This window comes from Sulfitobacter sp. 1A13496 (genome assembly GCF_043557225.1).
Taxonomy (GTDB): Bacteria; Pseudomonadota; Alphaproteobacteria; order Rhodobacterales; family Rhodobacteraceae; genus Sulfitobacter; species Sulfitobacter faviae.
Genome location: NZ_JBIFFP010000006.1, coordinates 57,672 through 114,180, shown reverse-complemented (window position 1 = coordinate 114,180; position 56,509 = coordinate 57,672). Strand labels below are relative to the sequence as shown.

Genomic DNA, 56,509 nt, shown 5'->3' with positions numbered 1-56,509 from the left:
CGGCGGACATCTACGGCATCGCGGCGGGGGAGGTGAGTTATGCCGAAGCCGCGCGAGAGGTTGCAACCCTGCGCAAGCGCATTTCGGCGGCGGGCTATCTGCCCGGGCAGCGCGTGATGCTGCTGATGGAGAACCGCCCGGCCTTCTTCCTCTGGTGGCTGGCGTTGAACGGCTTGGGCCTGTCGGTCGTGCCGGTGAACCCCGATCTGCGCGCGGCAGAGCTGAGCTATATGATCGACCATGCCGAGCCGGTCTTGGCCGTGGCGATCCCCGCGCGGGGTGAGGATCTGCGCGCGGCGGCACGGCAAGCGGGGCGCGACATGCCGGTGATCGCGCCGGAGGATCCCTTGCCCGCACCCGTCACGCGTGAGACCATCGCGGTACGGCAGGACGGGGAGGGGGAAGCCGAGGCCGCATTGCTCTACACCTCGGGCACCACCGGTCAGCCCAAGGGCTGCATCCTGACCAATACCTACTTTCTGGACGCCGGGCGGTGGTACGCTGACACCGGCGGGCTTTGCGCCCTCTCGCAAGACGGCGAGCGCATGATCACGCCGCTGCCGATCTTCCACATGAACGCGATGGCCTATTCCTTCATGGCGATGATCGCCGTGGGCGGCTGCCTGACTGCGCTTGACCGCTTCCACCCCCGCAGTTGGTGGGCCTCGGTCCGGGCCTCGGGGGCGACCTGTCTGCACTACCTTGGCGTGATGCCGTCGATGCTCATGGGGGCCGAAGCAAGCGAAGCCGACCGCGACCATGCCGTGCGCTTTGGCTTCGGCGCGGGGGTGGACCCGAAACTGCACGCCGCCTTCGAGGCGCGTTTCGGTTTTCCATTGGTCGAGGCTTGGGCCATGACCGAAACCGGCGCGGGGGCGGTGATCTGCGCCAACCGCGAACCGCGCCGGGTGGGCGAAAGCTGCCTCGGCGCGCCCGAAGGGGGGCTGGAGGTCCGGCTGCTCGGCGATGCCGGGGAAGAGGCCGATCAGGGCGAATTGCTGGTGCGCCGCGCCGGTGCCGACCCGCGGCGCGGGTTCTTTGCGGGCTATTTCAAAAATGCCGAAGCCACGGATGAGGCTTGGGCGGGCGGTTGGTTTCACACCGGCGACATCGTGCGCCGCGCGCCGGATGGTGCGATGTATTTCGTCGACCGCAAAAAAAACGTGATCCGCCGCTCGGGCGAGAACATCGCGGCGGTCGAGGTGGAATCGACCCTGATGCGCCACCCCGCCGTGGCCAGCGCCGCCGTGGCCGCCGTGCCCGACGCAGTGCGGGGGGATGAGGTTTTCGCCTGTATCGTGCCGAAGCACGCCGGTGCCGACCCTGCCGTCTTGGCCCGTGAAATCACCGAATGGTGCCTGACCCAACTTGCCTATTACAAAGCCCCCGGCTTTATCGCCTTTGTCGAGGCGCTGCCGCTGACGGCGACGCAGAAACTGCAACGCGGGGTGCTGAAAACGCTGGCCACCGACCTGCTGGCCGCTCCCGGCACGCAAGACCTGCGCGGGCTAAAGAAACGGACGGCGGCATGAGGCGCAGGGGCTATGACGGCGTCGTGCTCGCGGCGCCCACCTCGGTGCCCTATGCGCGCTATAGCAATGAGACCGCCCATTGGTGGATTGCCCGCGCGCTGCGCGCGATGTTGGGCAAGGCTGGGATCGTGCCGGGCGAACTGGACGGCTTCTCGGTCTCCAGCTTCTCGCTTGCGCCGGACACGCCGGTCGGGTTGACCCAGCATTTGGGGCTCAGCCCGCGTTGGCTCGATACCGTGCCGACGGGTGGGGCCAGCGGGGTCATCGCGCTGCGCCGCGCGGCGCGGGCGGTGCAGGCGGGCGACGTGGATGTGGTGGCCTGCGTGGCGGGAGACGCGAACCGGATCGACAGCTTTCGCACCCTGCTCAGCGGCTTTTCGCGCTTTTCGATGGACGCAACCTTTCCCTATGGTTTCGGCGGCCCGAACGCGAGTTTCGCCCTGCTGATGGACCGCTACATGCAGGAATACGGCGCCACGCGAGAGGACTTTGGCCAAATCGCCGTGGCGCAACGCGCCAATGCGCTCTGCTATCCCGATGCGCTGATGAAAACGCCGCTGACCCTCGACCAATACCTTGATGCGCGCATGATCTCAGACCCCATCGCGCTATTCGACTGCGTCATGCCCTGCGCCGGGGCCGAGGCGTTTTTGGTCATGCGCGAGGATGAGGCCCTGCGCCGCGACCTGCCCTTCGCGCGGATCAGCGGCACCATCGAGAGGCACAACGCTTATCCCGAAGACTCAATGCAACTGCGTGGCGGCTGGGGCGTGGATATCGCTGAGCTCTACGAGATGGCAGGCCATGGGCCTGAGGGGGTCGATCTGCTGCAAACCTATGACGACTACCCGGTGATCTCGATGATGCAGTTCGAAGACCTCGGGTTCTGCGCCAAGGGGGAGGGGGCCGCCTTTACCCGGCGGCGGGATCTGACGATCCACGGCGATTTCCCCCACAACACCTCGGGCGGGCAGTTGTCGGTCGGCCAAGCCGGGGCCGCGGGCGGCTATCTGGGGCTGGTCGAGGCGATCCGACAGGTGACCGGGCAGGCCGAGGGCACACAGGTGACCAACGCCCGGCGGGCCTTGGTCTCGGGCTTTGGCATGATCAACTATGACCGGGGCGTCTGCTCTGCCGCGGCGATCATCGAAGGGGGCGCGCCATGACCGACCCACTGACGCCGCCTCGAAAGAAGAACCCGCAAAAGCGCAGCAGGGTGCCGACGCTGCCGCCCGCGCAGCGGTCGCGCGCGGCCCTCGGCCTTGCCATCGCCGCGGGGCGCGGCACCTTCGCCTTGCAACACTGCGCCGATTGCGGGGCGGTGCAATACCCCCCGCGCGATGCCTGCTGCAAATGCCTCTCCGTCGCGCTGGATTGGCGCGAGACGGACCGCGCGGGCGAGGTGCTGGCCGAAACCACGATCCGCGTCTCGCCCGACCCGTATTTTCGCGAGCGGCTGCCTTGGCGCATCGGCACGGTGCAGCTGGCCGCGGGGCCGGTGGCGGTGTGCCATCTGCACGGCGAAGTCGGGCGCGGTGATGCGGTGCGGCTGGCGTTGAAACTGGACCGGGCCGGGCAGGGGGTCATGGTGGCCCTGCCGCGAGAGGGAAGCGAATTGATGCAAGACGATCCAATGCTGCGCGAAATGTCGAGCGATCCGAAACATCGGCGGGTGTTGATCACCGATGCCCGCTCCCCCTTGGCCCTGCCGCTGGCCCAAGCGCTCCTGAGCGCAGGTGCGGCGGAGATATTCCTGGGGGAGCCGGAACATTGGCGCCGGTGGGAAGGCCGCGCGGCCTTCGAGGGGATGGAGAGCGTCAGCCTCATGCCGCTTGATGTCACCGATGGGGCCTCCGTCTCGCGCCTCGCGGCTGAGATCGGTGGCAAGGTCGACATCCTGATCAACACCGCCCAAATCATCCGCCCCGGCGGGGTGCTGGGCAATGACACGGTCTTTGCCCGCGAGGGGATGGAGACCAATGTGCTGGGCCTGATGCGCTTGGCGCAGGGCTTTGGCCCCGCGATGGCCGCGCGCACGGCGGATGGGGTGAACTCGGCGGTGGCTTGGGTCAATCTCCTCTCGGTCGGGGCCTTGGCGCCCGAGGCGGGGTTCGGTGGCTTCGATGCCTCGCAAGCGGCGGCGCGGTCGCTCAGCCAGACGATGCGGGCGGAGTTTGCCGGATCGGGGCTGCGGGTGATGAATGTCTACACCGGCCCGGTTGATGACGAATGGCACCAACCTCTGCCGCCGCCCAAAGTCGCCCCCCGCGCGCTGGCGCGGACGGTGGTGCGCGGGCTGGTCGACGGGTTGGAAGAGGTCGCCTGCGGTGACGTGGCCAAGGACGCGCTGGCCCGCTGGCTGGACGATCCGGCCTTGATGGAACGCGAAACGCGGGGGGGCGGCGCATGAGCGATGCAATCACGACACTGGCCGAAGCACTGGCAAGCGGTGCGGCAAAGGTTGTCGATCTGACCCATAGGCTCGACCCGGACTTCCCGGTCATCGTCCTGCCGCCAGAGTTCGGCCAATGCGCGCGGTTCCGGATGGAGGAGGTCTCGGCCTATGATCACCGTGGCCCGGCGTGGAAGTGGCATAACCTCACGCTGAACGAACACACCGGCACCCATTTCGACGCGCCCATTCACTGGGTCTCGGGCAAGGACGTGGCCCATGGCGCGGTGGATGAAATCCCGCCCGAAGCCTTCATCGGCCCGGTCGTGGTGATCGACTGCTCGGCGGGGGCAGCGCAGAACGACGACTTTGAGCTGACCCCCGAGATCATCCGCGATTGGGAGGCCCAGCACGGGCCGATCCCCGCCAATGCTTGGGTGCTGATGCGCACCGATTGGTCGAAACGCAGCGGCGCGGATTACCTCAACATGCGCGAGGATGGCGCTCATTCGCCCGGCCCCACCCCCGCCGCTATCGAACTGCTGCTAGAGCGTGGCATTCGCGGCTTTGGCACGGAAACGGTCGGCACCGACGCGGGGCAGGGGATGCATTACGACCCGCCCTTCCCGGCGCATTACCTGCTGCATGGGGCGGGGAAATATGGGCTGCAATGCCTGTGCAACCTCGACCAACTGCCGCCCACGGGGGCCATGCTGATCGCACCGCCGCTCAAGATCAAAGGCGGCACCGGCAGTCCACTGCGGGTGCTGGCGCTGATACCGGGAGAGAGACAATGAGCGAATACACCGCCGTCATCACCGGGGGCAGCAAGGGCATCGGCGCCGATCTGGCGCAGCGGTTGCTGGAATGCGGCTATCGCGTGATCTCGATCGCCCGAGGCAAGCCGGAATGGGAGGCGGAAGGCTGCGAGCATATCGAGGCCGACCTGCTCGACCCCGCCTCCGTCGCCGCCGTTGCCGCTGACATCGCCGCGCGCCATGAGGTGACCCATCTGGTGCATAACGCGGGGCTGATCTGGCCCAATCTGGTTGAAGAGGCCAAGCCCGAAGACATCACCGGCCTTGCGCAACTGCACCTCGGCTCGGCCCTGACGCTGCTGCAAGCCTTCCTGCCCGCCATGAAGGAACGCGGCTTTGGCCGGGTGATGTTCAACGCCTCTCGCGCCGCCTTGGGCGCGCCGACGCGCACGGCCTATTCAGCCTCGAAAGCGGGGATGATCGGCATGGCGCGCACTTGGGCGCTTGAGCTTGCGCCGCATGGCATCACCGTCAATGTCGTGGCCCCCGGCCCGGTGCAGACGGATAACTTTTGGGGCATCATCCCGAAAGAAAGCGAACGCGAAGCGGCGCTGGCCAAACGCATCCCCGTGGGGCGGTTGGGGCAGGTGGAGGACGTGACCAACGCCTTCCTCTTCTTCTGCGATCCGGCCAGCAGTTTCGTCACCGGCCAGACGCTTTTCGTCTGCGGCGGGTCGAGTATCGGGACGCTGACGCTCTGACCCCTCGGGATTATCCCTTGCGGAAATGCTGCACCAATTCAGGGACATAGGCATCGCCCGCGCCCTTTTCGACGACTTGGGAAAGGGCGCGATAGACCCCATCGGCAATCTCGACCTGCGCGCCCGCTTGGGCGGACATCTGGCGGTAATAGTCGAAGTCCTTCAGCGCATTGCTGATCGCGAAGGGCAGCGCCTCACGGTTGCCGCTGGTGATGAAGGGCGACAGCCGATCAAGCGCGACACTGGCACCGCCGCCGCCCGCCAAGACATCCACGAAACTCTGCGGATCGATCCCCGCATCTGCCGATTGCGCCGCAGCCTCGGCCAGCAGCGACATGAAGCCGACCGAGACATAGTTGTGCAGCAGCTTCAGCCGATGGCCCGCGCTGACCGCGCCCACATGTTTGACCTCCTCGGTGAAGGCAGCGAGCACCGGAGAGACCTTTTCGACCGTGTCCGCGTCACCACCGACGAGCAGGTTCAACTTCCCCTCATGGGCAAACTGCGCCGTGCGGGTCATCGGCGCATCGACGAAATCGCCCCCCGCCGCCTTGACCGCCTCGGCCATCTTCAGCGTCGACGCGGGCAGGGAGGTTGAGCAATCGACGACCACAGCACCCGGCTTCAGCCCCGCGATGACGCCGCCCTCTCCGGTCAGGATCCCTTCGACCTGCGGTGAGCCGGTGACGCAGAGGATGATCACATCGGATGCGGCGGCCAGATCGCTCAGACTGTCGAAGGCCGTGGCCCCCAACCCGTCCAACTCATCGGTCGGCTGGTTGCCGGGGTGGTCGAAATAGCCAAGCGCAAAACCCCCGCGCCGCATCACGTTGCGGGCAATTCCGTGCCCCATCAGGCCGACACCGATCATACCGATTTTCATGGATTTTCCTTCGCTTGCCACCGCCACCCTTGCGTGCGGTTCCCTTGGGGAAAATTCTAGCGATCCGCCCGGCACGGTGCAACGCGACAGGCCGGGATTTTCTTGCCCAAACAGGGCTTTGTATATTTGAAACCGACAATTCGATTGATAGGAATGGCGCATTAATGGAATGAGGCTGAAATGACTTTGACCCGCGACCCCCACCAGATTGCCGAAACGCTTTACCACGGGCAGTTCTGCCCGATGTTCATCGACGGTCAGGACGTGCCCGCCAACTCCGGCGCGGTGATCGAGGTGAAAGATCCCGCCTCTGGCCGAAAGCTGGCGGAAGTGCCACGCGGCGGGGCGCGGGATGTCGATCAGGCCGTGGATGCCGCACGCCGCGCCTTCGAAGGCGTCTGGTCCACCTTCACGCCCTACGACCGGCAGGAGGTGCTGTTGCGCATCGCCGATGTGATGGAGCGGGATTGGGAGAAGCTCTGCATCTCCGACACCGCCGACATGGGGCTGCCGCTGGCGCGGACGCTCGGGAACAAGCGGCGGGTGATCGGGATGCTGCGCTTCTACGCCGGCCAAGCGGTGGCGCTGCATGGTGACGTGATAGAGAATTCGATCTCGCAGTCGATGCTGTCTTTCACCACCCGCGAGCCGGTCGGCGTGGTGGGCGCGATCATCCCTTGGAACGCCCCGACCGCCGCCTCGATCTGGAAGATCGCCCCGGCCCTGGCCACCGGCTGCACCGTGGTGCTGAAACCCTCCGAAGATGCGCCGCTGACGCCCCTGATGATCGCGCGGCTGATGCAGGAGGCGGGCGTGCCCGATGGCGTGGTCAACGTGGTCACCGGCACGGGCCGTGAGGCTGGCGCGCGGTTGGCCGAACATCCGGACGTGAACAAAGTGGTTTTCACCGGCTCCACCGCCACCGGCAAGACCATCGCGCGGGCCGGGGTGGAGAACCTCAAGCGGATCACGTTGGAGTTGGGCGGGAAATCTCCGCTGATCATCTGCAAGGATGCCGACCTCGACAAGGCCGTGCCGGTGGCGGCGATGGCGGTCTATGCGCATTCGGGGCAGATTTGCATCGCCGGCTCGCGGCTTTTCGTGGCGCGGGAGATTCAGGATGAGTTTATCGAGAAACTGGCGGCCTTCGCGCGCGGGCTGAGGATCGGGCATGGCTTGGACGAAGGCACCGATCTGGGCCCGCTGATCAATGCCGTGCAGACCGAGAAGGTCGAGGGCTATATCGCTAAGGGCAAGGCCGAGGGCGCGCGGCTGGTCACGGGGGGCGGTCGGCCCGAGGGGGAAGGCTACGCGGGCGGCAACTTCCTCGAGCCGGTGATCTTTGCCGATGTGAAAGACGAGATGACCATCGCACGGGAGGAGATCTTCGGCCCCGTGATCTCGGTCCTGCCCTTCGACACGATGGAGGAGGTCGTGACCCGCGCTAATGCCACGCCCTACGGGCTGGCGGCGGGGATCTTCACCCGCGATCTCGGGGTGGCGCATCGGACTGTGAAGAAACTGAAGGCCGGGTCGGTCTGGGTGAACATGTACCACGCAATCGACCCGGCGGTGCCGTTCGGCGGGCTCAAGATGTCGGGCTACGGCAAGGAGGGTGGCGTGGAGCACCTGCAGGCGTATCTGGATACCAAGGCGGTTTGGATTCAGACCGAGTAAGGACAAGCTCAGCGCGGCGCCGCCCGGTCTGATGCCGGGCGGTAAATTGCTAAAAACCGCTGACCTTTGGCAGCCATGTCGAAATTGCTGGCACAAACGTCAGCAACATCAACACCCCAAAATTCGCCAAAAAGAACGGCGGCATCTCGCGGATCAGCGCGGCGGGCTTCAGGTTCACCGCCGAGGAGACCACGAAGATCAGGCTCCCCACCGGCGGCGTCGTCAGTCCCAGCGTCAGATTCACGATCACCACGATGGCGAAATGATCCGGCGCGATGCCGAGCGCGTGGCTGATGGGTGCCAGGATCGGGACGAGGATCATCACCCCCGGCAGCGGATCCATGAACAGACCAAAGAGCAGCAACAGCACATTGACTGCCAAGAGGAACAGGATCGGCGAAAGCTCCCACGCGATGATCGTCTCGGCCAGAAACTGGGGCACGCCTTCGATCACCAAGACCCATGCGAAAGCCCGCGCGGCCCCAAGGATCAGCAGCACCGCGGATGAGATCAGCGCCGCGCGTAGGATCAGCCCCGGCAGATCGCGCAGACGCAGGGCGCGGTAAACGAAGAACCCGCAAAACAGCGCATAGAACACGGCGATGACCGACGCTTCGGTCGGGGTGAAAATGCCACCCCGGATGCCGCCGACGATCAACACAATCAGCCCAAGCGCGGGCAGCGCCATCAGGCTGTTGCGCCACATCTGCGCACGCTCGGGCCGGGCCTCATCACTGCGGTAATCGCGTTTCCAACTGACCCAACCGTTGGCCGCAAGGCTCCCTCCGGCGAGCAGCAGCCCCGGAATGACACCCGCCATGAACAGCGACCCGACCGAGACTTCCTGATCCTGCAAGGCATAGATAATCATCACGATCGAGGGCGGGATGATCGGCCCCACCACGGCGGAAGAGATCGTCAGCGCCCCGGCGTAGGAGCGGTCATAGCCGCCCTTCTCCATCATGCGGATCATCATCGCGCCGGGGCCCGCCGCATCGGCCAGCGCCGAGCCTGAGATGCCTGCGAACATGGTCGAAGAGATCACATTGGCATAGCCCAGCCCCCCGCGCAGATGGCCCACGAATTGCGCCGCGAAACGCAAAAGCGTGTGGGTAATCGCCCCGCCGGTCATGATCTCGGCGGCGAGGATGAAGAAGGGCACGGCCAGCAGCGGGAAACTGTCGAGGCCCGAGAACATCTCTTTCACCACCACGATCTGCGGGTAGGAACTGCCCAGACCGATGGCGGCAAAGACGGAAATGGCCATGGCAAAGGCAACGGGCAGCCCCAGCACCATAAGCACGAAAAGCGAGATGAAGAGGATCTCAGCCATTGGCGGCTCCCGGCATGTTTTCGGTCTGACCTTCGGGCTGGTGATAACGGCCCGCCATGATGAAGGGCCGCGCGATCAGCAACAGATGTACGATCAGCAGCGTGAAGCCGACCGGCATGGCGGCATAGACATAGCGGAACGACAGGCGCATCGCCGGGGTCATCTGATACTGCGCGCGCTGCATATAGTCCCAGCCGACTTTGACCATGAAGGCAAAGAAGAACAGCAAAATCAAAACGATGAGCCCGCGCAGGATGCGCTGCATCCGGGTGTTCATCACATCATGCAGATTGGTGATGGCCACATGGCCGCCCTGCCGCAGGGCAAAGCCAGCCCCTAGAAAGGCCATCCAAATCATCAGGTAACGGGCGGATTCATCGGACCACGACAGCGAATGGTTGGTGCTGAACCGCAGGGCGACATTGGCCCCCACGACCAAGACCATCCCCGTCAAACAGACGATCACCACGGCGGCGTTCACCTTGACGAATAGCTGTTCCAATCTGCGCATGGTTTCCCTCCCGTGCAAAACGGCCGGAAGCACTGCTCCCGGCCGTCCGTCTTTCCGTCGCGGCGCTTACTCGGTCGCGGCGATCTGGTCGATCAGATCTTTGCCGTAGGTCTCGTAGTACCCTTCATAGGCGCTCTCGATGGAGGCGCGGAAGGCAGCCTTCTGGTCTTCGCTCAGTTCGTTCACTTCCATGCCGCGCTCTTTCAGCGTCTCGACGCCGCTTTGCTCTACGTCGTCGACGAAGGCGCGCATGGCGGAGACGGCCTCGGTCGCGCCTTTCTCGAAGGCGGCTTTGTCTTCATCCGACAGACCTTCCCAGAATGGTTTGGAGACCAGCAGCATGGCGGGCGAATAGACGTGACCCGAGAGCGTCAGGTACTTCTGCACCTCGTCGAGCTTCACGGAGACGATCACCGACAGCGGGTTTTCCTGCCCGTCGATGGTGCCCTGCTGGAGCGAGCTGATCACTTCGGGCCAGGCCATCGGGGTGGGGGCGGCACCAGCGGCGTTGAAGGCTTCGAGGTGCACCGGGTTTTCCATGGTGCGCAGCTTCATGCCCGCGATGTCTTCGGGTGTCTCAATGGCGTTGCGGTTGTTGGTGATGTGGCGGAAGCCCTGTTCGCCCCAGGCCAAGGCCACCATGCCCGCGCCGTCGAACTCGGCCAAGATGTCCTGACCGATCGGCCCGTCAAGCACGCGGCGCGCGTGGTCGAGGCTGCGGAACAGGAAGGGGATGTCGGTCACGCCGGTGGCGGGGACGAAGTTGCTCAGCGTGCCGGTGGAGACGATGGTCGCCTCGACGGTGCCCAGTTGCAGGCCTTCGACGACCTCGCGCTCACCGCCCAGACCGGAGGAGGGGAAATGGCGGAAGCTGAACTTGCCGTCAGTCTCGGCCTCGACGACCTCTTGCCACTTCTGCGCCGCGACGCCGTAGTGGCTGTCGGGGGCGAGGGCGTAGCCGATCTTGACTTCGGTCTCAGCGCTCAGGGCTCCTCCGGTGAGCGCGGCCAAAGTGGCGAAAATTGCCGTGGGTTTGGTGATTTTGAACATTTTGTATCCTCCAGCGATCTTATTAACAAGGTCACGAAAACTGCTAGCGGCGGATGTTCAGAATGGCAATGGGGGAGGGGCGCTTTGTGGACAATGAATCCACAGCAAAGCGCCGTTAAATTTCCGTGACGATATGATCGGGCGCGATGCCCGAGCCTTGGATCGCCGCAGCAACCTCTAACCCCAAGAGGGAGCCGTGGCCGGTGACCAGCGCAGTGGCGAAACCCGCCTGCGCGCCGCCGAGGATGTCGGTGTGCAGCGTGTCGCCGACCATCAGCACGCGCGCCGGATCGACGGGCTTTGCCCGGGCGAGGGCCAGATCGAAGATATCGGGGAAGGGCTTACCGCAGAAATGCACCGCCACGCCGGTCGCGTCGATCAGACGATGCGCGAACCAGCCGGGTTCGAGCGAGAGGCCATCCTCACGCGGGGCGACGAGATCGGGGTTGCCGACGAACACGGGCCGGGGCTGGCGTTGCAGACTGGCTTCCAACAGGGCCTGCCGCGCTTCTGTCCACCCATCCGCCCCGACGAGGAGGAAACCTTCGGCCCCGTCATAGACTGCCGGATCATCCGCCAGAACGGTCGCGCCGAGATCGGCGATCTCTCCCATGTCCTTATCGGGGTTCAGCATCACGCCCCAGCGGCGCGCAGGTTCTGCCGCGACGCGGTGCAGCAGTGCCTCGCGGCTGGTGACCACCTCGTCGTCTGCGAAATCAAAGCCAAGCCGCGCATAGCGGTCCATCATATGCGCCTTGGGATAGGCGGCGGAGTTGCTGACGACCATGACCGATTTGCGCATCTCGCGCAGGGCGGCGATGGTCCGCGCGGCCCCTTTGATCGCGGTTTCGCCGACGTTCAGCACGCCGTAGGCGTCGAACAGGATCAACTCATAGGGCGCGACGATATCGAGGAAACGGGCGGCTTCCGCCCCATGGCCGAGCTTGTCGCAAGCGGGCAGGCGGGGGCGCAGGCGCTGGTATTCGGCCAGCGCCTGCGCGGGGTCTATGGCGAGACTCACAGGATGCGACGGCGCAGGAAGGCCGAGATCACCTCACCGATGATCACCAACACGATGATCGCGATGAGGATCGTGGCGACCTCGGGCCAGTTGAAGGTGTCGATGGCACCTTGCAGGATGATCCCGATGCCGCCCGCGCCAACGAGGCCCAGAACGGTGGATTCACGCAGGTTGATGTCCCACCGCAGGATCGACACGGCCCAGAAGGTCGGCATGACCTGCGGCACGATGGCATAGGCGATGACCTTGAAGCGTGATGCACCGGTGGCCTCCAATGCCTCGACAGGGCGTTTGTCGATCTCCTCAATCGCTTCGCCCAGAAGCTTGCCGATAAAGCCGATGGAGCGGAACATGATCGCAAGGATCCCTGCCACCACGCCGGGGCCGAAGATTGCCACGAAGAGAAGCGCCCAGATGATCGTGTTCACCGACCGAGAGGTCACGAGGATCAGCCTCCCGAGCCAGAGCGTGGCCCGGTTGGGCGTGGTGTTCTGCGCCGCGATATAGGCCACCGGCAGCGACAGCAGCACCGCGAAGGTGGTGGCGAAAGTGGCGATGTTCACCGTGTCCCACAGCACCTTGAGGATCGTGTCGAGGTTGCTGGGGTCGGGCGGATACATGCGGCCGAAAAGGTCGCCGATCTGCTCGGGCGCACCCCAGACCCAGGCCCAGATGACTTCGATCGAAGTCAGGGCCCAAGCGATGGCGAGGGCGCAGCCCAGAAGCACGCCGTAGCGCGTGAGCCGCTGGCGCAGGGTGAAACGGGTCCAGTCGTCGCTGCCGAATTTCTCTGCAATCGTCGTCATTGGATGCGCTTTCTGATCACGCCGCTGACGGCTTCGGAGACAAGGATGACACCGACGATGACCATGGTGATCGCCAGCGCGAAGTCATAGTCATAGCGGCCAAAGGCATTGGCGAGCGTCGCCCCGATGCCGCCCGCGCCGACGATGCCGACCACCGCTGAGGCGCGCAGGTTGCTGTCGAGCTGGTAGATCGTGAGGCCGATCTGGCGCGGCATGATCTGGGGAAAGATCGCGTAGATCAGGGTCGAGAAATAGGGCGCACCGGCGGCGCGCATGGCTTCGACCTGACCGAAGTCGATCTCCTCGATCCGTTCCGCCAGCATCTTGGCGACGAAGCCGATGGAATAGACGATCAGTGTCAGCACGCCCGCGAAGGGGCCGAAGCCCACGGCCTTGACGAAGAGGATCGCCACGATCACCGGGTGAAAACTGCGTGCCACGATGATGATGGCGCGGCCAAGGTAGAAGATCGGCTTGGGCGCCACGTTGCGCGCGGACATAAAGGCGATGGGGATCGACAAAAGCACGCCGCCCGCGGTGGCGAGGATGGCGATCTTGAGGCTCTCAAGAAAGCCGTCGATCAACAGGCCCGAGCGTTCGAAACTGGGCGGAAAAGCCCCGCCAAAAATGCGCCCGGCACGGCCCAGCCCTTCGGCGACGCGGTTCCAGTCAATCGGCATCGTCAGACCGACCCAACCGAAATAGGCCACCGCGCCCAAGATCACCGCCCACCGCAGCACCGGGTTGGCGATGAAGGGTGGTTTTTTCCAACTGTCCCGTGGCGCGCTCATGCCGCGGCCCCATCTTTGGCGCGGTCGGCATGGGGGCTGCCGGCGTAGATCTGGTCCATCGCGGCTTGGTCGAGCTTGGCGGGCTCGTCATCGAAGATGATCCGGCCATAGCGCATGCCGACGATGCGGTCGGTGTATTCCTTGGCCTCGGTCACGTTGTGAATGTTGATCAGCACCGGCAGTTTCAGCTCACCGGCGAGGTCGCGCAGCAGGCCCATGATCTGCTCTGACGTTTTGGGGTCGAGCGAGGCGGTCGGCTCGTCCGCCAGCAGGATGTCTGGGTCTTGCATCAGCGCGCGGACCACACCGACGCGCTGGCGTTCACCGCCCGAAAGTTGATCAGCGCGGGTGTTGGCATATTGCGCGATGCCGACACGCTCCATCAGCTCATAGGCGCGGCGGATGTCGGCCTTGGCATAGCGGCGGGTCACGGCGGACCATGTCGAGATGTAGCCCAAGCGACCGGACTGGACGTTCTCCATCACCGTGAGGCGGTCGACGAGGTTAAAGCCCTGAAACACCATGCCGATCTTGCGCCGCGCGGCGCGCAGGTTGCGCCCGCGCAGGTTGGTCAGTTCGGTGCCGTTGAGCATGATCGACCCCGAGGTCGGCTCCACCAGTCGGTTGATGCAGCGCAGCAGCGTCGATTTGCCCGCGCCGGAGGAACCGATGATCGAAACGACGCTTTCGCCCTCGATCGTCAGGTCGAGGTTCTTCAGCACCGGATCACCGCTGCCATAGCGTTTCACGAGGTCGGAGATTTTCAGCATTTAATGTACCTTAAACGTGGGGCCGACCGCTTGGTCGGCCCCCGGTGTTGAACGATTATTCAGCCGCGAGGCCCTGCGGCGTGTACTCGACGCCGTTCGCCTTCTGGATCTGACGGATCACCGCCCACTGGTCCTTGTAGGTGATCGGGACGAACTTGCTCACGCCAGCGAATTCCTCACCCAGTGCGGTGCCCTCGAAGTCGAAGGAGAAGAAGGCTTCCTTGATCTTTTCCTTCAGCTCAGGCGCGAGGTCATGCGCGACACCGTAGGAGGTTGTCGGGAAGGGATCGCTTTCCCAGACGATGCGTACGTCCTCGGGGTCATAGAGACCGCGCTCGGCCATGCGGTCGACCACTTCGGAGGCCACCGGGGCCGCGTCATAGTCGCCCGCGACGACGCCCAGCATGGATTGGTCGTGGCTGCCCGAATAGGTCACTTCGTAATCCTGATCCGGCACGACGCCCAGATCGGGGAAGAGCGCGCGCGGCGCTTGGTTGCCGGAGTTGGAGGTCGGCGAGGTATGCGCGATGCGCTTGCCGGCCAGATCCTTCATCTCTTTGATGTCGCTGTCGGCCTGTGTGTAGACCTGCAGCTTGTAGCCGAACTGGCCGTCCTCGGCGCCCATGATGGCGAAGGGCTCGACGCCTGCGAGGTTCACCGCGAAAGGGGTGGGCCCGGTGGAAAAGCCCGCAATGTGCAGACGGCCCGAGCGCATCGCCTCAACCTCGGCGGAGTTCGACTGCACAGCGAAGAACTGCACATCCTTGCCGGTTACCTCTTCGAGATGGTCAATGAAGGGGGTCCAGATGTCCTCGTAGATCGCCGGGTCTTCGACGGGGGTGTAGGCGAAAACCAGCGTCGACGGGTCTTTCAGCATATCGGGATCGGTCGGCGCATCGGCGACCAGATCGCCATCGGCGTCGCAGAACATCTTGTCCAACGCGCCGCGCTCGCAGTCTTCTTGTGCGAAGGCAAGGCTGCCCGTCAGTGTGAAGGCCGCGGTGAGACCTGCGGCGAATAGGTATTTATGAGACATTGCGTTCTCCTCCCTGAGAATCCGCGCATCTGGCGCGAAATACAATAATGCGCAGATACGAACATCGAACAGTTTCGTTTGCAAGCTGTTCCGGTGCGTCGGCAGACAATTTTGTCACAAAGCTGTAACACGCCCCGCAAGAAGGAGCGGGATGTCCAAACGTCATTTAACCTATCGAAACGGGGGCTTCAGAGATCGAGTTCGATCTTGCGCACCCGGTCGCGCAGCAGGGTTTTGGAAACGGTCAGCAAATGCTGCTCCATCGCGGCGGCAGCGCCGAGCGTATCGCGCCGGGCGACGGCGTCGTTCAGGGTCATGTGCTGCTCGCCCAGAACCTGTAGCGTTTCGGGGGCGTGATAGGTCCGGCGGCGTGAAGTCCATGCCACTTCGCGGCGCACCGCGCGGATGGATTCATAGACCGTAAGGAACAACGGATTCCGCGCCATCTCAGCAATCTTGTAGTGGAACATGTCATCCGCCGCCTCATAGGCGTCCGGGTCGCTGAGGTTGAGCGTGGCGCGCATCAACTGATTCAACCGCTCGATCTCTTGCGGGCGTGCGCGGTCGGCGGCGAGGGCGGCAAGGGCAGGCTCGACCTCTAGCCGCACTTCCATGACGTCGCTTGGCGTGACCTGTCGTGCAAGGTGGCGCAGGCTGTCGGCATTGGTCGCGGGCGGCGGCGTGGCGAACGTGCCTTGGCCGTGGCGGCGGTAAATCGTGCCGTCCTCTTGCAACAGGCCAAGCGCCAGCCGCAGCCGCGCCCGGCTCACGCCGAAATGCTCGGCCAGCGCCCGTTCGGGCGGCATCCGCCCGTCGTTCAGGATGTCCCCTTGGCGGATCGCTCCGCGCAGCCGCTCGGCCAATTCATCTTCACTTGGGGCGGACTGTGGGGGCTGTGTCATGAGATGGAAAACGCTTCAAATAAATCAATGAACATACGCAGAGAGGTTACCATCAGGAAAATTCCAAAGGCAAACCGAAGCGCCCGGCGCGGGATGCTATGGGCCAGTTTCACACCCACATGGGCAAAGCTGGAAGTGAGCGGAATGATGATGGCCGCCGCCGCAAGGTTCACATAGCCGAGCGAGAAGGGCGGCAGCCCCTCGGCCCCGAGGCCGGTGAGCGCATAGACCACCGCACCCGGCAGCCCGATGATGAAACCAATCGCGGCAGAGGTGCCCACCGCGCGGCGGATGTCATAGCCCAGAAAGTTCAACAACGGCACGCCGATGGTGCCGCCCCCGATGCCCATCATCGCCGACAGCCCGCCGGTGACGACTCCCAAGATCGCCCAGATCGGCTTGGCAAAGCCGCGCGGCGTGGGGTCGTCCTTGGTTTTGCGAAAGATCATGTCGAGCGCGACGAGTGCGGCCACGGTGGCAAAGACGCCCACAAGGATCAGCCCCGAGACATAGCCCCCCAGAAGCGCGCCGATTACGACGCCGATCAGCAGTGACGGCGCCCAGAGTTTCAAAAGGTCCATATCAATCGCGCCGCGTTTGAAGTGACCATAGCCCGAGGACAGCGAGGTAAAGACGATTGTCGCAAGCGAGGTGCCCACCGCCACCTGCATGGTGATCGCCGGGTCCATCCCCGCCGTCGACAGCGCAAGATAAAGCGCGGGCACGATGACGATGCCGCCGCCCACACCAAGCAGCCCCGCAAGGATGCCGCCAAAGACCCCGGCGGAAACCGCAATGGCGAGAAGGGGCAGAAGCTGGCTGAAATCGAGCGCGTTCATATGGTTAATCTTTCTTTGTCTCTAAATCTGTCGCCAGCGACCGGCTGGGCTTGCCCGCCGCCTTGCGGGCCTCTTCGGCGCGGGTGATCGCCGCATCAATCGGCGCGCGGTCCGAGGTGCCCGAGAAATTGTCGAGGCTCGGCATCGCTTCGGCCACATGGAGATAGCGCTCTCCGGCGACGTCGAGCAGCCGGTCAAGCTCGCTCAGCGGGTCGCCGTGGTCATCGACGCGCAGGTCGAGATAGGCATGGTTCTGCCCGCGGTGGATCACCAACCCCGCGGCTTGCCGCCCGCGCATGTCGCCGCCCGCCTCTTCGCCCGCGCGCATGGCGGCGAGCAGACGTTCGGCCATCGGCAGATCATGGCGCGCGGCGTAGGTCTCGAACGTGGCCTCCACCACCTCCGGCCCGGTCAGCATATTGCCCGCGACGGAATGAATGGTCCCCACACGGTGCCCGGCCCAATCGACACAGCTCGCACCGGTATGTGCGGCGAAGTTCCCTTGGGCATCGAGCATGTGGCACTGGCGGATGTCGCGCCCCGCATCGCGGGCGGCGAATTCCTTCAGCAGTGCTTCGGCGGGGTCGCCGCTTTCCAACATGCGCCGGCCTTCGGTCCCCCAGAGCGGGTTGACGAAAGCCTGCGTGGCCACGGCGACGCGCCGCCCGATGTAGGGCACGGCGGCACCGCAGGCGAAAAAGCGGCTGGCCACGGCGATGCCAATCTCTTGGCTGTCGGGGTCACGGGCGATGATGGAATAGGTCATGGGTCAGCGTCCTACGGCATAGGCCTGCATCAGGCGGGGGGTCGCGGCGGCGTGAAGGCTGCCATCGGGGTTGCGCAGCGCGGCGGTCATTCGGCCCACCGACCACGGCTCGGCCACGGTAACGATATGCCCCCGGGCGCGCAGCGCGTCGATCACCGCGGGGCCGACATTGGGTTCGATCATCATCTCGCCGGGCAGGGCTTGGCGGGGGAAGAAACTGCTTTGGAAGTGCAGCGTGTGGAACAGCGGCGCGTCCATCCCCTCTTGCAGGTCGAGGCCGTGGTGCACGAAACGCAGGAACCAGATCAGCTGCCATTGGTCCTGCTGGTCGCCGCCCGGCGTGCCAAAGACCAACTGCCGCCCATCGGCATGTTCGGCGAAAGAGGGGGTCAGCGTGGTGCGCGGACGCCGTCCGGGGGCGAGGGAGGTGGGCAGGCCCCGCTCAAGCCAGAACATCTGCGCGCGCGAGTTCAGCGGAAAGCCCAAGCCCGGCACGACCGGATTGCTCTGCAACCATCCGCCCGAGGGCGTGCCCGAGACCATATTGCCCCAGCGGTCGATCACGTCGAGATGCACGGTATCGCCGCGTTTCTCGGTCAGATGCGCCATCGTCGGCTCTTGAGGGGCGGCGTTCTGAACGCCGAAATCACGGGCCGCGCGTTCGATATAGCGCTCGGCCAGATGCTCCAGCCCCGCGATCACGCCGGGGCGCTGTTCAAGCGATGCCTTGCCATTCACCAGCTTCGCGCGTTCCGCGTTATAGGCGTCGGAAAGCAGCTCTTCCATCGGGATGATGCTCTGCTCGGGGTCGCCGTAATAGGCCTCGCGGTCGGCATAGGCGAGTTTCATCGCCTCAATCACCGTATGGGTAAAGGAGGCGCCCATCGGGTCCATCGCGGCAAGATCGAAATGTTTGAGGATCGCGAGGGTCTGCAAGAACACCGGCCCTTGCGACCATGCGTGCGTCTTATGCACCGTCCAGCCGTGGTATTCGTAGGTCAGCGTGTCTTCATAGCTGGCCTGCCATTTGGCCATGTCCTCGCGCGCCAGAAGGGCGCTGTTCTTTTGCTCGGACACGTCATGCACGCAGGCGTCTTCGAGGTAGTCGAAAATCGCATCGGCCACGAAACCTTCAGACCAGATTTTGCGCGCCGCTTCGATCTGCGCGCTGCGGTCATCGCCTGTGGCTTCGGCCTCGCTGACCAAGCGCTCATAGGTCGCAGCCAGATCGGGGTTCTTGAAGTTGGCGTTCGGCTCAGGCGCCGCGCCGCCGGGCGTCCAGACGGCGGCGGAGCTGGGCCATTCGGCGGCGAAATATTCGGCCAGCCCCTTGATGGTGTTCGAAACGCGCGGCAGCACCGGATGCCCGTCGCGGGCATAGTCGATCGCCGGTTGCATCACCTCGCGCAGACCCATCGTGCCATGGTCCCGCAGCATCAGCATCCAGCCGTCAAAGGCACCGGGCACCACGGTGGAGAGAAGACCCGAACCGGGGATCAGCTTGAGACCCAGAGCCTCGAAATGCTCCAGCTTGGCGGCGGCGGGGCTGACCCCTTGAGCGCAGACAACCTTGGTCGCCTGTTTTGCCGCGTCGTGAAAGATGATCGGCAGATCGCCCGCCGGGCCGTTCAAATGCGGCTCGACCACTTGCAGGACAAAGCCCGCGGCGACAGCGGCGTCAAAGGCGTTGCCGCCTTTTTCAAGGATGCCGAACCCCACGGTCGAGGCGATCCAATGGGTCGAAGTGGTGACACCAAAGGAGCCGCGGATCTCGGGGCGGGTGGTGAAGGGGGTCATGTCGTCTCCGGTCAGTGTTCGCGTGGGTCGAGCGCGTCGCGCAGCCCGTCGCCCAGAAGGTTGAAGCCAAGCACGACCATGAAGATCGCGATGCCGGGCCAGAGCGCCATCCAAGGCGCCTGATTGAGGAAGTTCTTCGCCGTGTTCAGCATTGACCCCCAAGAGGGCGCGGGCGGCTGCTGGCCAAGGCCAAGGAAGGAGAGCGACGCCTCGGCGATGATGGCAGTGGCAACGGTCAGCGTGGCCTGTACCAACACGGGCGGCAGCACGTTGGGGAAGATATAGCGGCGCAGGATGCGCGGCGTGCTCAGACCAATGGCGCGGGCGCTTTCGACGTAATCCTCGGCGGCGACGCTCAGCACCTGACCACGGGTGAGGCGGATAAAGATCGGCGTGGCCGAGATGCCGATGGCGATCATCGCGTTGGTCAGGCTCGGCCCGAGGAAGGCCGCAAGCGCGATGGCGAGGATCAGGAAGGGCGCGGCCAGAAGCGCCTCGGTGCAACGCGAGATCACCGCATCGGTCCAACCTCCGAAGTACCCTGCAACGATGCCCAAAGGCACGCCAAGCCCAAGCGCGATGGCGACCGAGACGACCCCGGCCAGCAGGGAGGCCTGCGCGCCCCAGACCAAACGGCTCAGCACATCGCGGCCCAACTCATCGGTGCCCATCCAATGGGCTGCCGAAGGCCCCTTGCGCACTGCGCCCCAATCGGTGGCGGCGGGGTCAGGGATCGGCAGCAATGGGGCCAAAAGCGCGATGGCGCAGAAGAAGACCACGAGCACGCCGCCCAGCATGGCGCTGCGATGGGTGCGGAACTTCTTCCAAACCCGGTTTTCCGGGCGGGCGGAGAGGACCGGATCGGCGGCGCTTTCGGCGTCGATGGTGATGGGTGTGGCAGGTTGAGCCATTATTGCTTCCTCAGGCGGGGGTTCAGCAGCACATAGGCGACATCGGCGAGCAGGTTCATGAAGATGAAGCCGACGGCGGTGACGAGGACGATGCCTTGGACCACGGCGTAATCGCGGTTGAACACGGCATCGACCACCAGCTTGCCAAAGCCGGGGATGGTGAAAATCTGTTCGGTCAGCACCGCGCCCGCGATCAGCTCACCAAAGAGCAGGGCGGTCAGGGTGACGATCGGCGTCAGCGCGTTGCGGAAGGCGTGTTTCAGGATCACCCGCCGCTCGACCAGACCCTTGGCGCGGGCGGTGCGGACGTAGTCACTGCTCAGCACGCTCAGCATGGCCGACCGGGTGTGGCGCATCAGCGTCGCGGCCAGCGCCGTGCCCAGCACGAAGGCGGGCATGATCATCACGGTGATGGAGCGGATGGGGTCTTCGCTCAGCGGCACATAGCCCGAGGCGGGCAGCAGTTTCCATTTCACCGAGACCAGCAGGATCAGCATGATGCCCAGCCAGAAGTTCGGGATCGACAGGCCCGAAAGCGCCACCACATTTGCCACATAGTCGGTCACGGTGCCCTTCTTGACGGCAGAGAAGATGCCCGCAGGCACGCCGATCAACAGGGCAAAAATCATTGCCATCGTGGCCAGTTGGATGGTCACGGGCAGTTTCTCTCCGATGAGTTCCAGCACCGGCTGGTTGGTGCGCAGCGAAATGCCCAAGTCACCGGTCAGCGCGTTGCCGATCCAAGTGAAATATTGCACCGGAATAGGATCGTTCAGGCGGTATTTCTCGCGCAGGAACTCCAGCACCTGCGGGTCGCGTTCTTCGCCGGCCATGGCCAGCACCGGGTCGCCCGGCAGCAGCTTTTGCAAGGTGAAGACAAAGACCGAGATCAGGATGATCGTCGGGATCGCGATCACCAGACGGCGCAGGATGAAGGACAGCATTTTGAAACGTCTCGCTCAGGGGAGGGGCACCGCCGGGACCGGCCCGGCGGTGCGGATGCAGAAGGGTTAGCCTTCTTCTTTTTTCATGCCCGCAAGGCGGATCATGCCGTCAGGATAGGGGGTGAAACCGGTGATGTCGGAATCCAGCGCCCAGATCCATGTCTGGTGGTAGAGGTACACGATCGGCATCTCTTCGTTCAGGATGGCGCGGGCTGCGGTATAGCTCTCGCGGCGCAGGTCTTGGTCGTTGGACTTGCGCGCCTTGTCGAGCAGCTCATCCACTTCGGGGTTGGAGTATTTGGAATCGTTGATCCCGCCTTCGGTGGTCATGAACTGGTGGATGTTGCCATCGGGGTCCACACGGCCCGACCAGCCGATCTGGCTCGCCTGATAGTCGCCCGCCGACTGGTCGGCCAGCAGCGTTGCGAATTCCTTGGAGGTGATCGAGATGTTGATCCCCGCCTCGGCTGCCATGGACTGCACGACCTGCATCAGTTGCAGCGGGATCGTGGTGTTGGGCACCTGCACCTCAAGGTCGATGCCATCGGCAAAGCCCGCTTCGGCCAGCAGTTCCTTGGCCTTTTCCACATCACGCTCAGGCACGGGATAGTCGGTGCTGTACCAAGGCGAGTTTGGCGGGAAGGGCTGGTTGCCCGCGGCGAAGGCGCCGTTAAAGACGACCTGATTGATCGCTTCGCGGTCGATCGCATAGCTCAGCGCCTGACGCAGACGTTTGTCGTTGCCCCAAGGGTTGTCACCCTTTTCGCCATTGGCCACGTTGATCGTGATGCCCTGATAGCCGAGCGACACGGCGCTTTCGACATTGATGCTGTCGTCACCTTCGGCCTGCGCGAGGTCGGTCGCGGCCAGACGCTCCAGCATGTCGATGTCACCCGATTGCAGGTTCGCCAGACGCACGGTGGTGTCGGGGATCGGCAGATAGGTGACGGTGTCGAAGTGGTATTCCTCAGCGTCGTAATAGTCGGCAAATTTCTCAAGCACGATGCGGTCTTGGGCCACACGCTCTTTGAACTGGTAGGGGCCGGAGCAGACCGGGTTCAGGCCAAATTCATCGCCCGCGGCCTCAGCAGCGGTGGGGGAGACCATCATGCCTGCGCGGTCGGCGAATTGCGCCATCAGCGTGGCATCGGCATCGGCCAGGTCAAAGCGGATCTCATGGCTGCCCAGCACTTCGACGCCGGTGATGGAGGAAAGTTCGGACTTGCGGCGCGAAGTTTCCATGTTCTGGCTGCGGTCGATGTTGGCGGCCACGGCCTCGGCATCAAAGGGCGTGCCGTCATGGAAGACCGCATCGTCGCGCAGTTTCATGGTCAGCTGTTTGCCATCTTCGGAAAAGGACCATTCGGTCGCCAGCTGCGGGATGATTTCGAGGTCCGGCGTGATGTCCACCAGCTTGTCGCAGAGCGAGGCATAGACGATGCGGCCCACGAAGGTGCGCGACTGGTCGGGGTCCAGCACATCGGCATCGGATTGCAGCGCGATGCGCAGGTCAGCCGCCTGCGCGCCGAGGGTCGTGGCCCCCAGCAATGCAGCGGCAAGTGTCATTTTGGTCAGTGTCATGTCGAATTCTCCTGTCGTTTCAATGAGTCTGGTTCAGCCTGTTATTCTTGGTTTTGGCGGGGGCGGAGCGTGGTCCGGTCCCGCATGGCGTCTTGGTAGAGCGCAAAGCGCGCGGCGGCCCCGGGGGCGCGCTCGGGCGCATCGGCAAGGCCGAGGTCCGGCGTGGCGGCGGCGATCTCTTCGAAGTAATGGCAGGCGGCGACATGGCCTTCGCCCGCGCGGGTCTCGCGCAATGAGGGCGGCTCGCTCGCGCAGCGTTCTTTGGCGAAGGGGCAGCGGGTGTGGAAGCGGCAGCCTGCGGGCGGGTTTGCCGGGCTGGGCATCTCGCCCTCAAGTGCGGTCTGCGGCGTGCGCGCGCCATGGGCGGCCACCGGAATGGCCGACAAGAGCGCGCGGGTATAGGGGTGGCGCGGATGGTTATAGACCGTGTCGACATCGCCCTGTTCGACGATTTGCCCCAGATACATCACCGCCACGCGGTCGCTCATATGGCGGATCACGGCGAGGTCGTGGGCGATAATGACCAATGTGAGCCCCAATTCATCGCGCAGATCGCCAAGCAGGTTGATCACCTGCGCCTGCACCGAAACGTCGAGGGCCGAGACCGGCTCATCCCCGATCACCAGTTTCGGGGCCGAGGCCAGCGCCCGCGCGATCCCGATCCGCTGACGTTGACCGCCTGAGAATTCATGCGGGTAGCGTTCGGCATGTTCGGGGCGCAGCCCGACCTTGGCCAGCAGTTCGGCCACTTTGCCGCGCCGCTCGGTCGCTGACATCTTGGGGAAATGGGTCTCAAGCGGCTCACCGACCAGCTTGCCGACGCTCATACGCGGGTTGAGCGATGAAAAGGGGTCTTGAAAGATGAACTGCATGTCCCGGCGCAGGGCGGTCAGATCGCGCCCCGAAAGGCTGCGCACATCCGCGCCGTCGAACTGCACATCGCCCTCGGTCGGCGTCAGCAAGCGCATCAGCAGCCGCGCAAGGGTCGATTTGCCGCAACCGGATTCGCCGACGATGGCAAAGGTCTCGCCCCGGCGCACGTCAAAGGAAACGTCATCGACCGCCTTGACCGTAGCCCCTTTGGCCAATCCGCCGCCTGAGGTTTTGAAATGTTTCTTCAGCCCGCGCGCTGTCAGGATCGTGTCACTCATGCGCTCTGCTCCAGATGTGTCTCCAGCGGGGCGAAATGACAGGCCACGGCATGGCCCCCCTCCAGCGGCGAAAGCGGCGGCTCCTGTGCGCAGATGGGCTGGGCGAAGGGGCAGCGGGTGGCAAAACGGCAACCTTCGGGCATGTTCTGCGTGGTCGGCACCATTCCCGGCACGGTCGCCAAGCGTCCGCGCGGACCGCTGAGCTGCGGGATCGAGGACATGAGGCCGATCGTGTAGGGATGCTGTGGGTCGTTAAAGATGCGTTCCGCAGGGCCGGTTTCGACGATCGTGCCCGCGTACATGACGGCCACGGTATCCGCGATTTCGGCCACCACGCCAAGGTCATGGGTGATCATGATCGTGCCCATTTCGGTCTCGGCCTGAAGGTCGCGGATCAATTCGAGGATCTGCGCCTGAATGGTCACGTCGAGGGCGGTCGTCGGCTCATCCGCGATCAAGAGCGCGGGGTCGTTGACCAAGGCCATGGCGATCATCACCCGCTGGCGCATGCCGCCGGAGAGTTGATGCGGGTAGTCGCGCATCCGCTTTTCCGCCGCCGGAATGCCGACCCGCTTGAGGATCGCCAGCGCTTTGTCCTCGGCCTCGGACTTGCTGGCGTCACTATGGGCGAGCACGGCTTCGGTGATCTGGTCGCCAATGCGGAAGGCGGGGTTGAGCGAGGTCATCGGCTCTTGGAAAATCATCGTCATCCGACTGCCGCGCAGCTTGCGCATGGCGGTGTGGTCGGCAAGGTCGAGCTTCTGGCCTTCGAAAACCATCTCGCCCGAACGGATCGTCGCCGCACCGGCTGGCAGCAGCCCCATCATCGCCAGCGAGGTCACGCTTTTCCCGCAACCGCTTTCCCCGACAACGCAAAGCGTCTTGCCCGGGTGGACCGTAAAATTCACATGGTTGATCTGGTCGCTCGGCGCGCCGCGAAAGCGCAGGCTGAAGTCGCGCACTTCGAGCAAAACCTTGTCGGGACCGGTGTCGGGGCTGGGCAATGGACCGCTTTCTTGAACCAATATCAGATTGGTCGAGTATGCGGTTGCAACTTTCGCGCTGTCAATCCGGGGATTGCGGTTTTTGGAAAAGCCTTTTTGGGTCAGTATTCTGGCGGGAATAGTGCCTGATATATCGGCGGCGATGCCTGATTTTTGGGCGATTTGTTGCGGCGGTTGGGTGGGCGGTTGGCGCGGGGTGGCGCTTGGGGAGAGTGCGGAAGGTATTTGAGAAAGGATGAAATGAGCGGGGTGGCGCGCTTTGGGGGTGATAGCGCTATTGTAGGGCGGGGGATTTGTTGCTTTATCGAGGGGGAGCCATGAACATCGAAAGGGCGGCATCCCCGCATGACCAGCAAACCTAAAACGGCGGAACGCAAGCGCGGGTCCGGGGCGCAATTTGTCTATTCCATCCTGCGCGATGAGATACTCGATCTGACCCTCTTGCCGGGTAGTCCGATTGACGAGATTCGACTTTCCGAGCGGCTGTCGATGTCGCGTACGCCGATCCGCGAGGCTTTGGTGCGGTTGGCGAGCGAGGGGTTGGTGACCACGTTGCCCAACCGGTCGACCGTGGTGTCGAATATCGATTTCATGAACCTGCACACCTTCTTTGACGCGATGACACTGATGTACCGTGTCACCACGCGTCTTGCGGCGCAGTTTCATACGCCGGCGGATATGGCCAATATTCGCGCGCGGCAGGTGGAGTTCGCCAAGGCCGTGTCGGCGCAGGACGCGCTGTCGATGATCGCCACGAACCGGGAGTTCCATGCCGAGATCGCCCGGGCGGGGCGCAACCCTTATTACGAATCGCTTTGCCTGCGGCTGTTGGATGAGGGGCGCCGGTTGCTGCGGATGTATTACCAGTCCTTCGATGATCAGCTTCCCAGTGAGTATGTGCAAGAGCATGAGGATCTGATTACGGCCATCGAGGCGCGCGACATTGCCTTGGCGGATTCCCTGGCCGCGACCCATGCGGATCAGATCGTGCGGCAGATTCAGGCGCTGATTTCACGAGACCGGCGGCAGCATATCGACCTTTAACTATAGGTAGATGCACCTTTATCGGCCGGTCATAGGAGCTGTGCAGATTTTATGTCGACAAATAAAATACAATAGCTAAGATGCAGCCAAGCCCGGCGGTATCGCGGCCGGTTTCTATGATGGAGAGATATATGACCCCTTCGATTTTTTCCGGCTGCATCCCGGCCCTGATGACCCCCTGCACCGAAGACCGGAAACCTGACTTCGACGCTTTGGTGCGTATGGGCAAAAAGCTCATCGCCGATGGGATGAGCGCGGTGGTTTACTGCGGGTCCATGGGCGATTGGCCGCTGTTGACCGATGCAGAGCGGATGGACGGCGTCGAACGCCTGGTTGAGGCGGGCGTGCCGGTGGTTGTGGGCACGGGGGCCGTGAATACGAAGCTGGCCGCCGAACATGCGGCGCATGCGCAAAAGGTCGGCGCCAAGGGGCTGATGTTGATCCCCCGCATCCTGTCGCGCGGCACATCGGTCGCCGCGCAGAAGGATCACTTCAAAAAGGTTCTCTCGGCGGCGCCTGAGCTTCCTGCCGTGATCTACAACAGCCCCTATTACGGTTTTGCCACCCGGGCCGATCTGTTCTTTGCGCTGCGGGCCGAACATTCCAACCTTGTTGGTTTCAAGGAGTTCGGCGGCGCGGATGATCTGCGCTATGCGGCGGAGAATATCACCAGCCGGGATGATGAGGTCACGCTGATGATCGGTGTGGATACCACCGTCTTCCACGGTTTCGTCAATTGCGGCGCCACCGGTGCGATCACCGGGATCGGCAATGTGCTGCCGCGCGAAGTGTTGCATCTGGTTGCCCTCAGCCAAGCTGCGGCAGCGGGCGATGCCGAAGCGCGTCAGCGCGCGCAGGAGCTTGATGCAGCCCTTGGTGTTTTGTCCTCCTTCGATGAGGGGCCGGACCTCGTGCTTTATTATAAGCATCTGATGGTGCTCGAAGGCCATGCGGAATATGCCTTGCATTTTAATGAGACCGACGCGCTGACCGACAGCCAGCGCGGCTATGCCGAGGCGCAGTATAAGCTTTTCCGCACATGGTATGCCGATTGGAGCCAGCAGGGCGGGGCGGTCGCCAAATACGCCGCCTAATTTCCTCAGCCACCACTCCCCGGCTGGGCAGGCCCGTCGCATTTGCGGCGGGCCTTTTGCGTTCGTGGCAAGCCTTTCGAAGAAGATAATTGCAAACGCATATAAATGTGACTAGCATCTTTGCAGGGACAACGCATCGGGAGTGGGTGCGCCATTTGAGGGAGATTAATTGAAATGAGTGCTACGGATTTAATGCGTGATTTCGGCGTGATGCTGGCTTCGGGCGGGGTCGAGGTCGTCGATTGCTCGGGCGTTTTGGGGCCGGATACGCCGATCCTGCAACTGCCTGCCGATTTCGCCAAGCCGACGCCGAAGGTCGAGATTCACAAGATTAGCGAATATGACGAAGACGGCCCCTTCTTTGCCTGGAACTGGATGGTGCTGGGCGAGCATTCGGGCACGCATTTCGACGCGCCGCATCATTGGATCACCGGCAAGGATTACGACGACGGCTTCACCGATACGCTCGACGTGCAGCGTCTGGTCGCCCCGGTCAATGTGATCGATTGTTCGCAGCAGGCGCAGGAAGACCCGGATTTCCTGCTCGATGCCAAGGGCATCAAGGAATGGGAAGCCGAGTATGGCGAGATCGGCGAAGGCGAATGGGTCGTCATGCGCACTGATTGGGACGCGCGCGTCGATGACGAGGCGCGGTTTCTTAACGCCGATGAGACCGGGCCGCACAGCCCCGGGCCGACCCCGGATGCGATTCAGTACCTGATGGAGAAGAAGATCGTCGGCTGGGGTACGCAGTGCATCGGCACCGATGCGGGGCAAGCGGGCGGGATGGAGCCGCCCTATCCGGCGCATAACCTGCTGCATAAGAACAACTGTTTTGGTCTGGCGTCACTGGCCAACCTCGACAAACTGCCGCCGAAGGGGGCGATCCTGATCGCCGCGCCGTTGAAGATCAAGAACGGCACCGGCAGCCCCATTCGGGCGCTGGCACTGGTGCCGAAGGGCTGATCGGTGACAGATACACCACCTTCCAAGGCCGAGAACGCGCCGCTGGATCGGATGGGGCTCGATAATTTCGCGCCCTATCTGATGAACCGGATCATGGGGCGGTACAACGCCGCCCTGTCAGCAGAAATGGCGGCACTCGGCCTGACCACGCCACAGATGCGCTCGCTCGCGGTGCTGTCGGTGACCGACGGCATCCTGATCCGCGAGTTGGCGGTTTACGCGGTGGTGCAGCAATCCACGCTGAGCCGCGCGCTCGACGCGCTGGTGCGCGACGGGCTGGTCCGGCGCGAGACCGACGCCAACGACAGCCGCGCCACGCGGGTCTACCTTACCGATCAGGGGCGCGAGGCCTATTCGCGGCTCTGGCCGCATATGGCGCAGGCTTATGAGGCGATGTTCAAGGGCATCGGCCCCGAGGAGAAGGCGGCCTTCGTGGCCACCTTGCAGACCATGCTGCGCAACATCCGAAAACACGATTTCTGAGAGGGTCCGATGGCCGAACGTTCGTTCAAGGCAGAGGTGGAACATCTGCGCAAGGGAGACGGCGACGTCTTCACCGGCGAGGGCATCCTTGCGATCACCAAGGCGCTCTTGGAGAACGGCGTGGGCTACGTCGGCGGCTACCAAGGCGCGCCGATCAGCCACCTGATGGACGTGCTGGCCGACGCCGAGGAGCTGATGGGCGAGCTGGGCGTGCGCTTTGAGGCCAACGCCTCCGAGGCCGCGGCTGCGGCGATGCTGGCCGCGTCCGTTCACTACCCGATCCGGGGGGCGGTGACCTTCAAGGGGCCGGTGGGGGTGAACGTGGCCTCGGACGCATTGGCCAACCTCAGCTCCTCGGGCGTGACCGGCGGCGCGCTGGTGATCGTGGGGGAGGACTACGGCGAAGGCTCCTCGATCATGCAGGAGCGCAGCCACGGCTTTGCCATGAAATCGCAGTTCTGGATGCTCGACCCGCGCCCGAACCTGCCGTCGATCACCAAGGCGGTGAAGGATGGGTTCGAGCTGTCCGAGGCCAGCAACACGCCGGTCATGCTGATGGTGCGCATCCGGTCCTGCCACGTCACGGGCAGTTTCGAGACCCGCGACAACCAGCGCCCCCCGCTCACCGTGGCCGAGGCGGCGGCGAACCCGCAGTCGGATTTGAACCGCGTGGTGCTGCCGCCGATGTCCTACCTGCATGAGAAGGACAAGATCGAGAACCGCTGGCCCGCGGCTGAGAAATTCATCCGCGACAACAAGCTCAACGAATTCTTCGGCCCCGAGAAGGCGCCTCTGGGCATCGTGGTGCAGGGCGGCATGTATAATTCCGTCATCCGGGCATTGCAGCGGCTGGGACTGGCGGACATCCACGGCCAGACCGAGGTGCCGCTCTACGTGCTCAACGTCACCTATCCGCTCTTGCGCGACGAATTCGACGACTTCTGCGCTGGCAAGGAGCATGTGCTGGTGGTCGAGGAAGGCCAGCCCGACCACATCGAGCAACAACTCGGCTCCTACCTCTACAAGCTCGACCGCCGGGTGAAGCTGCACGGCAAGGACGTGCTGCCGATGGCCGGGGAATACACCGGGCAGGTGCTGCTGGATGGTCTGACGGCCTTCCTCAAGATCGCCGGGCCGGAGATGCTGCCCGGTGCGGTGCGCGCGCCTAACGCCGAGGCGCCCGCGATCCCGGATCTCACGCAGACCGTGCCGATCCGCCCGCCGGGCTTTTGCACCGGCTGCCCGGAACGCCCGATCTTCGCCGCGATGAAACTGGCTGAGCAGGAGTTGGGTAAACACCAGATCACCGGCGACATCGGCTGCCACCTCTTCGGCTGCCTGCCGCCCTTCGAGATCGGCGGCTCGACCATGGGCTATGGCCTTGGCCCCGCCTCCAACGCGGCCTTTGATGGCGGGGGCGACAAGCGGGTGATCTCGATCTTGGGCGACGGGGGCTTCTGGCACAATGGTTTGTCGACCTCGATCGGCAACATGGTGTTCAACAAGTCAGACAGCGTCGCGGTGATTGTCGACAACTACTATTCCGCCGCCACCGGCGGGCAGGACGTGATGTCGTCGCGCGCGCATAACGACACGAAAAGCACGAACAACCCGATTTCCAAGGCGCTCAAGGGCGTCGGCGTGGAATGGGTGCGCCAGATCGACCGGACCTATGACGTGGGCAAGCTGCGCGAGGTGCTGCGCGAGGCGCTGACCACCGATTACAAGGGGCCGAAGGTGATCGTGGCGTCGTCGGAATGCATGCTCAACAAGCAGCGCCGCGAGAAGCCGAAGCGCAATCAGTCGATCAAGGACGGCCGCCGCATGGAGGTGCCGCGCTTTGGCGTCGATGCGGATGTCTGCACTGGCGATCACGCCTGCATCCGCCTCTCGGGCTGCCCGTCGCTGTCGCTGAAACGGCTCGACGATCCGCTGCGCGACGACCCGGTGGCGCATATCGACCAGACCTGCGTCGGCTGCGGCAACTGCGGCGAAGTGGCGGATACCGCCGTGCTCTGCCCGTCCTTCTATCAGGCCGACGTGGTGCACAACCCGACGAAGTTCGAGCGTTGGCGGGCCGAGAAGACCGGCCAAATCATTCGCTGGTTGCAAGACCGACGCGACGCGAAACGGCTGCGCAACGAAGGAGTGGCGACATGAACATGGTGCTGCCGCAAAAAACCCCCGACGCGCGGGTCGAGAAGATCATCAAGCTTGCCGTCATGGCCGTGGGCGGGCAGGGCGGTGGCGTGCTCACCGGCTGGATCGAGGCGATGGCCCGGGCCGAGGGCTATGTCTGTCAGGCGACCTCGGTCGCCGGCGTGGCGCAGCGCACGGGGGCCACGATCTACTACGTCGAAATGGCCCCCAAGGGCGCGCTCGACCCTGTCTTCGCGCTGGCCCCGGCGGCGGGCGACGTGGACGTGCTGATCGCCGCCGAGATGATGGAGGTGGGCCGCGCCGTGATGCGCGGCTTCGTGACGCCGGACCGGACGACGCTGATCGGCTCGACCCACCGCGCGCTGGCGGTGAGCGAGAAGATGGCGCCGGGCGACGGCATCGCCGACGCCGATGAGGTCCGCGCGGCGGCAGAGATCGCGGCGCAGAAACTGGTGCTCGAAGATATGGAAGGGCTGGCCGTCGGCGCGGGTTCGGTCATCTCGGCCTCGCTCTTTGGCGCGCTTGCAGGCTCAGGCGCGCTGCCGTTCCCGCGTGAGGCCTACGAGAACGCGATCCGTGCCGGCGGCAAGGGGGTCGAACCCTCGCTGCGCGCCTTCGCCGTGGGCTTTGACGCGGCACAGGGCAAATTGCCCGAGACCCCGCAGGCGCCCGAAGAAGAGATCAAACCGTTCAGCCTTGTCGGGCCGGAGAAGTTGCAGGCCGAATGGGCCGCGCTGGTGGACCGGGCCGACCGCCTGCCCGAGCCGGTGCGGGACCTCGCGCTTGCCGGGCTCGCCAAGGTAGTGAACTTTCAGGACTGCGCCTATGGCGCGCTCTATCTCGACCGGCTCGATACCGTTTTGGCCCGCGATGATGCCGCACACGACTGGGCGCTTTCGGCGGCGGCGGCGAAATACATCGCCAATGCCATGGCCTATGACGACATCATCCGCGTGGCGGACCTCAAGACCCGCGCCCCGCGTCTGTCGCACATCCGCCAAGAGATGCGCGCGGGTGACGAGAACCTGCTGCAGCTGACCGAGTATTTCCACCCCCGCGCCGAAGAGATCGCCGGGCTCATGCCCGCGCGGCTCGGCGCCAAGGTGGAGGCGAGCGAGACCTGGATGGTCCGGCTGAACCGCTGGTTCGACAAGGGCCGCCGTCTGCGCACCGACCGGCTGCCTGCCTTCCTGATGCTGCATTTCCTCGGCGGCCTGAAGGGCTACCGGCTGCGCACCCATCGCCATGCGCTGGAGGTCGCGCATCTGGAGGACTGGCTGCGCCGCTGCCTTGCGGAGGTGGAGAGTGACTACGCGCTTGCCGTGGAACTGGTGAAATGCCGCCGCCTGATCAAGGGCTACTCCGACACCCATGCGCGGGGTCTGGGCAAGTTCGACCGCGTGATGGATGCCGCCGACCTGCTCCGCGGGCGTGACGACGCGGCGGACTGGATCGCGCGGCTGCGCGAGGCGGCGTTGCAGGATGCGGAAGGCAAGGCGCTCGACGGGGCCATCGCCACGGTGCGGTCCTTCGTCTGAGGTGCCCGTTTTCTGAGCGGGCGCGGGGCGGATCACGCACAGAGCGGCCCCCGGCACCCGCATCGCAGTTGACCAAAGGTCAGCACCGCGCCTAGCTGGACGCAGTCACAGGGGACCGCTGCCATGGAACTTTCGCATCTCATCGCCTTCAACATCGCGCTCATCGCGTCGATCCTCAGCCCCGGCCCGGCCTTTCTGATCGCGTTGAAAACGACGCTGAGTTCGGGACGGCAGGCGGGCGTTGCGGTGGGGGCTGGTCTCGGCCTCGTGGCGTCGTTCTGGACACTCGCCGCGCTCTTGGGGTTGGAGGCCGTCTTCCTCGCCTTCCCATGGGCCTATGCCATCGTGAAAACCGTGGGCGCAGCCTACCTGCTCTATGTGGCTTACGGCATGTGGCGCGGGGCGCGGGCACCGGTGACCAGCACGGTGACACCCGCCCGCCATGCGTTCCGGCAGGGGCTGATGATCAACATCCTGAACCCCAAATCGGTGCTTTTCGCCGCCGCGGTGCTGGTCGTCATCTTCCCCGAGGGGATGCGGCTGAGCGAGAACCTCTTGATCGTCGCCAATCACCTGATCATCGAACTGGCCTTCTACACCGCATTGGCCTTCGGCATGAGCCGCCCTGCCGTCAGTCAAGGTTACCTGCGCGCGAAGGTCTATTTCGACCGCACCGCCTCGGCTGTGCTGGGGCTTTTGGGGCTGCGGCTGTTGCTTGCGCGTTAAAGCTCGGCCTCCCACCGGCGCGACAGGCGCATGGCACCGTTGATGATGCCGACCATTGAGTAGGTCTGGGGGAAGTTGCCCCAGCCCTCACCAGTGGCAAAGGCAGTATCTTCGGACATCAGACCAAGGTGGTTGCGGGCCTCCAGCAACTCTTCGAACAGTTTGCGCGCTTCCTCTTCGCGGCCAATCCGTGCCAGCGCGTCGATGCGCCAGAAGGCGCAGACGTTGAAGCCCACCTCCGGCACGCCGAAATCGTCGGCTTCTTCGTAACGCAGCATGAAGGGGCCGCGGCCCAGCACTTCGGAAAGACGTTCGACCGTGGCGATGAATCGCGGGTCTTTCGGCGGCAGAAAGCCGACCTCGCCCATCAGCAAAACGCTTGCGTCGAGGGTGCTGCCGCCAAAGCTTTCGACAAAGGCGCCGCGTTCCTCGGACCATGCGTTGTCGAGGATCTTGTCGCGGATCACCTCGGCCCGCTCCGCCCAGAGGGTGGCGCGATCGTCCAATTCCAGATGCCGCGCGATCTTGGCCAGACGGTCGCAGGCGGCCCAGCACATCAGCGACGAGGAGGTGTGAATCCGCGCGCGGCTGCGCAATTCCCAAATGCCCGCATCGGGCTGGTCGTGCAGCTCCCACGCCTGTTCGCCGAGCGGCTCCAACTGCTCATAGGCGGTGCGCCCGGTGTTCATCGGCAGCCGGTGATCGAAAAACGCCGGGGCCGCGCCGAGGATGATGTTGCCATAGGTGTCATGCTGGAAATGCTCATGCGCCTGATTGCCGATCCGCACCGGCCCCATCCCACGGAACCCCTGTAGGCTGGGTGAGATACGTTCGGTCAGCGCCGTCTCAAGCCCCAGCCCCAGCACCGGCTGGATATGCCCGCCCTCGGCATCGGCCACGGCATTCATCAGCCATTGGAAATAATGCTCCAACGTGCGGGTCGCGGCGAGGCTGTTGAGGGCGCGCACGGTGAAAAACGCATCGCGCACCCAGCAATAGCGGTAATCCCAGTTGCGCCCCGAATCCGGCGCCTCAGGCAGGGAGGTGGTGATCGCGGCGATCACCCCGCCCGTGGCCTCGTAGCTACACAGTTTCAACGTGATCGCGGCGCGGATGACGGCCTCCTGCCACTCGAAAGGGATCGCCAAACGCTGGGTCCAGCGCTGCCAATAGCGGGTCGTCTTGGTGCGGAAGGTGGTGCCGATCTGCTCAGGGCTGTCCGACAGGGTCTCATCGGGGCCGAGGATGAAGGTCATCTCACCTTCGAGGTTGATCATCCGCCCGTCGAGCACATGATCAATCGGCGCGTCGGTGGTCAGGCGCATGTTCTGCTCTGGCCCGACGAAGCGCACATGATTGGAGCCACGGGTGAGGGTTGGGGCCACTTCCCCCCATTGAAAGCGCGGCTTCAGCCGCATCCGCACACGGGGGGAACCTTCGATACGCCGCACCTGCCGCACCAGCATCTGCGGGCGAAAGCTGCGGCCATAGGCGGTGAAACGGGGGCAGAAGTCGACAATCTCGACCGCGCCTTTGGGGCTGCGCAACACGGTGCGCAGGATCGCGGTATTGGGCAGATAGCTCTGCTCGCTCTCGGTCATATCTTCGAGTTCGACGGCAAATTCCCCGTCGCCCTCTTCGCCCGCGCCATGGCCCATCAGGCTGTGAAAGACCGGATCGCCGTCGAAACGCGGCAGGCAGAACCAGTTGATCGCCCCTTCGCGGCTGACCAGCGCCGCAACCGCGCAATTCCCGATGACACCCAGATCCATAAGTCCCTCTTTTCTATTCCTATTGCGTCTGCCGGGCGGGCCGGATCAGCGCAAAATCTCTTCCAGCCAATCGGCAAAACCGGCCACGTCTTCGATGCGATGTTGGGCTTCGGTCGGCCCTTGGCCAATCTTGATGCCAAAGCCACCCATGGCCTGCGCCGCGCGAAAGCCGTCTTCATCCGTCACGTCATCGCCGACCATCACGGGCAGGCGGTCTGTAAAGGCGGGGGAGGCCATGAACCGCGCCACCGCGCCGCCCTTGTCGACACCTTTCAAGGCGACCTCGCTAACCATCTTGCCATGCAAACCGCGCAGGCTGGAGTCTTCGCCGACCAGCGTATCGACGAAGCCGCGACAGGCGTCTTCTTGATCCGGGGCCTTGCGGTAATGCAGCGCGATCGCGCCCGGCTTGCGCTCGGACGTCACCCCATGCAGCACGGCGAATTCCTCGACCCGGTCGATGACCGGGGTGGGGATTCCCGCGCTCTGCTCCGGCGCGTGATCTTCAGCGGTGCTAAGCCGCAGCTCCAACCCATGCGATCCCGAGAGCGGCAGGCGCAGCGCGCCCAAGATACGGTCCACATCCGCCATGGCCCGGCCAGAGATCACCGCCACCGCCCCATCGGTCTTTGCGACGAGACGGGTCAGCAGATGGCGCGTCGCCTCCGGCAGACAGGCGTCTTCGGGGTTGTCGACAATGGGGGCGAGCGTGCCGTCGAGATCAAGGAAGAACGCATGGCGCTCGACCGGGATCACGGGCGGCAGGTTGCGGGGCGACAGGGTGGTGCTATCCATAGGGTCCGGTCTATCCGTTTCGTTGCACGGGCGTTCCCCCAGAAACCTATGCGCCAGCGCAGCGAAATCAACGGATTTATGCTGCAACTGCGCAGAGATGCGCGATGTGCGCCGCGGGAACCCAGCCGATGCGCCCGCGTTGATCAAAACGGGGGCAGGCCCCAGACGCCACCCCGCCTATCGCAATCGGAAGCCCAGATGACCGCACCGTCGACGCTCAGGTACTACCCCGACAGCAAACCCGGCATCGCTCGGCGGCGCTGCGGGCGGGGGTTTTCCTATCACGCGCCCGATGGCCGTTGCATCAAGGACAAGGCCGAGCGGGCGCGGCTGGTGAAACTGGCGGTGCCCCCGGCCTATGAGCGGGTCTGGATCAGCCCCTATGACAACGGTCACCTTCAGGCGACCGGCTTCGATGCGCGAGGCCGCAAGCAATACCGTTACCATCCGCTCTGGTCCGAGGCGCAGGCGCAGGAGAAATACGCAAGCCTGCCCGAGTTTGCCGAAACCCTGCCGCGCATCCGCCGCCGCGTGCGCCGTGATCTTAAGGAGGAGTTGGGCGAACGTGATTTCGCTCTGGCCGCCGCCGTGGCGATGATCGACCGGCTGTCGCTGCGCGTCGGCAATCAGGTCTATGCCGAAACCAACCGGACCTATGGCACGCTGACCCTGAAACGGCGGCATCTGGTCCTGCGCGACGGGAAGTTGCAGGCGTCTTTCATGGCGAAGGGCGGCAAACGGGTTCGCCGCCAGATCGCCAACCGCACCCTAATGCGCGCGCTTGAGAAAATTCGCGATCTGCCCGGCGCGGACCTGCTGACATGGCTCGACGAAGAGGGGCAGCCGCGCAGTCTGACCTCAACCACGCTGAACGACTACATTGCCGAGGCCGCTGGCACCGAAGGCTTCTCGGCCAAGACCTTTCGCACTTGGGCCGGGTCCGTCGCCGCCTTCGACGTGGCGCTGAAAGAGGACAAGCCCAGCATCAAAGCCATGGCCGAAGCCGCCGCCGAACGGTTGCACAATACGCCCACCATCGCGCGCAACAGCTATATCCATCCGCAGGTGATCGAACTTTGCCAGACCCCGCAAGACTTGCCGGACCCGCCCGATATCGACGATATGACCCAAGCCGAACGGGGGCTGTTGGCCTTTCTGCGCGCGAAGACGTGAACTTGAATCGACCATTCGGGCGAACTTTCACGGCGCTCACGCATTGTTAAAATGAATAGCGCTATCGCCGGACGTTAGAAGGACCAGAATTTCATGAGCGATACAGGTCGGCCAACCCTCAGCGGCGTCCTAGATGAGATGGAGCATCTTTCCGGCGGCGCGGATCGGCAAATCACCGTGGAAGAGATCATTGATTGTCTGGGCAAACATTCTTTTGCCTCAACCATCCTTGCCTTCAGCCTGATCTCAACCTCACCCGCCAGCGGCATTCCGGGGATCACGGCTTTCATCGGTTTGGTGGTGCTGTTTCTGGTGGTGCAGATGATCTTTGGCCGCGACAGCCTTTGGCTGCCCGGTTTCGTCATGCGCCGTGACATCGCCGCGAAGAAACTCCGCGAGGGGGTGCGATGGCTGCGCCGTCCGGTGGATTTCGTGGACCGCTATCTGCATGAGCGCTCGACCTTCATCCTGCACCGACCGTGGATTTACCTGCCCCTGTTCATGGTGATGGCCCTATCGATGTTCATGCCCTTCATGGAAGTCGTACCCACTTCCGGCTCCATCGCGTCGGCGATGATCGCCATCTTCGCGGCGGGCTATCTGATGCGCGACGGGCGGGTGGTCATTCTGTCGATGATCCTCATGTCGCTGCTGCCTGTGGGGGTCGCGTGGTTCTTTCTTGGGCGCTGAGAAATTAATTCCGGCTCTAGGCCATGCTGCACCTGCAAAAGATTTGACCAAAGGCGCTCAAGCTGGGAACCTTTACCGACCTAAACCATTAAACCGTTAGTGGTGGTCGGCGTTCCGCCTAATCAGGCTCGGCGACCGAAAATGATTGTTCCCGAGGCATAAAATGGCTGGCAGATTAATTGTAATCTCAAATCGCATTCCATCGGAGGCCGCCCCTTCCGGTGGGCTGGTCTATGCGCTGCATGAAACCCTGCGCAAGATCGGCGGCATTTGGATCGGGTCGCACCCCGAAACCACGGAAACCCCCGCCAACAGTCTCAGCGAATATGGCGATCAGGGCAATTACACCCGGCTGAGCTTTAGCCTAACCCCCGAAGACTACAAGAATTTCTACCTCGGCTTCTCGAACTCCGTGCTTTGGCCTGTCTGTCACCGCCGCGGCGATCTGGTCAAGCTCGACCGCGGGTTCGAGCGGGGCTATTGCGCCGTCAACGCGCGCCTCGCCCGGCAGGTGATGGAGGTGGCCGAGCCAGACGATATGATCTGGGTGCACGACTATCATTTCTTCCCCCTCGCCACAGAGCTGCGCAAGCTGGGCTTTACCGGCAAGATCGGGTTTTTCCTGCATATTCCCTTCCCCGCCTTGGGCGATATGGGCGCCCTCCCGCGGGAGGCCAATCTGGCGCATTGGCTGGCGGATTATGACCTCGTAGGCCTGCAAACCCGCGCCGATGTGGCCCGCTGTCTTGAGATGTTCCGGGCCGAAACCGATTCCGAATTCCTGATGGATGGCACGATCAAATGCGGCTCCCGCGCGGTGGCGCTGCGGTCTTTCCCCATCGGCATCGACGTGGAGACCTTTGTGAAGGCCGCGCAGGGCGGCAGCGCGCAGGACCGTCTGGCCGACGATATGGCGGGTGACATCGTGATCGGCGTCGACCGGCTGGATTACTCCAAAGGTCTGCCCAACCGCTTCCGCGCCTTTGGCCGCTATCTTGAAACCCGGGATGAGCGCGAACGGCGGGTAAGCATGGTCCAAATCGCCCCGCCCAGCCGAGAGGAAGTCGCCGCCTATCGCGAGTTGCGCTACGAGCTGGAAGAGCTTGTCGGCCGCGTGAACGGGGAGCATGGAGAGATCGACTGGACCCCGCTGCGCTATATTCATCGCAACCTTGATCGCAACCTTTTGGCCCGCCTCTATCGCCGGGCGCGGGTCGGGATCGTGACGCCCTTCGCCGATGGGATGAACCTTGTGGCCAAAGAATATGTCGCCGCGCAAGACCCCGAAGACCCCGGCGTGCTGATCCTGTCGCATATGGCCGGCGCCGCCGAAGACCTCGCGGATGCGATTCAGGTCAACCCCTATGATATCGAAGACATGAGCGAAGCGCTCAAGACCGCGCTCGCCCTGCCGCTGGAAGAGCGCAAGCGCCGCCATGCAAGCTGCATGGCGCAGGTGCGGGCCACGGACGTGAACCTCTGGAGCCAGCATTTCGTCCACGCTTTGAAAGCCTGCAAGCCGACGCTCGTGGTCAAGCCCCGCGCGCGGGAATGGACAGACGCCTAGCGGCGGGGGTCACTCTTCCGGCGCATAGACCACTGCGGTCTCCCAACCGCTGCATTTTTCGGCAAGGCCCGCAGGCAGCGCCAGATCGGTAAAGAACATATCCACCTCCCGCGCTGAGGCGATCCGCGCGGGGGCAGAGCGTTTGAATTTGGAATGATCGGTCACCAAAAAAGTCTTCCGCGACTGCGCGATGATACATTGGCTGACGCCCACTTCCTCGATGTCGAAGTCGAGCAGATCACCATCCGCATCCATGGCCGAACAGCCGATCACTGCGATGTCGAATTTGAACTGGCGGATCGTCTCGATCGTTAGATTGCCGACCAGACCGCCGTCCATCCGGCGCAGTGCGCCGCCGGTCAGCACGATGCGGCATTCGGGGTTATCGACCAGAATATTCGCCACGTTCATGTTGTTCGTTACCACCATCAAATCCCGGTGGTGAAGCAGGGCGCGGGCCACCGCCTCGGTACTGGTACCGATATTTAGAAAGACCGAACAGCCGTCGGGGATATGTTCGGCGCAGGCGCGGGCGATGCGATTCTTGGCCTCTTCATGCAGATTGCGCCGCTCGGCATAGCCGATGTTGCTGGCCCCCGAGGGCAGCACCGCGCCGCCATGGACCCGCTCAAGCTTACCGCTGTCGGCCAGTTCGGTAAGGTCACGGCGGATGGTCTGATGGGTCACGCCGAAATGTTCGGCCAGCCCATCGACGGTGACTTTGCCTTCGCGCCGGGCGATTTCAAGGATGTCGGGATGGCGGAATGTCTGTGAAATGGGCGTCGCTCCTGCCTGCTGTTGGCGCATTATCTCCAGTGTTTTGGCTAACGCAAGCAATCGCGCAGCAAGACACGTTTAACATGTTCGCTATGCTGGCGAAACGAACATAAACGAAAATAATTCTTGTGCAGATGAGAGTCGTTTCGTAACACTGCCCCAAATTGGACAGTCTGAGCTGGGGGAGGGCCGGATCGTGAACCAACAGCCCGATAGCCATATGGCCGCTGCCCCGGTCGATTTATTCGTCATCGGTGGTGGCATTAACGGGGCCGGGATCGCGCGCGACGCGGCAGGCCGGGGTCTGAGCGTGACCTTGGCCGAGATGAACGATCTGGCCTCGGCGACATCTTCGGCCTCGACCAAGCTTTTTCACGGCGGGCTGCGTTACCTTGAGTATTTCGAGATCGGCCTCGTGCGCCATGCGTTGACCGAGCGCGAGGTGCTGCTAAAGGCGATGCCGCATATCTCTTGGCCGATGCGTTTCGTGCTGCCCTATCACCGCGACATGCGGTTCGAGGGCGACACGCCGACTTCCAAGCTGCTGCGGTTGTTCATGCCGTGGATGCGGGGCCGCCGCCCGGCATGGCTGATCCGTCTGGGCCTGTTCCTCTATGACAACCTCGGCGGGCGTAAAATCCTGCCCGCCACACGCAGCCTTTCCTTGCGCGGCACGCCCGAAGGGGCGCCGCTGGAGGATCGGTTCGAGAAGGCTTTCGAGTATTCCGACTGCTGGATCGAAGACTCCCGCCTTGTGGTGCTGAACGCCCGCGACGCCGAACTGCGCGGCGCGCGTATCATGACCCGGACCAAGGTCGTCTCTGCCGACCGCAGCGCCGATGGCTGGGCGGTCACCGTGGAGCATGGCGCGGATGGCCAGCGCGAGGTGATCCACGCCAAGATGCTGGTCAACGCGGGTGGTCCGTGGGTCGGCGACATCATCCACAACACCGCGCGGCTGAACTCCTCCGAAGGGGTGCGGCTGGTGCGCGGCAGCCATATCGTGACCAAGCGGCTCTACGATCACGACAAATGCTATTTCTTCCAAGGCACCGATGGGCGGATCATCTTCACGATCCCCTATGAACAGGACTTCACCCTGATCGGCACCACCGACGCCGATCATCCTGATCCATCCGTCACCCCGGAATGCACGCCCGAAGAGCAGGACTACCTGATCGACTTCGTGAACGGCTATCTCAAGCAGGACATCACCCGCAATGACATCGTCTGGACCTATTCCGGGGTGCGTCCGCTTTATGACGACGGGGCGAGCAGCGCCACGGCGGCGACGCGGGACTATACGCTCAAGGTCGACAAGACCGGCGGCGCGCCGATCCTCAATGTCTTTGGCGGCAAGATCACAACCTACCGCAAGCTGGCCGAAGACGCGCTGGAGCTGATCGCGCCGCATTTCGACGGGCTGTCGGGCCATTGGACCGCAGGCGTCGCCCTGCCCGGCGGTGATTTCCCGGTGGACGGCGTGGCGCAGTTGATCGCGCGGCTGAAAGCGGATTATGACTTTCTGGATGAAAGCTGGGCAGCCCGGCTGATCCGCGCCTATGGTACGGATGCACGGGCCATGGCGGGCGAGGCCAAGACGCTGGCGGATATGGGCGAGCATTTCGGGGCCACCCTCACCGCGCGCGAGGTCGCTTGGCTGATGAACAAGGAATATGCCCTCAGCGCAGAGGACGTCGTCTGGCGCCGCAGCAAGCTGGGCCTGCGAATGGACGAGGCGCAGATCGCGCGTCTTGATGAATGGATGCAGATGCGCGCGGCGAAACAAGCCGCCTCTGCGGCGGAATGAGGGGAGGTCGAACGTGAGTTTGATCCTGAAGAACGTGTCGAAGACGGTAGGCGGCCAAACGCATATCTACCCGACCGACCTGACCTTGGAAAAAGGCACGATGAACGTGCTTTTGGGGCCTACATCCTCGGGCAAGACGTCCCTGATGCGGCTGATGGCGGGGCTCGATGTGCCGGGCACGGGGCAGGTGATCTGGAACGGCGAAGACGTGACCGGCATGCGGGTGCAGGACCGCAAGGTCGCAATGGTCTATCAGCAGTTCATCAACTACCCCTCGATGACGGTTTACGACAACATCGCCTCTCCGATGAAGCTGGTGGGCAAGTCGAAGGATGAGATTGATCGCGCCGTGCGCGAAACCGCCGAGCTGATGCAGCTCACCCCGATGCTCGACCGCAAACCGCTGGAGCTTTCGGGCGGCCAGCAGCAGCGTTGCGCCTTGGCGCGGGCGCTGGTCAAGAATGCCGGGCTGGTGCTCTTGGATGAGCCGCTGGCCAACCTCGACTACAAGCTGCGCGAAGAACTTCGCGCCGAAATCCCGCGTATCTTTGAACGGGCCGGGTCGATCTTTGTCTATGCCACGACCGAGCCGGAAGAGGCGCTGCTTCTGGGTGGCAATACCGCGACGCTCTGGGAAGGCCGCGTTACGCAATTCGGCCCGACGCCGAGCGTCTACCGCCGGCCCGAGAATGCGACCACGGCGCGGGTGTTCTCTGACCCGCCGATGAACTTCCTCAGCATGACCAAATCGGGCGACACGCTGCGTTTCGACGGCGGTGGGATGGCGGCACCCGCCACGATGGCCAGCTTGCGCGACGGCGAATATACCGCCGGTTTCCGCCCCAACCACCTCACGCTGAGCGCGCAGGCGCCGGAGGCCATCGGCTTTGACGCCGTGCTGAACGTGACTGAGATCACGGGGTCGGAGACCTTTATCCACCTCGATTACCACGGTGCGAAATGGGTCGGTCTGGTGCATGGCATCCAGCATTTGCAGCCCGGCCAGCCGCTGCCGGTCTATCTGGACCCGGCGCATATCTACCTGTTTGACGCGAACGGGGCGCTCGTCTCGGCCGCGCCCTATGCGGAGGCGGCATAATGGCCAAGATCACGCTTGATAACCTCGCCCATTCCTATCTGCCCAATCCCAGCGGTGAGGATGATTTCGCCCTCAAGGAATTGAACCACGACTGGATCGACGGCGAAGCCTATGCGCTTCTGGGCGCCTCGGGCTGTGGCAAATCCACTCTGCTCAACATCATTTCGGGGCTTTTGCAGCCTTCGCAGGGGCGCATCCTGTTTAACGATGTGGACGTTACCCATGCGCCGACAGCCGAGCGCAACATCGCGCAGGTCTTCCAGTTCCCGGTCGTTTACGACACGATGACTGTGCATGACAATCTGGCCTTCCCGCTGCGCAACCGCGGGGCGGATGCCTCCTATGTCGCGTCCCGGGTCCAGCAGATCGCCAAGATGATCGGCATGGAGGATGAGCTGAACCGCAAGGCGCGGGGTCTTACGGCGGATGCCAAACAGAAGATTTCACTGGGCCGCGGCATGGTGCGCGAGGACGTGAACGCGCTCTTGTTCGACGAGCCGCTCACGGTGATCGACCCCCATATGAAGTGGGAACTGCGCACGCAGCTCAAATCGCTGCACCACGAGTTCGGTCACACGATGATTTACGTGACCCACGACCAGACCGAGGCGCTGACCTTCGCCGACAAGGTGGTGGTCATGTATGATGGCCGCGTGGTGCAGATCGGCACACCGCAAGAGCTTTTCGAGCGGCCTGCCCATACTTTCGTGGGCTATTTCATTGGCTCGCCGGGGATGAACCTCTTTGACGCGCATATCGCGGGAAATGCGGCGCAGGTTGCGGGCACGAGTGTTAATTTGAACAAGACCTACGCCCCCAAGGGCCAGAAAACGCAACTGGGCGTCCGGCCCGAATTCGTTCGGATCAATGGCGAAGGTCTGGGCCTTCCGGCCAAGGTGACCCGTGTCGAGGATGTGGGCCGTCACAAGATCATCCGTCTCGACGTGGCAGGCCAGCAGGTCAGCGCCATCGCCGAGGAGGGCGCGACAGTGCCGAGCGAAAACACCGCGATCAGTTTCGATCCGGCGGGCATCAACGTCTATGACGACGATTGGCGCATCAGCGCAGAGGGAGAGGCCGCATGAACAAGACCGTCAACCAAAAGGCATGGTTCCTTGTCCTGCCGGTGCTGATCCTCGTGGCCTTCTCGGCCGTGATCCCGCTGATGACCGTGGTGAACTACTCGGTACAGGACACCTTCGGGCGCAACGAGTTCTTCTGGGCCGGGCTCGAGTGGTTCTCTGACATGCTCGACAGCGACCGGATGTGGGACGCGCTTGGCCGTCAGTTGATCTTCTCGGGCGTCATTCTGGCGATCGAGATCCCGCTCGGCATCTTCGTCGCGCTCAACATGCCGAAAAACGGGTTCTGGGCCAGCTTTTGTCTGGTGCTCATGTCGCTGCCGCTGCTGATCCCGTGGAACGTGGTCGGCACCATCTGGCAAATTTTTGGTCGGGTCGACATTGGTCTTTTGGGCTATACGCTCGACAAGCTGGGCATCACCTATAACTACACCCAAGACATCACCTCGGCATGGATCACGGTTGTGGTGATGGATGTCTGGCACTGGACCTCTCTGGTGGCGCTCTTGGCCTATGCCGGTCTGCAATCCATTCCGGACGCTTACTATCAGGCGGCCAAGATCGACCAAGCCAGCCGTTGGGCCGTGTTCCGCTACATCGAACTGCCCAAGATGGCGGGCGTGCTGATGATCGCCATTCTGCTGCGCTTCATGGACAGCTTCATGATCTATACAGAGCCGTTCGTCGTGACCGGCGGCGGGCCGGGCAATGCCACGACCTTCCTGTCGATCGACTTGGTGAAAATGGCCATCGGCCAGTTTGACCTTGGCCCTGCAGCGGCGTTCAGCCTGATGTATTTCCTCGTTATCCTGTTGATTTCATGGGTGTTCTACACCGTGATGGTCAACCTCGACAAAAGGGATGGTGTGTGATGACCGACACAACCGTGCAAGCCCCCGGCGCCGCGCCCATTCCGGGTGACGTGACCGCTGCCAAACGCACCCGGCGCAGCCGCTTCCGGCCTAAAGGCTCGGTGGTGGTGATGACGCTCTACCTGTTGTTCCTGATGCTGCCGATCTATTGGCTCATCAATATGAGCCTCAAGACCAACGCCGAAATCCTCGGGTCCTTCTCGCTCTATCCGCGGGACCTGACGCTGGCGAACTATGCCAAGATCCTCACCGATCCGAGCTGGTACATGGGCTATGTGAACAGTCTGATCTATGTGGTGATGAACACGGTGATCTCGCTCGCCGTGGCGCTGCCAGCGGCCTATGCCTTCTCGCGCTACACGTTTCTGGGCGACAAACACCTGTTCTTCTGGCTGCTGACGAACCGCATGTCGCCGCCCGCCGTTTTCGCGCTGCCGTTCTTTCAGCTCTATTCTTCGGTCAACCTCTTTGACACGCATATCGCCGTGGCGCTGGCACACTGCCTGTTCAACGTGCCGCTCGCGGTTTGGATCCTCGAAGGTTTCATGCGCGGCGTGCCGAAAGAGATCGACGAGACGGCCTACCTCGACGGCTATTCCTTCCCGCGTTTCTTTATCCGCATCTTCACCCCGCTGATCGCCAGCGGCATCGGGGTCGCGGCCTTCTTCTGCTTCATGTTCTCATGGGTGGAACTGCTGCTGTCGCGCACGCTGACCTCGGTCGATGCCAAACCCATCGCCGCTACCATGACCCGCACCGTCTCCGCTTCCGGCCTCGACTGGGGCGTCTTGGCCGCGGCGGGTGTGCTGACCATCGTGCCGGGTGCGCTGGTGATCTATTTCGTCCGCAACTACATCGCCAAGGGCTTTGCCCTCGGGCGGGTATAAGAGAGGAGACCGCCCATGTCTTGGATGGCTTGGACCATGCCCACCGCGATCTTCTTCGGTGTCATCGCGCTGTTACTCGTGACCTTCACGATCCTCGCGATCAAATTCCCTGAGACGCCCCGTGTGGGCATCCTCAGGCTTGAGACAACCCGTGGTGACCGTCTGTTCATCACGCTTCTCGGCTCGGCCTTTATCAATTTGATCTGGCTGGGTTTCGAGGCGGGTCCGCAGCCCTATGCGCTGCTGGTCTGCCTTGCCTATGCCGCAGCTGTATTTCGCTGGGTCTAGGCGCTATCACGGCGGACCCCGGGCAACCGGGGCCGCCATACGACACGACCAAATGTCTAGGGAGGACATAATGAAACGATCTGTCATGAAATCGAGTACCGCTTTGGCGGTCACGCTCGGTCTGCTCGCCGGGCCAGCATTCGCGGATATGGAAGCCGCGAAGAAGTTCCTCGACGAGGAAATCGAACGCTCCGCGCTGAGCCGCGAAGAGCAGGAAGCGGAGATGCAATTCTTCATCGACGCTGCCGAGCCGTTCAAAGGCATGGACATCAAAGTCGTGTCCGAGACCATCACCACCCACGAATATGAAGCCAATGTGCTGGCCCCGGCCTTCAGCGCGATCACCGGCATCAACATCACCCACGACCTGATCGGCGAGGGGGACGTGGTTGAAAAGCTGCAAACCCAGATGCAGTCGGGCGAGAACATCTACGACGCCTATATCAACGACTCTGACCTGATCGGCACCCACTGGCGCTACAAGCAGGCGCGCAGCCTGACCGACTGGATGGCGAACGAAGGCAAAGACGTGACCAACCCCGGTCTCGATCTCGATGACTACATCGGCCTCGACTTCACCACCTCGCCCGATGGCGAGCTGTATCAGCTGCCCGACCAGCAGTTCGCGAACCTTTACTGGTTCCGCCAGGACTGGTTCACCGATCCTGAGTTGATGGCCGAGTTCAAAGAGAAATACGGCTATGAACTGGGCGTGCCGGTCAACTGGTCCGCTTACGAAGACATCGCCGAATTCTTCACCGGCCGCACCATCGACGGCGTCGAAGTCTATGGCAACATGGACTACGGCAAGAAAGACCCGAGCCTTGGCTGGCGCTACACCGATGCGTGGCTCTCCATGGCGGGCGGCGGCGACGTGGGTGAGCCCAACGGCCTGCCGGTCGACGAATGGGGCATTCGTGTCAACGAAAACTCGCAGCCCGTCGGTTCCTGTGTGACCCGTGGTGGTGCCACCAACGATGCGGCGGCGGTCTATGCGATCTCCAAATCCATCGAATGGCTTGAGAAGTACACGCCCCCCGCAGCCGCTGGCATGACCTTCGGCGAAGCCGGTCCGGTGCCTGCGCAGGGTGCCATCGCACAGCAGATGTTCTGGTACACCGCCTTCACCGCCGACATGGTGAACGACAGCGCCAAGGCCGTGCTGAACGAAGATGGCACGCCCAAGTGGCGCATGGCCCCCAGCCCGCATGGCGCCTACTGGAAAGAAGGCCAGAAGGTTGGCTATCAGGACGTGGGCAGCTGGACGCTGATGGAAAGCACGCCCGTCGACCGTGCCAAGGCCGCATGGCTCTATGCGCAGTTCGTGACCTCGAAGACCGTGGACGTGGAAAAGGCCCATGCCGGTCTGACCTTCATCCGCGAGTCGACCATCCAGCACGACAGCTTCACCGAACGTGCGCCGAAGCTCGGCGGTCTGGTGGAATTCTACCGTTCGCCCGCGCGCACCGCATGGTCGCCCACCGGGACGAACGTGCCGGATTACCCCAAGCTGGCGCAGCTGTGGTGGCAGAACATCGGCGACGCGATGTCGGGTGCGAAAACACCTCAGGAAGCGCTCGACAGCCTCTGCGCCGAGCAGGAAAAGGTCATGGAACGTCTTGAGCGTGCAGGCGTCCAAGGTGATCTGGGTCCGAAAATGAACGAGGAGCGTGAAGCCTCCTACTGGCTTGAGCAGGAAGGTTCGCCCGTTGCCAAGCTCGACAACGAAGACCCCGAGCCCGAGACCATCAGCTACGAAGAGTTGATCAAGTCCTGGCAGTAAGCCAAACTTTCGGGGGCCGGGACGCAGCAGCGTTCCGGCCCCTTTTTTTGTTTCATCCAACATCCGGGGGCCGCGCCATGACCCATATCCTCGCCATTGATCAGGGAACCACCTCCTCGCGGGCGATCATCTTTGACGGCAACATGTCGGTGACGGCCACGGCCCAAGAAGAATTCCCGCAGCATTTCCCCCGCTCCGGCTGGGTCGAACATGATCCGGGCGACCTGTGGTCGACGACCGCTGGCACCTGCCGCGCGGTGATCGAAAAGGCCGGTCTGCGCCCCGACGACATCACGGCCATCGGCATCACCAACCAACGCGAGACGACGCTGGTCTGGGACGCGAAAACCGGCAAACCCGTCCATAACGCCATCGTCTGGCAAGACCGCCGCACCGCTGATTTCTGCCGCGCGCTGCGCGAAAGCGGCGACGACAAGATCATCACCGAACGCACCGGCCTGTTGGCCGATCCCTATTTCTCGGGCACCAAGCTGAAATGGATCCTCGACAATGTCGAAGGCGCGCGCGAACGGGCGCGGGCGGGCGAGCTGCTTTTCGGCACAGTCGACAGCTATCTGATCTGGAAGCTCACCGGCGGCGCGCGCCATGTGACCGATGCGACCAACGCCGCACGGACCATGCTCTATGACATCCACAAGGGCCGCTGGAGCACGACGATCTGCAAGATGTTCGACGTGCCGCTCGAAATGCTGCCCGAGGTGCAGGACTGCGCCGCCGATTTCGGCACCACGCGGCCCGACCTCTTTGGGCGCGAGATTCCGATCCTCGGTGTCGCGGGCGACCAGCAGGCGGCGACCATCGGGCAGGCCTGTTTCCAGCCCGGCATGATGAAATCGACCTATGGCACCGGCTGTTTCGCGCTTCTGAACACGGGCGAGACGGCGGTGACCTCGACCAACCGGTTGCTCACCACCATCGCCTACCAACTCGACGGTAAGCCGACCTATGCGCTCGAAGGCTCGATCTTCGTCGCCGGGGCCGTGGTGCAATGGCTGCGCGACGGGCTGAAAATGATCCGCGAGGCGGGCGAGACGCAGGCTCTGGCCGAGCAGGCCGATCCGCATCAGAACGTGGTGCTGGTGCCTGCTTTCGTGGGCCTCGGCGCGCCCTATTGGAACGCCGAATGCCGCGGCGCGATCTACGGGCTCACGCGCAACTCCGGCCCCGCGGAACTCGCGCGGGCGGCGCTGGAAAGCGTGGGCTACCAGACCCGCGACCTTTTGGAAGCGATGCAGGCCGATTGGGCCGCCCAAGGCCAGCCGGGCGAGATTGCGACCCTGCGCGTCGACGGCGGGATGAGCGCCAGTGACTGGGCGATGCAGTTCCTCTCGGACGTGATCGGCGCCTCGGTGGACCGCCCCGATGTGCTGGAAACCACAGCACTTGGCGCTGCGTGGCTCGCCGGGCAGCGGGCGGGTATCTACCCCGATATGGAGGGTTTCGCGCGAGAATGGGCGCTCGACCGGCGGTTTGAAACCCAGATGGGCGAGGCCGCGCGCGAAGAAAAATACGGCGCGTGGCAGCGGGCTGTTCAGGCGACGTTGCAGTTCTGATGCAGACGATTTCCCCTTTCGGTTTCGCCACCGCCGGACGCATCCGCTTTGGCCGCGGTGTGGCGGGTGAAGCGGCCTCAGCCGCGCGGGGTTATGGGCGGCAGGTGCTTTTGCTGCGCGGCGGTTCGGTCGCTTGGGTCGATGAACTGGCGCGCGATTTGGCGGCGGCGGGCTGCGAGGTGACCCAGTTGCGCGGCAGCGGCGAGCCATCGGTCGACGACGTGCGCGCCGCCGTGGCGGCGGGACGCGGCGCGGATGTGGTGCTGGGCGTGGGCGGTGGCGCGGTGATCGACCTTGCCAAGGCGGCAGCGGCGCTGATCCCGTCGGAATGCGACGTGATGGAGCATCTTGAAGTCGTGGGCGCAGGCAAGCCCTTGCAGGCTGATCCCCTGCCGATGATTGCGATCCCCACCACCGCAGGCACGGGGGCCGAGGTGACCAAAAACGCCGTCATCGCCGTGCCGGAGGCCGCGCGAAAAGTCAGCCTGCGTGACGACCGCATGCTGCCGCGTCTGGCCTTGGTCGACCCGGCGCTCACCGACGGCGCGCCGCGCGGGGTGACTTTGGGCTCCGGCCTTGACGCGTTGGTGCAGGTGATCGAGCCCTATCTGTCCAGCAAGGCCAACCCGCTGACCGATGCGCTATGCCGTGCCGCGATCCCACAGGGCATCGCTGCGCTTAAACGTCTGGCTGCGGGAGAGGACCAGGACGCGCGGGATGCGCTGGCCTATGTCAGCCTCTCGGGCGGTTTGGCACTGGCCAATGCGGGCCTCGGGGCCGTGCATGGGCTAGCGGGTGTGATCGGCGGGCGTTTCGCTGCGCCGCATGGGCTGATCTGCGGGCGGCTGTTGGGGCCGGTTCTGGCCGCGAACGCGGATGCGCTCGGGGTCTCGGCCCGCTTCACGGAGGTGCAGATGTGGCTCTCCGACGGGTTCGACCTGCCTGAGGAAGGCACGTTCGACGCGCTGACCGCCATGCTGGATGATTGGGGGCTGGAGCGGTTGAACCAATGGATCCCCGAAGATGCGGATCTGGGCGAGACGGCCCGCGAGGCGGCGGCCTCTTCCTCCATGCGCGCCAACCCTTGCGTGCTTGAGGCGGAAACCCTCGAAGCCTGCATCCGCGCGGCAATGTAGCGGGCAGGGGCCACGGCCCCCGCCCGGCAGTTTTAGGCGGCGCGCGGCGGCGTATTGCCTTCGCCCAAGTCCCAGAACACGCCCGCCATCACCCGCAGCGCATCGCGGCATACGGGTTTCAGCACATGTTCGTCCGGCGCGTGCTGCGAACAGCTGCGGTAGGAATGCGGCACCCAGACGGTGGGCAGACCCAAGATATCGCTGAAACTGTCATTGGGCAGCGAGCCTGCGAGGTTGGGTAGGATATGCGGCGCTTTCCCGGCGCTTTTCGTCAGAGAGTCGGCTACGAATTTGACCCAAGGGTGATCCGCATCCAGCCGCGTCGGGCGGAAGAAGCCGCGGTCATGCGGTTCGATCCGGACATCCTCGAACCCCTGTTTATCAAGGTGCCGGCGCAGGGCGGGCAGGATGTCTTCGGGATCGGTGCCGACGACATAGCGCAATTGGCAGGTGGCCGTCGCATGGGCCGAGATCGCGTTGACCGGCGCTTCTGGCACGCCGCTTTTCATCGCGAGGATGGCAAAGCTGTTCCAGCCGTAGGCGCGCTCGACCGGGGTCAGGTCTTCTTCGCCCCAATCGCTGTCGATGGCGGGGCCATCATCGCTTTCGATCGGCAGATCTTTCAACGCGGCGCGGACCGAGGGGGTCAGGCTGTCGGGCCGCCACTCGGGGATCTGGATTTGCCCGCGCTTGTCGGTGACGGTCGACAGGGCCTGCGCCAAGATCATCGCAGGATCGGCCAGCAAGCCGCCCCAGTTGCCCGAGTGATGCGCGCCTTCGCGTTTGTCGACGATCAGATCAAACGACACGCCCCCGCGCGAGCCCATGAACATGGTCGGCACTTCGGGTTGCAGCCGCGGCCCGTCCGAGGCGATGAGCACGTCGGCGGTCAGTTCCTCGCGGTGTTCGGCAAAGAACTCGGGCAGACCCGCGCTGCCGGTCTCTTCGCTCATCTCGATCACGATGCGGCAGTTGAAACCCAGCTTGCCGCGGGTTTTCAGCACCGCTTCGATGGCGGCGATGTTGATCAGGTGCTGGCCCTTGTTGTCGGCAGTGCCGCGGCCATAAAGCTTATCGCCCTCTTCGACCAGTTTGAAAGGATGCAGCCCCTCCCGCCACTGGTCGGTCTGGGCGCGGATCACGTCGCCGTGGCCATAGGTCAGCACGGTCGGCAGGTCGTCCCCCTCACGGCGCTCGCCCACTAGAAAGGGGCCGCCGCGCGGGTCGGGATTGTCGTGAAAGCTGCAGGCAAAGCCCATCGCCGTCAGCCGCGGCTCCATCGTCTCGACTAGATAGCGTTTGAGTTCGGGGGCTTGGTCAGGGTTCTGGCTCTCGGTCTCGTACGAGACGAGGTTGGCCAGTTCGGCTTGGAACGTCCCCTCATCGAAATAGGTCGAGATCGCTTCGATCGCTTGATCGCGGGTCATGCTTCAATGTCCTTTGTCATATCTTCGGAAATGGCGTCGCCCCAAGGCGACATGATCTCGGTGCAGCCGGAATTCTGCCCGCCCGCGCGCATCACGCCTGCGGGACAGGCGAAAGCGTAGGGAAAGATCGTGCGTTTGGTCTCGGCGACCTCATTGTTCTCGCGCAGACGGTCGAGCACATCGCGCGGCAGGCTTTCATCGGCGATGAGCTGGTTGGCGTCCGAGGCGTCAATGCGCGGCGCGTGGAAACTGTCTTCGAGCGACATGTCGAAATCGGTGACGAAAGAGGACAGTTGCGCCACCGCGCCCAAAATCTTGCGCCCGCCGGAGGCGCCGAAGGCGAAGCGTTTGTCGCCCTGTTCGCCGATCACCGGGCAGACGTTCATCAGGCAGCGCTTGTTCGGGCCGAGCGAGTTCGGGCGGCCCTGAACCGGGTCGAACCACATGATGCCGTTGTTCATCAAAAAGCCGGTGGAGGGCGAGACGACGCGCGAGCCGAAGATCGACAAGAGCGTCTGCGTCTGCGCCACCATATTCCCGTGACGGTCGACGACCGAGAAATGCGTGGTGCAGCCCGGGGCTTCGGGGCTTTCGCCGGTATCGCCCATGGAGCCCAGACGGCGGGCATAGGCGCCTTTGAGTGCCTCGGCCATGGCGGCATAGCTGTCGGGGCCGGGGGCGTTCCCGAGGTCTTCGGTCGCGAGAGAGGCAAAAGTATCGCGGAAGGTCGGCCCGGCGGTCAGCCCCGGCACCACGTGGAAGCGCGCATCGCGGTAGGCAAAGTCGAGCGGCGCGCTGAACTCGGCGCGGTAGGCTTGCAGGTCGTCATGGCTGAGGCAGCCGCCCTTGTCCTGCACATCCCGCGCCATCGCGGCCCCAAGGTCTCCATCATAGAGCGCGCGCGCCCCGTGCCGCGCGATCTGGTCAAGGCTGTCGGCCATGCGCGACTGGTCCAGCCGTTTCTCGGCCAGCGCGGTCCAGCCGCTGATCGTCGGCCACTGCCCGTCTTCGAGAAAGAGGTCCGCCGCATCCACATCCTGCGCAAGGGCGCGTGTGCAAGAGGCGATGACCAGCGCGGCATACCAATCCACCAACAAACCCTTGCGGGCATGTTCAACCGCCGGGGCAAGCAGCTCGGCCCAAGGCATCTTGCCGAACCGTTCATGGGCTTGGCCCAGCCCGTCGACCACGCCGGGCACGGCGATGGCAGTGGCACCTTGAACGTTGCGGTCCCCCTCCACATGCTCCCAGGGGAAGAGATCACCCGCCTTGCCCCGCCCGCTAAGCGGATAATTCGCCGGGTCGAGCGCGCCGGGGCTGCGCATGCCGTGGTTGAGCGCATGGGCTTGGCCTTCTTCGGCGCGCCAGAGCATCATCGCCCCGCCGCCCGCAGGGCCGCTCATCCAAGGTTCCAACACGCCGATGACGAAGGAGGTGGCCACAGCCGCATCCACCGCATCGCCCCCTGCCGCAAGCACCTCGGCCCCCGCGATTGCTGCCAACCGATGCTGGGCGGCGACGACGCCATGTTCGGTTTCGATGACGGTTTTGCGGGTTTGACTGCTGTGCGACAGGTTCGATGACATGGGATTACTCTTGTTCGTACATGGGGGTTTCCGGATCGTGCAGATGGCAGGCGGCATGCCCCTGCGGGATCGGGGTGTGACGCGGTGCCTTTTGCTTGCACAGATCCGTGGCGCGCGAGCAGCGCGGGTGAAAATGGCAACCGGGCGGCGGCGCGATCGGGTTCGGGTAGGCCATGCCAAGCTGCGTGTCGGGCACACCCAAACCGGGCTCGGGCGTCAACACGGATTTCAACAGCGCCTTGGTGTAAGGGTGACGCGGCGCGTCAAAGAGCCCGGCGACCGAGTTCTGCTCGACGATCTCGCCCAGATACATCACCGCCACGCGGGTGGCGAGGTGTTCGACCACCGCCAAATCATGGCTGATGAAGAGATAGGTAAGGCCGAACTCTTCGCGCAGCTCGCCCAGCAGGTTGAGGATCTGGCTCTGCACCGACACATCCAGCGCCGAGGTCGGCTCGTCGCAGATCACCACCTCGGGCTTCATGATGAGTGCACGGGCGATGGCCACACGCTGGCGCTGGCCGCCCGACATCTGGCTGGGGTAGGTGTTGATCACCCGCTGCGGCAGGCCGACAACGTCGAGGATCTCTTTGACCTTTTTCTTGCGGCTCTCCTCGTCACCGATGTTGTGCACCCGCAGCGGCAGAGAGATCACGTCATAGATGCTCTTGCGGGGGTTGAGCGAGGAATAGGGGTCTTGAAAGATCGGCTGGATCCGCCGTGCCAGCGCCAGACGGCCCTGTTCGGTGATCTCTTCGCCGTCGATCTTGACGTGACCGGCGGTCGGCTGCTCAAGCCCCAAGAGGATCTTGGCAAGGGTGGATTTGCCGCAACCGGATTCACCGACGAGGCCCAGCACCTCGCCCTTGCCCAATTGCAGCGACACGTCATTCACCGCCGTGAGCGGTTTGACCTTGCCGAACATGCCCTGTTTCACCCGGTAGGTCTTGCTGACGCCGGAAAGCTCCAGCACCGGGGGTGTGTTCACGCTGTCCTTCATACGGTCAGCTCCTTCTCGGACTGGCGTTTGCCATCGGGGAAAATGCAGCGGAAAGCGTGGTTGCCGTCCTCGCGCTTGGGGATGTCGCCACGGCATTCGGCGACGGCATGCGGGCAGCGGGTACGGAAGACGCAGCCCTCAACCTCGCCCACGAGCGAAGGCACGATGCCCGGGATCGTGCCCAGTTTCGCGCCGCGGTCGGTCTTGCCCGGGAGCGGGATGCAGCGCAGAAGCCCACGGGTGTAGGGATGCGAGGGCGCGTTAAAGATGTCTCCGACCGGGCCGGTCTCGACCAATTCGCCCGCATACATCACCGCGACCTTGTCGGCCACCCGCGCCACAACGCCGAGGTCATGGGTGATCAGGATCACGGCCATGTTCATCTCGCGCCCCAGATCGTGGAGCAGCCGCAGGATCTGCGCCTGAATGGTCACGTCGAGCGCGGTCGTCGGCTCATCCGCGATGATCAGTTCCGGCTCGCACATCAGCGCCATGGCGATCATCACGCGCTGGCGCAACCCGCCCGAGAGCTGGTGCGGATACTGCGACAAACGGCTCTCGGCGGCGGTGATGCCGACTTTTTCCAAGAGTTCAATCGCCCGGTCCCGCGCCTGCTGGCGGCTGACCTTGCGGTGCAAGAGCAGCGCCTCGGCCAATTGGTCTCCAATGGTATAGGCCGGGTTGAGCGAGGTCATCGGCTCTTGGAAGATCATCGACATCCGCGCCCCGCGCAGCTTGCGCATCTGGCCTTGGCTCGCGGTGGTCAACTCGGTCCCGTCAAAGGTCATCCGATCCGCGCGGCGTTTGATGGATTTGCCCAAGAGCCCCATCAGCGCCAGCGAGGTGAGCGATTTGCCCGAGCCGCTTTCGCCGACGATGCACAGGGTCTCGCCACGGTTGAGGTCGAAGTCGATCCCGCGCACCGCATGCAGGGTGCCGCCGCCCGTGGGAATATCGAGCCGCAGGTTGCGGACGCTCAGAAGTGGTTCTGTCATGGGTCAGCTCCGGTTTTCGGGGGCGGTGACGTCGCGTAGACCGTCACCCATCAGGTTGATCGCCAGCACCAGCACGAAAAGCACGGCGCCCGGGATCAGCACGAGCCACGGCTCGAACAGCATCATGTTCTTACCTTCGGAGACCATCAGCCCCCAGCTCGGCGTCGGCGGTTGCACCCCAAGGCCGAGGAACGAGAGTGCGGCTTCCAGAAGGATCGCATGGGCCATCTCCAGCGTGACGACGACGATCAGGTTGTTGGCGATGTTGGGCATGATCTCGGACAAGAGGATGCGCGGGGTGGAGGCGCCGATGACCTGTGCCGCGGCCACGTATTCGCGCCGCCGCACCTGCATCGTGGAGGCGCGCATGACCACGGCGAAGCGGTCCCACAAGAGCAGGCCCAGCACCATGATCACCACTTGCAGCGATCCGCCAAGGATCGCCACCACAGCGAGCGCCACCAGAACCACCGGCATCGCGAGACGCACGTTGATGAGGAAGGTGACGACCGCATCGACCTTGCCGCCGAAATAGCCCGCAGCCACGCCCATGGCGGTGCCGATCAGGCCCGAGATCAGTGCCGCCACGGCCCCGATCAGCAGCGAGATCCGCGCACCATAGATGAGGCGCGACAGGTAATCGCGGCCCAGATGGTCGGTGCCCAAGGGATGCTCCCATGTGCCGCCCATGAACACGGGGGGCTCCATCCGGGTCATCAGACTTTGGGCATAGGGATCATGCGGGGCGATCCAGGGCGCGAGGATCGCGATAATCGTGAGGATGATCAGAACGACCGCCCCGATCAGCAGACCTTGGTGCCCGAAGATGCGCTTGCGCAGCATCTGGCCGGGGGTCGGGCCGGTGATTTCGTCCAAAAGGCTGTCATGTGTGCTTGCCGTGGCCATGTCAGCTGCTCCTCATGCGGGGGTCGAGCCATGCGTTCAGCACGTCTGCGAGGAAGGTGAAAA

52 protein-coding genes (2 of these 52 only partly in view) are annotated in these 56,509 nt (G+C 63.8%); 25 read left to right on the top strand and 27 right to left on the bottom strand.

Going from position 1 to position 56,509, the window contains the following annotated elements; genetic code table 11:
* The 5 genes in view from ACGYLX_RS14125 to ACGYLX_RS14105 are tightly spaced (each overlapping or abutting the next) and all read left to right on the top strand, a layout consistent with a single transcriptional unit that may run on beyond the window.
* Window positions 1–1,532, top strand: partial view of an AMP-binding protein gene (locus ACGYLX_RS14125; RefSeq protein WP_394450269.1) — the 3' portion only. The gene continues 94 nt to the left of window position 1, outside the view; only the last 1,532 of its 1,626 coding nucleotides appear in the window; its start codon lies off the left edge, out of view; its stop codon occupies window positions 1,530–1,532.
* Window positions 1,529–2,698 (top strand): thiolase family protein, encoded by a 1,170-nt coding sequence (locus tag ACGYLX_RS14120; RefSeq protein WP_394442357.1) that lies wholly within the window; start codon window positions 1,529–1,531, stop codon window positions 2,696–2,698. Before ACGYLX_RS14125 ends, ACGYLX_RS14120 begins: the two co-directional genes overlap by 4 nt.
* Window positions 2,695–3,942 carry an SDR family NAD(P)-dependent oxidoreductase gene (locus tag ACGYLX_RS14115; protein ID WP_394442360.1) on the top strand — a complete coding sequence of 416 codons (1,248 nt, stop codon included), beginning with the start codon at window positions 2,695–2,697 and terminating at the stop codon, window positions 3,940–3,942. Before ACGYLX_RS14120 ends, ACGYLX_RS14115 begins: the two co-directional genes overlap by 4 nt.
* Complete coding sequence (locus ACGYLX_RS14110; RefSeq protein WP_394442363.1) at window positions 3,939–4,721, top strand: cyclase family protein; 783 nt, start codon at window positions 3,939–3,941, stop codon at window positions 4,719–4,721. The genes ACGYLX_RS14115 and ACGYLX_RS14110 overlap by 4 nt, the downstream gene beginning before the upstream one ends.
* On the top strand, window positions 4,718–5,443 hold the full coding sequence (locus tag ACGYLX_RS14105) for an SDR family NAD(P)-dependent oxidoreductase (protein WP_394442366.1): 726 nt from the start codon (window positions 4,718–4,720) through the stop codon (window positions 5,441–5,443). Before ACGYLX_RS14110 ends, ACGYLX_RS14105 begins: the two co-directional genes overlap by 4 nt.
* A gap of 10 nt (window positions 5,444–5,453) precedes the next feature.
* On the opposite strand, the gene ACGYLX_RS14100 is transcribed toward ACGYLX_RS14105, so the two are convergent.
* On the bottom strand, window positions 5,454–6,488 hold the full coding sequence (locus ACGYLX_RS14100; RefSeq protein ID WP_394442369.1) for an NAD(P)-dependent oxidoreductase: 1,035 nt from the start codon (window positions 6,486–6,488) through the stop codon (window positions 5,454–5,456).
* A gap of 18 nt (window positions 6,489–6,506) precedes the next feature.
* Between ACGYLX_RS14100 and ACGYLX_RS14095 the strand changes: the two genes are divergently transcribed.
* Window positions 6,507–8,003, top strand: coding sequence for an aldehyde dehydrogenase family protein (locus ACGYLX_RS14095; protein WP_394442372.1), 1,497 nt, complete (start codon window positions 6,507–6,509; stop codon window positions 8,001–8,003).
* A 49-nt stretch (window positions 8,004–8,052) separates the two neighbouring features.
* On the opposite strand, the gene ACGYLX_RS14090 is transcribed toward ACGYLX_RS14095, so the two are convergent.
* The 17 genes from ACGYLX_RS14090 to ACGYLX_RS14010 form a co-directional block, all read right to left on the bottom strand.
* Window positions 8,053–9,336, bottom strand: coding sequence for a TRAP transporter large permease (locus tag ACGYLX_RS14090; RefSeq protein WP_394442374.1), 1,284 nt, complete (start codon window positions 9,334–9,336; stop codon window positions 8,053–8,055).
* The gene (locus ACGYLX_RS14085) at window positions 9,329–9,847 is read right to left on the bottom strand and encodes a TRAP transporter small permease (RefSeq protein ID WP_394442377.1); all 519 of its coding nucleotides are present in this window, start codon (window positions 9,845–9,847) and stop codon (window positions 9,329–9,331) included. Before ACGYLX_RS14085 ends, ACGYLX_RS14090 begins: the two co-directional genes overlap by 8 nt.
* A 66-nt stretch (window positions 9,848–9,913) precedes the next feature.
* Window positions 9,914–10,897 carry a TRAP transporter substrate-binding protein gene (locus ACGYLX_RS14080; RefSeq protein WP_394442380.1) on the bottom strand — a complete coding sequence of 328 codons (984 nt, stop codon included), beginning with the start codon at window positions 10,895–10,897 and terminating at the stop codon, window positions 9,914–9,916.
* 115 nt (window positions 10,898–11,012) lie between these two features.
* Window positions 11,013–11,918, bottom strand: a complete 906-nt coding sequence (locus ACGYLX_RS14075; protein ID WP_394442383.1) for an HAD-IIA family hydrolase — start codon at window positions 11,916–11,918, stop codon at window positions 11,013–11,015.
* A complete protein-coding gene (gene phnE / locus ACGYLX_RS14070; protein WP_394450265.1) occupies window positions 11,915–12,724 on the bottom strand; it encodes a phosphonate ABC transporter, permease protein PhnE in 810 nt (269 codons plus the stop codon). The genes ACGYLX_RS14075 and phnE (ACGYLX_RS14070) overlap by 4 nt, the downstream gene beginning before the upstream one ends.
* Window positions 12,721–13,515 (bottom strand): phosphonate ABC transporter, permease protein PhnE, encoded by a 795-nt coding sequence (phnE, locus tag ACGYLX_RS14065; protein ID WP_322329752.1) that lies wholly within the window; start codon window positions 13,513–13,515, stop codon window positions 12,721–12,723. The genes phnE (ACGYLX_RS14070) and phnE (ACGYLX_RS14065) overlap by 4 nt, the downstream gene beginning before the upstream one ends.
* Window positions 13,512–14,285 (bottom strand): phosphonate ABC transporter ATP-binding protein, encoded by a 774-nt coding sequence (gene phnC, locus ACGYLX_RS14060; protein ID WP_394442389.1) that lies wholly within the window; start codon window positions 14,283–14,285, stop codon window positions 13,512–13,514. Before phnC ends, phnE (ACGYLX_RS14065) begins: the two co-directional genes overlap by 4 nt.
* A gap of 55 nt (window positions 14,286–14,340) precedes the next feature.
* Window positions 14,341–15,321, bottom strand: a complete 981-nt coding sequence (gene phnD, locus ACGYLX_RS14055; protein WP_394442391.1) for a phosphate/phosphite/phosphonate ABC transporter substrate-binding protein — start codon at window positions 15,319–15,321, stop codon at window positions 14,341–14,343.
* 188 nt (window positions 15,322–15,509) lie between these two features.
* Entirely contained in the window at window positions 15,510–16,223 is a 714-nt protein-coding gene (locus ACGYLX_RS14050) for a FadR/GntR family transcriptional regulator (protein WP_394450263.1), read from the bottom strand.
* Window positions 16,220–17,062, bottom strand: coding sequence for a sulfite exporter TauE/SafE family protein (locus ACGYLX_RS14045; protein WP_394411668.1), 843 nt, complete (start codon window positions 17,060–17,062; stop codon window positions 16,220–16,222). Before ACGYLX_RS14045 ends, ACGYLX_RS14050 begins: the two co-directional genes overlap by 4 nt.
* 4 nt (window positions 17,063–17,066) lie before the next feature.
* Window positions 17,067–17,828 carry a DUF1028 domain-containing protein gene (locus ACGYLX_RS14040; RefSeq protein ID WP_394450261.1) on the bottom strand — a complete coding sequence of 254 codons (762 nt, stop codon included), beginning with the start codon at window positions 17,826–17,828 and terminating at the stop codon, window positions 17,067–17,069.
* A 3-nt stretch (window positions 17,829–17,831) separates the two neighbouring features.
* Window positions 17,832–19,625, bottom strand: coding sequence for a gamma-glutamyltransferase family protein (locus tag ACGYLX_RS14035; protein ID WP_394450259.1), 1,794 nt, complete (start codon window positions 19,623–19,625; stop codon window positions 17,832–17,834).
* Between the two features lie 11 nt (window positions 19,626–19,636).
* Window positions 19,637–20,536 carry an ABC transporter permease gene (locus ACGYLX_RS14030; protein ID WP_209219184.1) on the bottom strand — a complete coding sequence of 300 codons (900 nt, stop codon included), beginning with the start codon at window positions 20,534–20,536 and terminating at the stop codon, window positions 19,637–19,639.
* On the bottom strand, window positions 20,536–21,480 hold the full coding sequence (locus ACGYLX_RS14025) for an ABC transporter permease (protein ID WP_067264018.1): 945 nt from the start codon (window positions 21,478–21,480) through the stop codon (window positions 20,536–20,538). The genes ACGYLX_RS14030 and ACGYLX_RS14025 overlap by 1 nt, the downstream gene beginning before the upstream one ends.
* Window positions 21,481–21,546: 66 nt before the next feature.
* Window positions 21,547–23,061, bottom strand: a complete 1,515-nt coding sequence (locus ACGYLX_RS14020) for an ABC transporter substrate-binding protein (protein ID WP_394450257.1) — start codon at window positions 23,059–23,061, stop codon at window positions 21,547–21,549.
* 41 nt (window positions 23,062–23,102) lie between these two features.
* A complete protein-coding gene (locus ACGYLX_RS14015) occupies window positions 23,103–24,212 on the bottom strand; it encodes an ABC transporter ATP-binding protein (RefSeq protein WP_394442406.1) in 1,110 nt (369 codons plus the stop codon).
* Window positions 24,209–25,216 (bottom strand): ABC transporter ATP-binding protein, encoded by a 1,008-nt coding sequence (locus ACGYLX_RS14010; RefSeq protein ID WP_394442409.1) that lies wholly within the window; start codon window positions 25,214–25,216, stop codon window positions 24,209–24,211. The genes ACGYLX_RS14015 and ACGYLX_RS14010 overlap by 4 nt, the downstream gene beginning before the upstream one ends.
* Window positions 25,217–25,561: 345 nt before the next feature.
* On the opposite strand from ACGYLX_RS14010, the gene ACGYLX_RS14005 reads away from it, so the two are divergent.
* From ACGYLX_RS14005 to ACGYLX_RS13975, 7 genes are all read left to right on the top strand, one after another.
* On the top strand, window positions 25,562–26,260 hold the full coding sequence (locus ACGYLX_RS14005; RefSeq protein ID WP_394450255.1) for a GntR family transcriptional regulator: 699 nt from the start codon (window positions 25,562–25,564) through the stop codon (window positions 26,258–26,260).
* 131 nt (window positions 26,261–26,391) lie between these two features.
* Window positions 26,392–27,354, top strand: coding sequence for a dihydrodipicolinate synthase family protein (locus ACGYLX_RS14000; protein ID WP_394450253.1), 963 nt, complete (start codon window positions 26,392–26,394; stop codon window positions 27,352–27,354).
* Between the two features lie 192 nt (window positions 27,355–27,546).
* Complete coding sequence (locus tag ACGYLX_RS13995) at window positions 27,547–28,320, top strand: cyclase family protein (protein WP_394450251.1); 774 nt, start codon at window positions 27,547–27,549, stop codon at window positions 28,318–28,320.
* Between the two features lie 3 nt (window positions 28,321–28,323).
* The gene (locus ACGYLX_RS13990) at window positions 28,324–28,803 is read left to right on the top strand and encodes a MarR family winged helix-turn-helix transcriptional regulator (RefSeq protein WP_394442418.1); all 480 of its coding nucleotides are present in this window, start codon (window positions 28,324–28,326) and stop codon (window positions 28,801–28,803) included.
* A 9-nt stretch (window positions 28,804–28,812) separates the two neighbouring features.
* Window positions 28,813–30,963: a thiamine pyrophosphate-dependent enzyme gene (locus ACGYLX_RS13985; protein WP_394450249.1), complete on the top strand. Its 2,151-nt coding sequence runs from the start codon at window positions 28,813–28,815 to the stop codon at window positions 30,961–30,963.
* On the top strand, window positions 30,960–32,501 hold the full coding sequence (locus ACGYLX_RS13980; protein WP_394450247.1) for an indolepyruvate oxidoreductase subunit beta family protein: 1,542 nt from the start codon (window positions 30,960–30,962) through the stop codon (window positions 32,499–32,501). Before ACGYLX_RS13985 ends, ACGYLX_RS13980 begins: the two co-directional genes overlap by 4 nt.
* Window positions 32,502–32,624: 123 nt before the next feature.
* On the top strand, window positions 32,625–33,227 hold the full coding sequence (locus ACGYLX_RS13975) for a LysE family translocator (protein ID WP_394450245.1): 603 nt from the start codon (window positions 32,625–32,627) through the stop codon (window positions 33,225–33,227).
* Here the strand turns inward: ACGYLX_RS13975 and ACGYLX_RS13970 are convergent.
* Together ACGYLX_RS13970 and otsB are read right to left on the bottom strand one after the other, a co-directional pair.
* Window positions 33,224–34,999, bottom strand: coding sequence for a glycoside hydrolase family 15 protein (locus tag ACGYLX_RS13970; protein WP_394450243.1), 1,776 nt, complete (start codon window positions 34,997–34,999; stop codon window positions 33,224–33,226). The two genes, ACGYLX_RS13975 and ACGYLX_RS13970, sit on opposite strands and share 4 nt — an antisense overlap.
* 45 nt (window positions 35,000–35,044) lie before the next feature.
* Window positions 35,045–35,794: a trehalose-phosphatase gene (gene otsB / locus ACGYLX_RS13965; protein WP_394442433.1), complete on the bottom strand. Its 750-nt coding sequence runs from the start codon at window positions 35,792–35,794 to the stop codon at window positions 35,045–35,047.
* A 198-nt stretch (window positions 35,795–35,992) separates the two neighbouring features.
* Between otsB and ACGYLX_RS13960 the strand changes: the two genes are divergently transcribed.
* The 3 genes from ACGYLX_RS13960 (at window position 35,993) to ACGYLX_RS13950 (ending at window position 39,224) form a co-directional block, all read left to right on the top strand.
* Window positions 35,993–36,967, top strand: coding sequence for a DNA topoisomerase IB (locus tag ACGYLX_RS13960; protein ID WP_394450241.1), 975 nt, complete (start codon window positions 35,993–35,995; stop codon window positions 36,965–36,967).
* A gap of 93 nt (window positions 36,968–37,060) precedes the next feature.
* Window positions 37,061–37,657: an exopolysaccharide biosynthesis protein gene (locus ACGYLX_RS13955; protein WP_067268470.1), complete on the top strand. Its 597-nt coding sequence runs from the start codon at window positions 37,061–37,063 to the stop codon at window positions 37,655–37,657.
* Between the two features lie 163 nt (window positions 37,658–37,820).
* Window positions 37,821–39,224 (top strand): trehalose-6-phosphate synthase, encoded by a 1,404-nt coding sequence (locus ACGYLX_RS13950; RefSeq protein ID WP_394442439.1) that lies wholly within the window; start codon window positions 37,821–37,823, stop codon window positions 39,222–39,224.
* 9 nt (window positions 39,225–39,233) lie between these two features.
* On the opposite strand, the gene ACGYLX_RS13945 is transcribed toward ACGYLX_RS13950, so the two are convergent.
* Window positions 39,234–40,001, bottom strand: coding sequence for a DeoR/GlpR family DNA-binding transcription regulator (locus ACGYLX_RS13945; protein ID WP_067268490.1), 768 nt, complete (start codon window positions 39,999–40,001; stop codon window positions 39,234–39,236).
* 220 nt (window positions 40,002–40,221) lie between these two features.
* Between ACGYLX_RS13945 and glpD the strand changes: the two genes are divergently transcribed.
* The 9 genes from glpD (at window position 40,222) to ACGYLX_RS13900 (ending at window position 50,532) form a co-directional block, all read left to right on the top strand.
* Window positions 40,222–41,811, top strand: a complete 1,590-nt coding sequence (glpD, locus tag ACGYLX_RS13940) for a glycerol-3-phosphate dehydrogenase (RefSeq protein WP_394442566.1) — start codon at window positions 40,222–40,224, stop codon at window positions 41,809–41,811.
* A 13-nt stretch (window positions 41,812–41,824) separates the two neighbouring features.
* Window positions 41,825–42,910: an ABC transporter ATP-binding protein gene (locus ACGYLX_RS13935; RefSeq protein WP_394442441.1), complete on the top strand. Its 1,086-nt coding sequence runs from the start codon at window positions 41,825–41,827 to the stop codon at window positions 42,908–42,910.
* The gene (locus ACGYLX_RS13930) at window positions 42,910–43,995 is read left to right on the top strand and encodes an ABC transporter ATP-binding protein (RefSeq protein WP_394442444.1); all 1,086 of its coding nucleotides are present in this window, start codon (window positions 42,910–42,912) and stop codon (window positions 43,993–43,995) included. The genes ACGYLX_RS13935 and ACGYLX_RS13930 overlap by 1 nt, the downstream gene beginning before the upstream one ends.
* Window positions 43,992–44,864, top strand: coding sequence for a carbohydrate ABC transporter permease (locus ACGYLX_RS13925; RefSeq protein ID WP_067268460.1), 873 nt, complete (start codon window positions 43,992–43,994; stop codon window positions 44,862–44,864). The genes ACGYLX_RS13930 and ACGYLX_RS13925 overlap by 4 nt, the downstream gene beginning before the upstream one ends.
* Window positions 44,864–45,751 carry a carbohydrate ABC transporter permease gene (locus ACGYLX_RS13920; protein ID WP_067268458.1) on the top strand — a complete coding sequence of 296 codons (888 nt, stop codon included), beginning with the start codon at window positions 44,864–44,866 and terminating at the stop codon, window positions 45,749–45,751. Before ACGYLX_RS13925 ends, ACGYLX_RS13920 begins: the two co-directional genes overlap by 1 nt.
* Window positions 45,752–45,766: 15 nt before the next feature.
* A complete protein-coding gene (locus tag ACGYLX_RS13915) occupies window positions 45,767–46,039 on the top strand; it encodes a DUF2160 domain-containing protein (protein ID WP_394442447.1) in 273 nt (90 codons plus the stop codon).
* A gap of 85 nt (window positions 46,040–46,124) precedes the next feature.
* Window positions 46,125–47,822 carry an extracellular solute-binding protein gene (locus tag ACGYLX_RS13910; RefSeq protein ID WP_394442569.1) on the top strand — a complete coding sequence of 566 codons (1,698 nt, stop codon included), beginning with the start codon at window positions 46,125–46,127 and terminating at the stop codon, window positions 47,820–47,822.
* A gap of 77 nt (window positions 47,823–47,899) precedes the next feature.
* Complete coding sequence (glpK, locus tag ACGYLX_RS13905; RefSeq protein WP_394442450.1) at window positions 47,900–49,396, top strand: glycerol kinase GlpK; 1,497 nt, start codon at window positions 47,900–47,902, stop codon at window positions 49,394–49,396.
* A gap of 8 nt (window positions 49,397–49,404) precedes the next feature.
* Window positions 49,405–50,532, top strand: a complete 1,128-nt coding sequence (locus ACGYLX_RS13900; protein ID WP_394450399.1) for an iron-containing alcohol dehydrogenase — start codon at window positions 49,405–49,407, stop codon at window positions 50,530–50,532.
* A gap of 32 nt (window positions 50,533–50,564) precedes the next feature.
* Here the strand turns inward: ACGYLX_RS13900 and ACGYLX_RS13895 are convergent, their stop codons facing one another.
* The 6 genes in view from ACGYLX_RS13895 to ACGYLX_RS13870 are tightly spaced (at most 4 nt apart) and all read right to left on the bottom strand, a layout consistent with a single transcriptional unit that may run on beyond the window.
* Window positions 50,565–51,959: a M20 family metallopeptidase gene (locus tag ACGYLX_RS13895; protein WP_394442453.1), complete on the bottom strand. Its 1,395-nt coding sequence runs from the start codon at window positions 51,957–51,959 to the stop codon at window positions 50,565–50,567.
* A complete protein-coding gene (locus tag ACGYLX_RS13890) occupies window positions 51,956–53,545 on the bottom strand; it encodes a gamma-glutamyltransferase (RefSeq protein WP_394450238.1) in 1,590 nt (529 codons plus the stop codon). The genes ACGYLX_RS13895 and ACGYLX_RS13890 overlap by 4 nt, the downstream gene beginning before the upstream one ends.
* Before the next feature lie 4 nt (window positions 53,546–53,549).
* Window positions 53,550–54,545: an ABC transporter ATP-binding protein gene (locus ACGYLX_RS13885; protein ID WP_394450236.1), complete on the bottom strand. Its 996-nt coding sequence runs from the start codon at window positions 54,543–54,545 to the stop codon at window positions 53,550–53,552.
* Window positions 54,542–55,540: an ABC transporter ATP-binding protein gene (locus ACGYLX_RS13880; protein ID WP_067268446.1), complete on the bottom strand. Its 999-nt coding sequence runs from the start codon at window positions 55,538–55,540 to the stop codon at window positions 54,542–54,544. Before ACGYLX_RS13880 ends, ACGYLX_RS13885 begins: the two co-directional genes overlap by 4 nt.
* Window positions 55,541–55,543: 3 nt before the next feature.
* On the bottom strand, window positions 55,544–56,446 hold the full coding sequence (locus ACGYLX_RS13875; RefSeq protein ID WP_271690227.1) for an ABC transporter permease: 903 nt from the start codon (window positions 56,444–56,446) through the stop codon (window positions 55,544–55,546).
* A 1-nt stretch (window position 56,447) separates the two neighbouring features.
* On the bottom strand, window positions 56,448–56,509 hold the end of the coding sequence (locus tag ACGYLX_RS13870; RefSeq protein ID WP_136720362.1) for an ABC transporter permease. It continues 856 nt past the right edge of the window; only the last 62 of its 918 coding nucleotides appear in the window; the start codon falls outside the window, past its right edge; its stop codon occupies window positions 56,448–56,450.

What these genes read in the sequence shown, in the direction of transcription:
- ACGYLX_RS13885 (WP_394450236.1), bottom strand. Translation starts at nt 54,545, where the DNA reads ATGAAGGACAGCGTGAACACACCCCCGGTGCTGGAGCTTTCCGGCGTC.
- ACGYLX_RS14050 (WP_394450263.1), bottom strand. Translation starts at nt 16,223, where the DNA reads ATGACACAGCCCCCACAGTCCGCCCCAAGTGAAGATGAATTGGCCGAG.
- ACGYLX_RS14110 (WP_394442363.1), top strand. Translation starts at nt 3,939, where the DNA reads ATGAGCGATGCAATCACGACACTGGCCGAAGCACTGGCAAGCGGTGCG.
- ACGYLX_RS13955 (WP_067268470.1), top strand. Translation starts at nt 37,061, where the DNA reads ATGAGCGATACAGGTCGGCCAACCCTCAGCGGCGTCCTAGATGAGATG.
- otsB (WP_394442433.1), bottom strand. Translation starts at nt 35,794, where the DNA reads ATGGATAGCACCACCCTGTCGCCCCGCAACCTGCCGCCCGTGATCCCG.
- glpK (WP_394442450.1), top strand. Translation starts at nt 47,900, where the DNA reads ATGACCCATATCCTCGCCATTGATCAGGGAACCACCTCCTCGCGGGCG.
- ACGYLX_RS14090 (WP_394442374.1), bottom strand. Translation starts at nt 9,336, where the DNA reads ATGGCTGAGATCCTCTTCATCTCGCTTTTCGTGCTTATGGTGCTGGGG.
- ACGYLX_RS13875 (WP_271690227.1), bottom strand. Translation starts at nt 56,446, where the DNA reads ATGGCCACGGCAAGCACACATGACAGCCTTTTGGACGAAATCACCGGC.
- ACGYLX_RS14105 (WP_394442366.1), top strand. Translation starts at nt 4,718, where the DNA reads ATGAGCGAATACACCGCCGTCATCACCGGGGGCAGCAAGGGCATCGGC.
- ACGYLX_RS14040 (WP_394450261.1), bottom strand. Translation starts at nt 17,828, where the DNA reads ATGACCTATTCCATCATCGCCCGTGACCCCGACAGCCAAGAGATTGGC.
- ACGYLX_RS14120 (WP_394442357.1), top strand. Translation starts at nt 1,529, where the DNA reads ATGAGGCGCAGGGGCTATGACGGCGTCGTGCTCGCGGCGCCCACCTCG.
- ACGYLX_RS14115 (WP_394442360.1), top strand. Translation starts at nt 2,695, where the DNA reads ATGACCGACCCACTGACGCCGCCTCGAAAGAAGAACCCGCAAAAGCGC.
- ACGYLX_RS13985 (WP_394450249.1), top strand. Translation starts at nt 28,813, where the DNA reads ATGGCCGAACGTTCGTTCAAGGCAGAGGTGGAACATCTGCGCAAGGGA.
- phnE (WP_322329752.1), bottom strand. Translation starts at nt 13,515, where the DNA reads ATGAGCGCGCCACGGGACAGTTGGAAAAAACCACCCTTCATCGCCAAC.
- ACGYLX_RS14000 (WP_394450253.1), top strand. Translation starts at nt 26,392, where the DNA reads ATGACCCCTTCGATTTTTTCCGGCTGCATCCCGGCCCTGATGACCCCC.
- ACGYLX_RS14020 (WP_394450257.1), bottom strand. Translation starts at nt 23,061, where the DNA reads ATGACACTGACCAAAATGACACTTGCCGCTGCATTGCTGGGGGCCACG.
- ACGYLX_RS13890 (WP_394450238.1), bottom strand. Translation starts at nt 53,545, where the DNA reads ATGTCATCGAACCTGTCGCACAGCAGTCAAACCCGCAAAACCGTCATC.
- ACGYLX_RS13950 (WP_394442439.1), top strand. Translation starts at nt 37,821, where the DNA reads ATGGCTGGCAGATTAATTGTAATCTCAAATCGCATTCCATCGGAGGCC.
- phnE (WP_394450265.1), bottom strand. Translation starts at nt 12,724, where the DNA reads ATGACGACGATTGCAGAGAAATTCGGCAGCGACGACTGGACCCGTTTC.
- ACGYLX_RS13895 (WP_394442453.1), bottom strand. Translation starts at nt 51,959, where the DNA reads ATGACCCGCGATCAAGCGATCGAAGCGATCTCGACCTATTTCGATGAG.
- glpD (WP_394442566.1), top strand. Translation starts at nt 40,222, where the DNA reads ATGGCCGCTGCCCCGGTCGATTTATTCGTCATCGGTGGTGGCATTAAC.
- phnD (WP_394442391.1), bottom strand. Translation starts at nt 15,321, where the DNA reads ATGTCTCATAAATACCTATTCGCCGCAGGTCTCACCGCGGCCTTCACA.
- ACGYLX_RS13970 (WP_394450243.1), bottom strand. Translation starts at nt 34,999, where the DNA reads ATGGATCTGGGTGTCATCGGGAATTGCGCGGTTGCGGCGCTGGTCAGC.
- ACGYLX_RS13925 (WP_067268460.1), top strand. Translation starts at nt 43,992, where the DNA reads ATGAACAAGACCGTCAACCAAAAGGCATGGTTCCTTGTCCTGCCGGTG.
- phnC (WP_394442389.1), bottom strand. Translation starts at nt 14,285, where the DNA reads ATGCTGAAAATCTCCGACCTCGTGAAACGCTATGGCAGCGGTGATCCG.
- ACGYLX_RS13980 (WP_394450247.1), top strand. Translation starts at nt 30,960, where the DNA reads ATGAACATGGTGCTGCCGCAAAAAACCCCCGACGCGCGGGTCGAGAAG.
- ACGYLX_RS14015 (WP_394442406.1), bottom strand. Translation starts at nt 24,212, where the DNA reads ATGAGTGACACGATCCTGACAGCGCGCGGGCTGAAGAAACATTTCAAA.
- ACGYLX_RS13910 (WP_394442569.1), top strand. Translation starts at nt 46,125, where the DNA reads ATGAAATCGAGTACCGCTTTGGCGGTCACGCTCGGTCTGCTCGCCGGG.
- ACGYLX_RS14100 (WP_394442369.1), bottom strand. Translation starts at nt 6,488, where the DNA reads ATGCGCCATTCCTATCAATCGAATTGTCGGTTTCAAATATACAAAGCC.
- ACGYLX_RS13920 (WP_067268458.1), top strand. Translation starts at nt 44,864, where the DNA reads ATGACCGACACAACCGTGCAAGCCCCCGGCGCCGCGCCCATTCCGGGT.
- ACGYLX_RS13930 (WP_394442444.1), top strand. Translation starts at nt 42,910, where the DNA reads ATGGCCAAGATCACGCTTGATAACCTCGCCCATTCCTATCTGCCCAAT.
- ACGYLX_RS13995 (WP_394450251.1), top strand. Translation starts at nt 27,547, where the DNA reads ATGCGTGATTTCGGCGTGATGCTGGCTTCGGGCGGGGTCGAGGTCGTC.
- ACGYLX_RS14095 (WP_394442372.1), top strand. Translation starts at nt 6,507, where the DNA reads ATGACTTTGACCCGCGACCCCCACCAGATTGCCGAAACGCTTTACCAC.
- ACGYLX_RS14025 (WP_067264018.1), bottom strand. Translation starts at nt 21,480, where the DNA reads ATGCTGTCCTTCATCCTGCGCCGTCTGGTGATCGCGATCCCGACGATC.
- ACGYLX_RS13915 (WP_394442447.1), top strand. Translation starts at nt 45,767, where the DNA reads ATGTCTTGGATGGCTTGGACCATGCCCACCGCGATCTTCTTCGGTGTC.
- ACGYLX_RS13880 (WP_067268446.1), bottom strand. Translation starts at nt 55,540, where the DNA reads ATGACAGAACCACTTCTGAGCGTCCGCAACCTGCGGCTCGATATTCCC.
- ACGYLX_RS14005 (WP_394450255.1), top strand. Translation starts at nt 25,562, where the DNA reads ATGACCAGCAAACCTAAAACGGCGGAACGCAAGCGCGGGTCCGGGGCG.
- ACGYLX_RS14035 (WP_394450259.1), bottom strand. Translation starts at nt 19,625, where the DNA reads ATGACCCCCTTCACCACCCGCCCCGAGATCCGCGGCTCCTTTGGTGTC.
- ACGYLX_RS14030 (WP_209219184.1), bottom strand. Translation starts at nt 20,536, where the DNA reads ATGGCTCAACCTGCCACACCCATCACCATCGACGCCGAAAGCGCCGCC.
- ACGYLX_RS14080 (WP_394442380.1), bottom strand. Translation starts at nt 10,897, where the DNA reads ATGTTCAAAATCACCAAACCCACGGCAATTTTCGCCACTTTGGCCGCG.
- ACGYLX_RS13960 (WP_394450241.1), top strand. Translation starts at nt 35,993, where the DNA reads ATGACCGCACCGTCGACGCTCAGGTACTACCCCGACAGCAAACCCGGC.
- ACGYLX_RS14045 (WP_394411668.1), bottom strand. Translation starts at nt 17,062, where the DNA reads ATGAACGCGCTCGATTTCAGCCAGCTTCTGCCCCTTCTCGCCATTGCG.
- ACGYLX_RS14085 (WP_394442377.1), bottom strand. Translation starts at nt 9,847, where the DNA reads ATGCGCAGATTGGAACAGCTATTCGTCAAGGTGAACGCCGCCGTGGTG.
- ACGYLX_RS13975 (WP_394450245.1), top strand. Translation starts at nt 32,625, where the DNA reads ATGGAACTTTCGCATCTCATCGCCTTCAACATCGCGCTCATCGCGTCG.